This window comes from Mesorhizobium sp. M8A.F.Ca.ET.202.01.1.1 (assembly GCF_004791595.1).
Classification (GTDB): domain Bacteria; phylum Pseudomonadota; class Alphaproteobacteria; order Rhizobiales; family Rhizobiaceae; genus Mesorhizobium.
Genome location: NZ_SRUN01000002.1, coordinates 335333 through 393003 on the forward strand (window position 1 = coordinate 335333; position 57671 = coordinate 393003).

Annotated in this window: 45 protein-coding genes and 1 pseudogene (1 of these 46 cut by a window edge); 33 read left to right on the forward strand and 13 right to left on the reverse strand. The window is 57.5% G+C overall.

The features are described 5' to 3' along the window. Positions 1-633 precede the first annotated feature (633 nt). The 3 genes from EN845_RS06385 to EN845_RS06395 all read right to left on the reverse strand — a co-directional run bounded on the left by EN845_RS06385 (position 634) and on the right by EN845_RS06395 (position 5424). Positions 634-2064, reverse strand: coding sequence for an aldehyde dehydrogenase family protein (locus EN845_RS06385; protein WP_135906866.1), 1431 nt, complete (start codon positions 2062-2064; stop codon positions 634-636). A gap of 501 nt (positions 2065-2565) precedes the next feature. After that, complete coding sequence (locus EN845_RS06390) at positions 2566-3600, reverse strand: C-terminal binding protein (protein WP_135906867.1); 1035 nt, start codon at positions 3598-3600, stop codon at positions 2566-2568. 60 nt (positions 3601-3660) lie between these two features. Then, positions 3661-5424: a thiamine pyrophosphate-binding protein gene (locus EN845_RS06395; RefSeq protein WP_210234934.1), complete on the reverse strand. Its 1764-nt coding sequence runs from the start codon at positions 5422-5424 to the stop codon at positions 3661-3663. A 475-nt stretch (positions 5425-5899) separates the two neighbouring features. On the opposite strand from EN845_RS06395, the gene EN845_RS06400 reads away from it, so the two are divergent. From EN845_RS06400 to EN845_RS06430, 7 genes and pseudogenes are all read left to right on the forward strand, one after another. Then, a complete protein-coding gene (locus EN845_RS06400; RefSeq protein WP_135906868.1) occupies positions 5900-7087 on the forward strand; it encodes an alpha-hydroxy acid oxidase in 1188 nt (395 codons plus the stop codon). A 312-nt stretch (positions 7088-7399) separates the two neighbouring features. Next, positions 7400-7546: pseudogene (locus EN845_RS36010) on the forward strand (pseudoazurin); the annotation flags it as partial. Between the two features lie 25 nt (positions 7547-7571). Then, positions 7572-8441 (forward strand): MBL fold metallo-hydrolase, encoded by an 870-nt coding sequence (locus tag EN845_RS06410; protein ID WP_135906869.1) that lies wholly within the window; start codon positions 7572-7574, stop codon positions 8439-8441. Between the two features lie 552 nt (positions 8442-8993). Next, entirely contained in the window at positions 8994-10286 is a 1293-nt protein-coding gene (locus EN845_RS06415) for an amidase (RefSeq protein WP_135906870.1), read from the forward strand. Between the two features lie 31 nt (positions 10287-10317). Further along, positions 10318-10977: a DUF2848 domain-containing protein gene (locus EN845_RS06420; RefSeq protein ID WP_135906871.1), complete on the forward strand. Its 660-nt coding sequence runs from the start codon at positions 10318-10320 to the stop codon at positions 10975-10977. Between the two features lies 1 nt (position 10978). Then, positions 10979-11350: a cupin gene (locus EN845_RS06425; protein ID WP_135880847.1), complete on the forward strand. Its 372-nt coding sequence runs from the start codon at positions 10979-10981 to the stop codon at positions 11348-11350. Beyond that, positions 11310-12290, forward strand: a complete 981-nt coding sequence (locus EN845_RS06430) for an ABC transporter substrate-binding protein (protein WP_210234935.1) — start codon at positions 11310-11312, stop codon at positions 12288-12290. Before EN845_RS06425 ends, EN845_RS06430 begins: the two co-directional genes overlap by 41 nt. Positions 12291-12308: 18 nt before the next feature. On the opposite strand, the gene EN845_RS06435 is transcribed toward EN845_RS06430, so the two are convergent. Next, entirely contained in the window at positions 12309-12917 is a 609-nt protein-coding gene (locus EN845_RS06435; RefSeq protein WP_135906872.1) for a MarR family transcriptional regulator, read from the reverse strand. A 793-nt stretch (positions 12918-13710) separates the two neighbouring features. Here EN845_RS06435 and EN845_RS06440 point away from each other — a divergent pair. The 12 genes from EN845_RS06440 to EN845_RS06495 all read left to right on the forward strand — a co-directional run bounded on the left by EN845_RS06440 (position 13711) and on the right by EN845_RS06495 (position 30213). Further along, positions 13711-15222 (forward strand): aldehyde dehydrogenase family protein, encoded by a 1512-nt coding sequence (locus EN845_RS06440; protein ID WP_210234936.1) that lies wholly within the window; start codon positions 13711-13713, stop codon positions 15220-15222. Between the two features lie 3 nt (positions 15223-15225). Continuing rightward, positions 15226-15651 (forward strand): RidA family protein, encoded by a 426-nt coding sequence (locus tag EN845_RS06445; protein WP_135880843.1) that lies wholly within the window; start codon positions 15226-15228, stop codon positions 15649-15651. A gap of 311 nt (positions 15652-15962) precedes the next feature. Beyond that, the gene (locus EN845_RS06450; protein ID WP_135880842.1) at positions 15963-17402 is read left to right on the forward strand and encodes an FAD-dependent oxidoreductase; all 1440 of its coding nucleotides are present in this window, start codon (positions 15963-15965) and stop codon (positions 17400-17402) included. A 37-nt stretch (positions 17403-17439) separates the two neighbouring features. Continuing rightward, on the forward strand, positions 17440-18411 hold the full coding sequence (locus EN845_RS06455; protein ID WP_135906873.1) for an ABC transporter permease: 972 nt from the start codon (positions 17440-17442) through the stop codon (positions 18409-18411). Continuing rightward, positions 18408-19310 carry an ABC transporter permease gene (locus tag EN845_RS06460; RefSeq protein WP_135880840.1) on the forward strand — a complete coding sequence of 301 codons (903 nt, stop codon included), beginning with the start codon at positions 18408-18410 and terminating at the stop codon, positions 19308-19310. Before EN845_RS06455 ends, EN845_RS06460 begins: the two co-directional genes overlap by 4 nt. After that, the gene (locus EN845_RS06465) at positions 19307-21145 is read left to right on the forward strand and encodes an ABC transporter ATP-binding protein (protein ID WP_167531266.1); all 1839 of its coding nucleotides are present in this window, start codon (positions 19307-19309) and stop codon (positions 21143-21145) included. Before EN845_RS06460 ends, EN845_RS06465 begins: the two co-directional genes overlap by 4 nt. A gap of 32 nt (positions 21146-21177) precedes the next feature. Continuing rightward, positions 21178-22842, forward strand: a complete 1665-nt coding sequence (locus EN845_RS06470; RefSeq protein ID WP_281041055.1) for a thiamine pyrophosphate-binding protein — start codon at positions 21178-21180, stop codon at positions 22840-22842. A gap of 141 nt (positions 22843-22983) precedes the next feature. Then, positions 22984-24540: an ABC transporter substrate-binding protein gene (locus EN845_RS06475; RefSeq protein ID WP_135906876.1), complete on the forward strand. Its 1557-nt coding sequence runs from the start codon at positions 22984-22986 to the stop codon at positions 24538-24540. A gap of 49 nt (positions 24541-24589) precedes the next feature. After that, positions 24590-26386, forward strand: a complete 1797-nt coding sequence (locus EN845_RS06480) for a thiamine pyrophosphate-binding protein (protein ID WP_135906877.1) — start codon at positions 24590-24592, stop codon at positions 26384-26386. Positions 26387-26521: 135 nt separating this feature from the next. Further along, positions 26522-28018: a 4-hydroxyphenylacetate 3-hydroxylase N-terminal domain-containing protein gene (locus EN845_RS06485; RefSeq protein ID WP_135906878.1), complete on the forward strand. Its 1497-nt coding sequence runs from the start codon at positions 26522-26524 to the stop codon at positions 28016-28018. Then, the gene (locus EN845_RS06490; RefSeq protein ID WP_272483028.1) at positions 28005-28604 is read left to right on the forward strand and encodes a flavin reductase family protein; all 600 of its coding nucleotides are present in this window, start codon (positions 28005-28007) and stop codon (positions 28602-28604) included. The genes EN845_RS06485 and EN845_RS06490 overlap by 14 nt, the downstream gene beginning before the upstream one ends. Positions 28605-28788: 184 nt before the next feature. After that, positions 28789-30213: a UbiD family decarboxylase gene (locus EN845_RS06495; RefSeq protein WP_135906879.1), complete on the forward strand. Its 1425-nt coding sequence runs from the start codon at positions 28789-28791 to the stop codon at positions 30211-30213. A gap of 625 nt (positions 30214-30838) precedes the next feature. Here EN845_RS06495 and EN845_RS06500 read toward each other — a convergent pair. Continuing rightward, on the reverse strand, positions 30839-32299 hold the full coding sequence (locus tag EN845_RS06500) for an aldehyde dehydrogenase family protein (protein ID WP_135880833.1): 1461 nt from the start codon (positions 32297-32299) through the stop codon (positions 30839-30841). Positions 32300-32538: 239 nt separating this feature from the next. Here EN845_RS06500 and EN845_RS06505 point away from each other — a divergent pair, with 239 nt between their 5' ends. Beyond that, positions 32539-33162 carry a MarR family winged helix-turn-helix transcriptional regulator gene (locus tag EN845_RS06505; protein WP_135906880.1) on the forward strand — a complete coding sequence of 208 codons (624 nt, stop codon included), beginning with the start codon at positions 32539-32541 and terminating at the stop codon, positions 33160-33162. Between the two features lie 286 nt (positions 33163-33448). Here the strand turns inward: EN845_RS06505 and EN845_RS06510 are convergent, their stop codons facing one another. The 7 genes from EN845_RS06510 to EN845_RS06545 form a co-directional block, all read right to left on the reverse strand. Then, the gene (locus tag EN845_RS06510) at positions 33449-34006 is read right to left on the reverse strand and encodes a TetR/AcrR family transcriptional regulator (protein WP_245511647.1); all 558 of its coding nucleotides are present in this window, start codon (positions 34004-34006) and stop codon (positions 33449-33451) included. A gap of 633 nt (positions 34007-34639) precedes the next feature. Next, complete coding sequence (locus tag EN845_RS06515) at positions 34640-35212, reverse strand: TIGR02444 family protein (protein WP_135906882.1); 573 nt, start codon at positions 35210-35212, stop codon at positions 34640-34642. A 110-nt stretch (positions 35213-35322) separates the two neighbouring features. After that, complete coding sequence (locus tag EN845_RS06520) at positions 35323-35895, reverse strand: UbiX family flavin prenyltransferase (protein ID WP_135880828.1); 573 nt, start codon at positions 35893-35895, stop codon at positions 35323-35325. A 1244-nt stretch (positions 35896-37139) separates the two neighbouring features. Beyond that, a complete protein-coding gene (locus EN845_RS06530; RefSeq protein ID WP_135906884.1) occupies positions 37140-38180 on the reverse strand; it encodes a DUF3445 domain-containing protein in 1041 nt (346 codons plus the stop codon). A gap of 38 nt (positions 38181-38218) precedes the next feature. Next, positions 38219-39184, reverse strand: a complete 966-nt coding sequence (locus EN845_RS06535; protein ID WP_135906885.1) for a PDR/VanB family oxidoreductase — start codon at positions 39182-39184, stop codon at positions 38219-38221. Continuing rightward, complete coding sequence (locus tag EN845_RS06540) at positions 39181-39786, reverse strand: dimethylamine monooxygenase subunit DmmA family protein (RefSeq protein ID WP_135906887.1); 606 nt, start codon at positions 39784-39786, stop codon at positions 39181-39183. The genes EN845_RS06535 and EN845_RS06540 overlap by 4 nt, the downstream gene beginning before the upstream one ends. Before the next feature lie 4 nt (positions 39787-39790). After that, positions 39791-40924, reverse strand: coding sequence for an aminomethyltransferase family protein (locus EN845_RS06545; RefSeq protein WP_135906889.1), 1134 nt, complete (start codon positions 40922-40924; stop codon positions 39791-39793). 908 nt (positions 40925-41832) lie between these two features. Here EN845_RS06545 and EN845_RS06550 point away from each other — a divergent pair. Genes EN845_RS06550 through EN845_RS06560 form a run of 3 tightly spaced genes read left to right on the forward strand, consistent with a single transcriptional unit; the run spans position 41833 to position 46600 of the window. Then, positions 41833-44583, forward strand: a complete 2751-nt coding sequence (locus EN845_RS06550; RefSeq protein ID WP_245511648.1) for a phosphoenolpyruvate carboxylase — start codon at positions 41833-41835, stop codon at positions 44581-44583. 39 nt (positions 44584-44622) lie between these two features. Further along, on the forward strand, positions 44623-45927 hold the full coding sequence (gene glyA, locus EN845_RS06555) for a serine hydroxymethyltransferase (protein ID WP_135906890.1): 1305 nt from the start codon (positions 44623-44625) through the stop codon (positions 45925-45927). Positions 45928-45952: 25 nt separating this feature from the next. After that, positions 45953-46600 carry a response regulator transcription factor gene (locus tag EN845_RS06560; RefSeq protein ID WP_135906892.1) on the forward strand — a complete coding sequence of 216 codons (648 nt, stop codon included), beginning with the start codon at positions 45953-45955 and terminating at the stop codon, positions 46598-46600. A 379-nt stretch (positions 46601-46979) separates the two neighbouring features. On the opposite strand, the gene EN845_RS35355 is transcribed toward EN845_RS06560, so the two are convergent. Further along, entirely contained in the window at positions 46980-47381 is a 402-nt protein-coding gene (locus tag EN845_RS35355; RefSeq protein WP_167531267.1) for a hypothetical protein, read from the reverse strand. A gap of 359 nt (positions 47382-47740) precedes the next feature. Between EN845_RS35355 and EN845_RS06570 the strand changes: the two genes are divergently transcribed. The 10 genes from EN845_RS06570 to EN845_RS06615 all read left to right on the forward strand — a co-directional run. Beyond that, complete coding sequence (locus tag EN845_RS06570; RefSeq protein ID WP_135906894.1) at positions 47741-48931, forward strand: aminotransferase class V-fold PLP-dependent enzyme; 1191 nt, start codon at positions 47741-47743, stop codon at positions 48929-48931. Positions 48932-48943: 12 nt separating this feature from the next. Continuing rightward, complete coding sequence (locus EN845_RS06575) at positions 48944-49909, forward strand: CoA ester lyase (protein WP_135906896.1); 966 nt, start codon at positions 48944-48946, stop codon at positions 49907-49909. 13 nt (positions 49910-49922) lie between these two features. Then, positions 49923-51107: a malate--CoA ligase subunit beta gene (locus EN845_RS06580; RefSeq protein ID WP_135880819.1), complete on the forward strand. Its 1185-nt coding sequence runs from the start codon at positions 49923-49925 to the stop codon at positions 51105-51107. A 14-nt stretch (positions 51108-51121) separates the two neighbouring features. Continuing rightward, positions 51122-52021, forward strand: coding sequence for a succinate--CoA ligase subunit alpha (gene sucD, locus EN845_RS06585; protein ID WP_135880818.1), 900 nt, complete (start codon positions 51122-51124; stop codon positions 52019-52021). A gap of 65 nt (positions 52022-52086) precedes the next feature. Next, positions 52087-53055 (forward strand): D-glycerate dehydrogenase, encoded by a 969-nt coding sequence (locus tag EN845_RS06590; RefSeq protein WP_135906898.1) that lies wholly within the window; start codon positions 52087-52089, stop codon positions 53053-53055. Continuing rightward, complete coding sequence (locus EN845_RS06595) at positions 53056-54357, forward strand: DUF4147 domain-containing protein (protein WP_135906900.1); 1302 nt, start codon at positions 53056-53058, stop codon at positions 54355-54357. Positions 54358-54516: 159 nt separating this feature from the next. After that, positions 54517-55239 carry an XRE family transcriptional regulator gene (locus tag EN845_RS06600; protein ID WP_135880815.1) on the forward strand — a complete coding sequence of 241 codons (723 nt, stop codon included), beginning with the start codon at positions 54517-54519 and terminating at the stop codon, positions 55237-55239. Positions 55240-55543: 304 nt separating this feature from the next. After that, entirely contained in the window at positions 55544-56440 is an 897-nt protein-coding gene (locus EN845_RS06605; RefSeq protein ID WP_135906902.1) for a glutamine amidotransferase family protein, read from the forward strand. 3 nt (positions 56441-56443) lie between these two features. Next, positions 56444-57184: a GXGXG domain-containing protein gene (locus tag EN845_RS06610; RefSeq protein WP_135906904.1), complete on the forward strand. Its 741-nt coding sequence runs from the start codon at positions 56444-56446 to the stop codon at positions 57182-57184. Positions 57185-57194: 10 nt separating this feature from the next. Further along, positions 57195-57671 carry the 5' portion of an FMN-binding glutamate synthase family protein gene (locus tag EN845_RS06615; RefSeq protein ID WP_135880812.1) on the forward strand. Its footprint extends 852 nt past the window's final position, so 477 of the gene's 1329 nt are visible here — the first part of the coding sequence; its start codon is at positions 57195-57197; its stop codon lies off the right edge, out of view.

A 57671-nucleotide genomic window follows, 5' to 3' on the forward strand; every position in this document is an offset into this window, starting at 1 on the left:
GGGGTCTGAACCGTTACAAGTTCAAGAAAGCATACTTCGTCGCCTAGTGACGCTGGCGAGGCCGACCTTCAGAATAGGAAATGACGTGATGCTGTATCGTTCCGCGATGAGCACAGAGGACGCTGATGCTGCACCGGCAGACCTGCCGGTGCTGTCCGCCCCATCTGGACGCGATTGCCAGCGCCCAGAAGGCTGGGCGGATCGGGCGCCAGGATTTTAGTTGTCATACCGCCTTTGGTGCGGCCTATGCCCCGGCTTCCAGTCCCCTATTTGCGCCCTGGCCGTATCAATTGACCTTGACGATGGTGGCATCGACCGTGATCCGGCTCATTGGGAGCAGGCCTTGAAAGCCGAATGAAAATATCGGCTTTGACCCAGTCCCGGTATCGTTTGAAAACCGTGTTCCAGCTCCCGAAAAAGGCTGGAGGGTCGCACCACTGCTTCCTGTCCGCACGATCCAAAGCAACGCTTCGATGAAGCGGCGATTGTCGCCACCACTTCGTCACGGATCGGCTGGCTTACCCAGACAATGCGGTTCCATCTTCGCCCATTGGGCGTCCGTTAGCACAACCGTTCCATCCAAAGCTTGAATCACAATCGAGCCAAAAGTGGAGTTCTGAATCTCAACAAGCCTTAGTCCATGATTGCCTTTGTCTCCAGGAATTCCTCGAGACCAAAAACACCAACCTCTCGGCCGTTGCCCGATTGCTTATAGCCGCCAAAAGGCGCTTCGTACTCTGTGTCGTCTTCGCTCGGTCCATTGTTAAGATATATGCGGCCGGCACGAATCCGTCGGCCAACTCTCCTGGCTTCACCGACGTCATCGGCAAAGACATGACCCGCAAGGCCGAAGATCGAATCGTTGGCGATGTCGATCGCTTCGTCTTCGTCCCGATAGGTCATCACCGAAAGGACCGGTCCGAAGATCTCCTGCTGGGCGATGGTCATTTCGCGTGTGACGCCGGCGAACACGGTCGGCCGCACAAAATAGCCCCGGTTGAGGCCTTCCGGCCGACCAAGACCACCCACGACGAGGCGAGCGCCTTCTTTTATGCCGGTCTCGATAAACGACTGCACGCGATCGAACTGTTGTTTGTTGACCAGCGGCCCATGCGTGGTCCTGTCCGCGCGCGGGTCGCCCACGACCATTGCAGCCACCGTGGACTTGGCGAGGTCAAGGCACTCATCAAGTTGGTTCTCGTGAACCAGCATGCGGGTCGGCGCCTGGCACGACTGTCCGCTGTTACGGAAAGCACGTATGACACCAGCAGGCACCGACCTGCCGAGGTGATTGCCGGGAAGCAGGATGTTGGCAGACTTGCCGCCCAACTCCTGGTGCACCCTCTTGACGGTTGCAGCAGCGTCGATGGCCACTTGGATCCCCGCGCGCGTCGAGCCCGTGAACGACACCATATCGACGTCTGGATGTGTGGAAATAGCATGCCCGACGGTAGGACCGTCACCGTTGACGAGATTGAAGACGCCGGCCGGAGTGCCTGCTTCGTGAAGGATTTCGGCGAGAATGATCGCGCTCAAAGGCGAAAACTCGCTCGGCTTTACCACCGAGGTGCACCCTGCAGCAAGCGCGCTCGCGAGCTTCGCCATGATTTGGTTGAGCGGCCAGTTCCATGGGGTGATGAAACCGCACACACCGATCGGCTCGCGCACGATCAGCGCCTTGTCCAGCATCTGCTCGAACTCGTAGGTTTTCAGCACTTTGACTGCCGATTTTAGATGGCTGAGCGAAGAGGCTGCCTGGAGCTCGCGTGAGAAATTGATCGGAGAGCCCATCTCCAGCATCATAGCCTGCGAGACGTCCTCGAACCGGCGCCGATATTCATCGGTTATCGCATTAAGGAGGTCGATGCGCTCGGCCTTGCTCCGCCGCGAAAACGCTGGAAATGCCTTTCGCGCCGCCTTGACGGCTCGATCGACGTCTTCGGCCGTGCCCAGATTGATGCGCGCAACTGGCTCTTCTGTCGCTGGGTCGATCACGTCAACTGCGTTGCGGGCGACCGGGTCAACCCACTTCCCGTCTATGTAGAATCTAAGATTGTTGTCCATAAAGACCTCCATTGCGCCGCCGTCGCTGCGGGCAGATCCAGCGGTGGTCGACGTTTCCCTCGGTCGATATTGCTACATGTTAAACCTATCTTATCAACATATATTTCCTCGGGTGCCACCGAATTCTTACGGTCTAATCCAACAACAATGAATGTGCCTGTCTTATGGATTGCCGGATCGCGATGGCTCCAGCCGCACTTCCGACGGAGGCTCATCTATGGCGCGTCAGGCGCCAGACACGCGCTCGCAATAATTGTCGAGCGTCGCGTTTTTGTTAGGGCGTGTTGGAAACGCTCGCTAAACCTGCTGGCCGGCATCCTTCTGTTTGCCCTGCCATCTAATGAGGCCAATTCATCGCGAAACGCTCCAAGCGGTTGTCGGATGCGCCCTTGCGTACGCTGAAGCCTGTCGATTGTGCGTCGAGCTGATCGTTTGTCGCTCCACTACGTGGCGGAAGACAGACTCCAAGATCGAGTTTGCTTGAAAAGTGCTGCGCCTCGTTCAAGAAGCTAGCAGGTTTTCCTTAGAAAATTTTTCCCAACCTGGATTTACGTTGTTCCGCACCAGCCCATGCTCAAAAAAATCTTTGAGCATGCCGGCTGACAGCCTACGACGGTCACTCGTCGAGGCGTCAGAATAGGACGCGGCATGGGGCGTCAACGCCAGGCGCCCGGCAATCCAGGGCTCACGGTCCAACCATGCCTTGAACAAAGGCTGTGAAGGGTCCGGAGGCTCCGATGGCAGGACGTCGAATCCCGCAGCTCCCAAACGGCCGCTTAGCAGCGCGTCGTAAACCGCGTCGATATCGACCAGCTTGCCACGAGCAATGTTTATGAGAATGGCGCCTGGCTTCATTTCACCAAGCCGGTTGGCGTCCAGTAGTCGAAGCGTGGTATCATTGAGGGGCATGTGGAGACTGACCACATCTGATACGGAAAGCACTTCCGAAAGGGACTTGGCACGCCGAAAACCCATGCCCAGCTCATGCCCTTCGGGCAAGAGTGGATCAAAATACAGGACGCTCATGTCTAGAGCGGAAGCTCTCCTGACCACTGCGGTTCCTATCCGGCCCAAGCCAACGGCACCGAAGATGCCGCCGCGGAGACGCCGCACGACTGGCACATTTTCACCGTTGAAGTTACCAGTTAGATCCGCCCTCAAGCGTTCGTCATACGAGCCAAGGCCCCTCGCTAAGTAGAGCAGCAGCCCAATCGCGTGGTCTGCAATTTCGGTCGTACCGTAGTTCGGCACGTTGCAAACCGGAATGCCGGCTTCGGCACATGCACCTATGTCGATGTTGTCATAGCCAACACCTGCTCTGACGATAATCCGACACCTCGAAAGCTTGCCGATTGTAGAACGATCAAGGACGATGCGATTCCGCATCAGGACGGCATCGCAGTCGCCCCAATCTTCCGCACTTATGGCGCTCACATGTTGCACGCCACGAACGTCGAAAGACAAGTTTGGGCCGGCCACGTCGGCGGCAACCTCTTCGACGTCCATATCGGGCACCAGAACTTTGATAGTCGACATGTTAGGAGACTCACCCGTTAAACTTATCGGAGATAATGTGAATGACGATTGGTCGAACGTTCAGCCGCGCGACATCATCGAGGGAGGGGCGTAGGTCGCGCCAACGAGCACATCGATGAGATAAGGCCGTCCTTCTCTCACTGCATCGAGCCCTCGCGCGATCGCACTCTCGAGATCTTCGATGGATTCAACTGGGCCTTCTGCCTGCACACCTTGGCTGCGCGCCATTGCACTGAGGTCAACGGCAGGATCATCGATGCGCTGACCAATCCAGCGGTTTGCGGTTTCACGTGACCTGACCTTCGCAACCGCCTCCTGGTGCAGCTCATCATTGAAGTTCGATCGATTGTTGCTGACGATAAAGAGCGCCGGCAGCTGATAATGTGCAGCGGTCCAAAGAGCCGTAACACCTTGGAGAAAATCGCCGTCGCCCAGGACGCCCACAACCAGTCTGCTCGTATCTTTCAACGCGAGCGCGGCTCCAACCGTCAGGCCGGGGCCTGCAGCCAGGCCGCCGCCTCCGTCGTGACCAAGAAAATCCAGCGGCCCACGAAGATCGAAAACGTCTCCAACCCAGCTCAGATTTGAGTGGGCCAGCGTCAATTCGCGATCACCTCGAGCGCGTTGCAGGGCAACTTCGATATCGTGGGGATGTATTCCCGGGCCGGGGGAGTAGTCCCCTGATGGCGACGTGGACGCGGGATAGCTGACGGAGCTTCCTCGGGTCAGGGAGCGCGTGGCGTCGAGCAGTTGCTCGACAAATCTGTCAGAGTTTGCCAGCACCGGCGCATCGACAGGGGGAAGCCCGAAATAATCCATGCTCCAGCCCCGATGTAGATGGCTGTCCAGTGATACGTTAATGATCGTCGCCTGTATCTTGTGGGTTTCAGAACTTACGCCGCGCAACAGGCCGTTGAGGTCCGGCCAGTCCAAGCTCAAGATCACATCCGCGGCCGCAACCTCATCCTTGAAATTTCCGCCCAAAATCGAGATCGGCGGCAAGACATGAAGCGGATGCGATGTCGGGAAGACAGCACGCTCTAGAACCGACGTCACCACCGTTGCGCCAAAGAATTCGGCGAGTTTGACACGGCGGTCCCAGTCCGCTTGAGAGCGCGATCCACGTCCGATGAGGAAGAGCGGGTGTGTTGCGCCGTTCAGGAGATTGGCGACCCTGCTCACCGTGGCCGCATCCGCAACGGCAGCTGGCGCCGTGCCGTAGCGCGTCGGAGGAAGCTCCACCTGCTTTGTCAGACGGCTTTCCTGCATACCCGCATCGAGGCAGATGTAGACCGGCGCCTTTGGTTCAGTCTGCGTTAACTGCATGCCCCGGAGAAATGCCTCGATTGTGCCGTTCGTAGACCGCGGCTCGTCGTCCCATTTCACATAATCCCGTAGGAGTGCTCCTTGATCCTTCGCCGTATGGATCCAGTCGATCCAGGGTCGCCGTTTCTCGGGTTCAATGGGGCCGGTAGCGCCCACGACGATCATGGGCATACGGTCGCAATAGGCGTTGAAAATGCCCATGAGGCCGTGCATCAGGCCGACGTTGCTATGGAGAATGGCCCCCATAGGCCTATCGTGCACTTTCGCGTAGCCGTGAGCGATTGAGATTACATGATCCTCATGCAGGCAAAGCAACATTTTCGGCCGCTCATCACCAAGGAAATTGACAAGGCTGTCGTGCAACCCCCGATAGCTGGCCCCCGGGTTCATGGTCACATACTCAATCCCGAGATGTCGCAGCATGGCAGCGGCGACATCGCTTCCCCACTCGGGGCTCGGCTCGGAAACGATCCCCGTTTGCAACTCCGACTGGCGCACCTAGTGCCCTCCCAAAAAAAGGTTATTTATGAAGCTAAATTTCATATGCATTATGATAGCTTTCTATCGTCCTAATGTGCAATAGCGGTGTGCATTCCATCGATCAGCGGCCGCCGTTTGGTTGCATCGACAGGACTCGTGCTACGGATAAGCAGCATCGGAGACCTGTCGATCCAACTGTCGAACACTCCGATCCGCCGACGCTATATTCGGCATCGGCGCTGTCTTCATCGTCGCGGGGCTCCGTCCATAGCACCGGTGCCGACGACCTCAGCACCGCACTCCCCCGGTCACATGCTGGCGTCACACGTGGCCTGGTCTGCTCCACCTATTGGCTGGTATTTATCTGCCGTTGACATGTTGCGAAATAGCATAGTTAAGTAGGTAATTAGCCAATGTCGGCTGCCCTCGCGGGGGGCATTATTTTTATGCTCGAAGTTGCCATAAGGGTGCATAAGGGTGAGAGGAAACCGATATGCGTTTGACGGAATGCCTCTCCGTTTCGGATTTCAGGCTAGCCGCGAAGCGCCGATTGCCAAGATTTCTGTTTGAATTCATTGACTTAGGGTCTGAAGACGGGGTTGCGCTTAACGACAACATCGAATCTTTCAGAAAGATCAAGCTGCAGACTAGGTTTCTGGTCGACCTCTCCAAGCGCGATATGAGCACCCAGTTGTTTGGGAAGCCACTTTCGCTACCCCTCGCCACTGCTCCAACCGGTATGGGAGGTTTTTGTTGGTACAGCGGCGAGGTTGCTATTGCGAAAGCTGCGGCAGAGGCTGGGATTCCGTTCACGCTCGCGTCGACGTCTGATGCCAGTATGGAGACCGTCGCGAGAGAAGCCGGCGGCCGACTTTGGTTTCAAATATATATGTGGAGGGAGACACACTATTGTTACGAGATGATCGCGCGCGCGCGTGACCTCGGATTCGAGGCATTGGTGGTCACTATCGATCAGGCGCTGGGGCGATCGAGAGAACATAATGAACGAAACAAATTCTCAATACCGTTCCGATTTAGCACCCGCACCAGCATTGATGCTGTTCGCCGGCCGCGCTGGTTGTTGGGCGTTGCGGCACAGCAATTAGCAAAGAAAGGAATTTGGTATCACGCCAATCATCCGCAACGGTATCAATCAATTTTAGGCAATGCAGCGATACCAGACCGACATGAGGCGATGACCTGGGATGAGATTGCTAAAATTAGAGATGTATGGCCGGGAAGACTAATTGTTAAAAGCGTTCTCAGTCGCCAGGACGCTCAAAAAGCGATTGCCTGTGGCGCCGACGCGATTGTGGTCTCCAATCATGGAGGGCGAGCTCTCGATTCAGCCGTCTCCTCAGTCGAGATGCTTCCGGAAATCGCTGCTGAAGTGGGCAAGCGTATACCTATACTTGTTGACGGCGGAGTGCGGCGTGGAAGTGATATTGCAAAGGCTTTGGGCCTTGGCGCGGCTATGGTTCTTATTGGTCGCGCTCCGCTCTACGGCGCTGCCGTTGCTGGGCAGCCCGGCGTCGCAAAAGTCTTCAGGCTCTTGGCTGACGAGTTTGAAAAAACTTTGGCCTATCTTGGATGTCGTACGCCGGCTGAGGTGGATAAATTCATTTTTGCAGATAACGCATTGCGGAATGCCCTCTCTACGGGCCAGGACCAGCGTCGGTAGCGTCGCATCTCGTGGTGAATGAACACCCGGATATGGGCCGGCCAGCGTCGCACAACGCTCTCCGCGCCAATCACCCGGCCTATTGTCTGTGGCGGAGCTGCCATACGCGCGCTGCTTTCCTGGAAGATCCCGAGTAGCGGATCGAAGCTCGTTGGTTCTTTGCGCCAACGCAACGTCAAGCGATGTGAAACGAGGTTGTGCCAGCGCAGAGAGCGCCCCGCGAAGCACGCTGTCGGTCCTCTGGAACCGATAGGGCTGGCTCAAGAAAGACTGAGGGACAGATCCGATGAACAGAGCACTTTCGATCTCACCGTGGCAGCCGCATGCGGTGGCGACATGTCGGGCAAGCATCAAGTGCAGATGCTGAACAAGGGAACCACCGGGCAGGCTCTGCACTTCGAGCCGGAGTTCCTGAGGGTAGCACCCGGCGACACGGTGACATTCGGGGCAACCGACAAAAGGCCATATCTCGGAGGAAGGTAGCATGCAGACGCTTCGAATTGGGGACGTAACAATTACCAGCATAATAGAACGGGACGGCCCTTGGCGCCGACCCGAGGACATGTTCCCAGCTTATGATCCGGAGATCGGGCGGCGTCACATCGCCGAACTAGACCCGGTCGTTTTCGACAAGGCATCTGGCCGAATGGTTATCACGTATCAGAGCTTCGTCGTGCGCACGCCGAAGCACACCATTTTGGTGGACACCTGCACCGGCGACCACAAGGGCTACTCGGCTCCAATGGACTTTCCGAAACAGCCCTGGCTGGACGGTTTCCGTGGCGCGGGCCTGCGCTTCGAGGACGTCGACTACGTTTTTTGCACTCATCTCGACATCGATCACTGCGGCTGGAACACCGTCCTCAAGGACGCGCGCTGGGTACCGACATTTCCGAATGCCAAATACGTCTTCCACAAGGGCGAGTACGCCGCCAGGGAAGCTGAGACCCGGCAAGGCGACAATACGCTCGACAACGTCTGGCGTTTCAACTGCGAGCCGATCGTTGAGGCGGGGCAGGCACTTCTGGTGGACGAAAACTATGAGCTCGACAATACCGTGTCTCTGACGCTGACACCCGGCCATTCTCCTTGCCATTGCTGCGTCAATATCCGCTCGAGGGGCCAAAGTGCCGTAGTCACCGGCGACCTGTTCCACCACGCCCTGCAATGCCGCGAACCGGAATGGTCGACAAACTTCGACTGGGACCCAAAGGCTGGCATCCGCTCGCGCCGAAACTTCCTGGCATCGGTTGCCGGAACCGGCACCTTGGTTCTGCCGATCCATTTCCCAAATCCGACGGTTGGACGAATCGAGGCGGACGGCGACCGGTTTCGCTATTCTTTCGTGCGTTAGAAGTGACACCGCGACCCAGCGGAACTCTGTTCCGAGCGACACCAGGCGGAGGCATTTCAGGAGGAAAGGCTCCATGTGCATATTCGCCTAGGATGTGTGGGTTCCGATAGCGGACGCTTCCCCGAATGCCTGTAACGAGCGCACTCGAGAGTTCCTTCCTTTGATTAAGATTGGTCCCTCCTCGATGTGCAGCTCGACGTATGCGCGCACTTTGCCATCGTCAATCTGTGGTATTCCCACTCGAACGGCCTCGAGCTTCAGTCCGAGCGCCGTGACGTGTGGTCGGTTAATGTCTCAGCCCTGTCAGATTGTCGGATCTCCAGTGCATCAACGGGGAAAAGGGCAGCAGGTACCAGAGGTTGGAGCCGGCAGCCTTGCTTATCTGCCGAATGCGTGTCGGCCAAATCCTGCCATCCTGCCTTCTTCATCTGAGCCTACGACCGACGGTTAGATGGTCGGCGCCGGAAAAAGCTAGACAGACTGCCGGCAACAGGATTATGTTCATTAGGTATGTATGTTCCTATGTAAAATTTAGAGATATCGAGGTCTCCAATGGATCGGAAGTGCGCTGCGGTCGAGCGGCTAGACCGGGCGATTGCCGCCATCGGGGACCCAAATCTAGACGGCATGGTGGCTTGCCCCACCGTGTACTCCGACGGTGCGCGCGCCGCGGCAACGGCAGCGGATGCGCGTGCCAAGGCTGGTATCAGTCTCGGGCCGCTCGACGGGGCGATCGTCACAATCAAGGATCTTTTTGATGTCGCCGGCGAGGTGACCCGCGCAGGTTCTGTGGTTCTCGCCGGCGAGGGCAAGGTTGCGACCCGTGATGCGGTTGCTGTGAACCGAATGCGGGCAGCGGGCGTGATCATCGTCGCGAAGACCAACATGAGCGAGTTCGCATTCTCGGGCGTCGGCACCAATCCGCATCTGGGAACGCCACGCAATCCACTCGACACCAGCCGGGTCCCGGGAGGGTCCTCGTCAGGCGCCGCCGTGGCGGTAGCCCGCGATTTCTGCGAGATCGGGATTGGCACTGATACCGGAGGCTCGACACGGATACCGGCCGCCCTATGTCGCCTGGTCGGCTTCAAGCCGACCAGCAACCGGATTTCCACCCGAGGTGCTTTTCCTTTGTCGGAAAGTCTGGACTGTGTGGGTCCGATCGCCCGCACGGTCGACGCATGCGCTTCGGCGGACGCGGTTCTGGCCGGCGTCGAAGACGACCAGGCTGCGGTGCCGCTGGCGGGGCTGCGCGTCGGCGTCGTCCAAGGTTTGCCCTTCGAGGGCATAGATGCGGCGATTGCCGAGTCGTTCGATCGCGCCTTGCAGGCGTTGGCGGCCGCTGGTTGTCGCGTGACAGATGTCATGCTGACTGAACTCGACGGCATGCGCGAGGTCAATGCCAAGGGCGGAATTGCAACCGCCGAAGCCTTCGCCTTGCACCGCCACAGGCTGAGCCAGGCTTCCCGCATAGATCCGAACATATTGGTGCGGATCGAACGCGGCAAGACGATCGGCGCCGCCGATTACATCGATATGATCCGTGGACGTGGCGCGCTTGCCGCTTCAGTCGGCCGGAGCGCGGCCGACTGTGATGTGCTCGTCATGCCAACTGTTCCGATCGTGGCACCGACGCTGGAGCAAGTAGCAAGTGCGGCAGGTTTCACGGAGCGCAATGCACTCCTGTTGCGCAACACGGCGATCGCGAATTTCTTCGATCTGCCCGCCATTTCGTTGCCTGTCGAAGGCCTGCCTGGCGCTGCTCTCATGATGATCGGGCAATCTGGCCGGGACAGGCGACTGCTGGCCATGGCCCGATCGGTCGAGGCATGTCTAGGCGAATAATGACCGCGTTGAAACAGAAGGAGGGGGTCACTTGATCCAAACGAGAACGCTCGATCCGAGGGATGTCAAAGATCTGACGATCGCCGGATGGACTGGCAGAAACCGTGATGCCGTCGAAAAACACATCCACGAACTAGAGGCGATCGGCGTTGCCAGGCCCACCTCCACGCCGATTTTCTACCGGGTTTCTGCCTCGCTCTTGACCGTCAGTCACTCGATCGAAGTGATGGGTGATGCCTCGAGCGGGGAGGTGGAGCCGGTGCTGGTCACACTCGGTGGCCAGCTTTGGGTCGGCGTCGGTTCCGATCATACCGACCGCAAGGCAGAAACAATCGGCGTGACCCTCTCGAAGCAACTTTGCGCGAAACCAGTAAGTTCGACACTCTGGCGCTTCGCCGACATCAAAGACAGATGGGATGACATCGAAATCCGCTCGCATATTAATGTCGACGGCGAACGGCGTCTCTACCAGGAGGGTACGCTGAGCACCATGCGCCCACCTGGGGAACTGGTGGTGCTTGGGTTCGGCGGTCAGGGTCTGAGCGAAGGGTCTGCCATGTTCTGCGGCACGCTCCCTGTTCGTGGCGGCTTGCAGCCGTCCCAGCGGTTCGAGATGGAGATGCGCGATCCATTAACCGGTGAGACAATCACCGCTGCCTACGACGTAATCACGCTGCCTGTGCGAGGATGAGATGACAGAAAAGCTTCACGAGGAATTTGCCATCGTCGACCTTGAAGAGGGTTGGCACACCCCGGATGGCTACCCATCGGGCATCAAGCAGAAGATTCTCTCCGGCGGACTTGACGAGGTGGCGCGAAAGGGTAATCGGACCCGGCTGCTGCGTTTCGACCCCGGCGTCTATACGACCTCGCCATTCGTCCACATTTACTGGGAGGAAGTCTTCCTCGTTTCAGGGGATCTCATTGTCGGTAACGACACGGACGGGAAGGGGGGGGAGAAATTCGAGGGCTATACTTACGCAGTTCGGCCGCCGGGCGTCTATCACGGCCCCTTCAAGTCGGATGGCGGCTGTCTCCTGCTTGAAACGCACTGGTTCCAATAAGGAGTTTATTGCCATGCTTAAGCTTGCTGTGCCCGACATGGTGTCGAACTCCTACTTTCCGGCGGAAGCCGCGATAGAGCTTGGCCATTTCCGCGATAACGGGTTGGACGTTTCCCTGGACCTGATGTTCCCGGTAGACCGTTCCTACAAGGCGCTGCGGGACGGCGAGATCGACATAGTCGCCGGATCCGCACATTCGGCCCTGGCCGCCTTTCCGAACTTCAAGGGCGTGAAACTCCTCTGCGCGCAAGCGCAGGGCATGTACTGGTTCCTGGTCATGCACGCCGACTATGCCGCGCAACGCGGCGACCTTTCGGTATTGAAAGGCAAAAGGATCGGCGCGGCGCCGTGGGTGGAAACCGGATTGCGTGGGTTGCTCGCTGAAGCGGGTATCGACATCGAACGCGACGGGGTAACGATCGCTCCGGTTCCATCGCAGCCCGGCCAAACCGTCAACTTCGGTCTCAATGCCGCCAAGGCGCTCGAGGCTCGCCTGATCGACGGATTCTGGGCTAATGGCATGGCAGCCGAGATCGCTACAACCAGGGGCATCGGCAAGGTCATTCTTGACGTGAGGCGGGGTGACGGTCCTTCCGAGGCCTTCGATTATACTTTCGCCTCGATCGCCGTTCGCGACGAGTTCGTCGCGGAAGACCCGAAACGCGCACAGGCGATCGTGCAGGCGATCGTCGATACCCACGCCCATCTGCATAAAAATCCGGATGTGGCGGCCCAGGTCGGCGCAGCGCTGTTCCCGGCAAACGAAGCCGGCCTCATTACAACGCTGATCAAGCGCGATCTGCCATTCTACGATCACCGCATCTCCCGCAAGACCGTCGCGGGAATGAGCAGGTTCGCACGGCACATGAATCTGGCTTCGCAGGATCTCGCCTACGAGGATGTGGTGGCGAGCCGGACAAGCGCCTTCAGCGACGTCTGACCGCTGGCGGATGGCTGCTCAGTCGATCGGGTTTTCCCGCTCCGCGACCTTGAGTTGCGCCAGCGCCAACTCGCTGTTGCGAGAAAGACGAGTGAAGAGCGATTCGGCCGAAGCAAGATCGGCCGCCGTCATTCCTTCAAACAGAACGTCGTTAACTTTGGTGACGAAAGGTGCGACAGATTTAACCGTCTTTTCGCCTTCCGCGGTCAGACTGACAAGCACGCTGCGCCTGTCGTCATCCGACGAGCGCTTCACGAGCAGGCCACCGCGAATCAAGCGGCCCACCTCGGTCGTCACGTGCGTTGGTGCCAGATGAACATACTGCGCCAGCCGCTTTATGGTGACGCCCTGCTCACCTTGTCGATAGGCCACTCCGAACAAGACGGCAAACTGGGAACCGGTCAGCCCGATCTGCCGACCGAACGCCTCTCGGCAAACAGTCAATTTTCCGAGAACCTCGGCAAACAGGTATATGACATGACGGAAGCTGTCATCGCTGCCGTCAACGAGTAAAGTGGGGTTGGAGACTGTCAACGGCGCAGAAAACTCAGTCTGCTTGATGCTGGCAACGGTCTTCGTCTTTGCCGCAACTCCGGTTGTAGCCAACTTCTGCTTGATCTCTGGCACTCATGTCCTCCGGATAAACCACCCCGAACCTTCTTGCCCAAGCGCCAACGACGGCAGACCAGAGCGAGTCAGGTTCTAGGAACTGGTACCTGAAAGGTATCTTGATATCAAATCTGGAAACTTTTCTGGCAGCTATTGAACGGTATCCGGTGCGTGGCTTTCTGCTGTGGCAACAACGGACAACGCAACAATGCGCCCTGTATCCAACTCCCCATTCCCAGAGCTTTCGTAAAGCTTCTGAATTAATGTTAAACATTCTCCAAATTAGAAAGGTATTGAAGTCCTGGTCAAGAGGGAATCGGGCAGGCGCACCGTCAGCGGCGGCGAGGGCTGCGGCAAGCAGTTGCGTCAGTGGAATTTAGTGGCAACGAGCTTGGCGTCGAAGGGGGGAGGTTCCGCCCCCTTTATGCGGTCAGATCTCCTGCATTGCTAGCATCGGCATTGGTTTCTTCGATCTGTCACGCTGGGGATCTGCCCGATTGGCTTGATCTGATGAACTGATGCCTCCCAGGCATAGTGTTGAGCCAAAGCCCCGTTGTGGGCTCGTGAATGTCCCAGCGCAGTCCGATTATAATCACACTGTGCGCTTCCAAAGCTCGATGCCATCTCATGTCACGTGGTGTGCAAGCCGGTCGCAATGTCATGACGCGGTGCCAGACGTGGCGCAGAGGTTAAGCGCTTCACCTGTTTCAACGAGCGGCATCAGCCAGGGAAATTGCTAGTTGACAAAACATCAAAATGATATGTTAGTTATGGATATAACAGTTGGTGTTTTGGAGGAGATTTCATTCAGATGGTTCGCGATTCCGCAGTTTTTGAAGCGTCAGAACCAACGCTGTCGTCAACCGCATCGATGGTCGGTGCACGAAAGTGGGGGTTGGTGATAGACGGTAAGATCACTGGCGCGTTGGAAGGGCAGGAGTTTGAGAACTTCAGTCCCGTCACCGGCGCCATGATATGCCAACTGCCCGATGCGCGTGAGCGCGATGTCGAAGCTGCGGTTGCGAGCGCGGCCAAAGCTCAGGTTGATTGGGGCCGCATGCCCGTCAAGGAGCGCTCTTCCATTGTAAGGAAGCTTGCGACGGTACTCCGCGAGCACCGCAAGGAGCTCGCTGCGCTCGACGCCATTGATGTCGGAAACGTGTATTCCTTTATGCTTGCGGACGTGGATGCCGCAGCCGACACGCTAGAGATGATGGCGAATTTCGGCCTGAGCCTGACTGGACGGACTTACCCGGTCGCGGATACGCACCTTTGCTATTCCCGGTATGAGCCCTACGGTGTGGTCGCACGCATCAACGCGTTCAACCATCCAGTGTTGTTCGCGGGTCAAAAGATCGGCGCGCCTCTGGTCGCGGGCAACGCCCTTATCATGAAGCCTTCAGAGAACGCGGCTCTTTCGGCTTTGCGTATGGGCGAATTGTTTGCAGAACATCTTCCGCCGGGATTGCTCAATGTGATCGTCGGGAAGGGGGCGGAGTGTCCGCAAGCGATTGTCCGACATCCGGCAGTCAAGAGAATTGGCTTCATCGGCAGCTCACAAGTCGGGATGGCCATTCAGCGCGACGCCGCCGCTGTTGCAGTAAAGAATATCACGTTGGAACTTGGCGGCAAGAATGCACTGATCGTTGCTCCAGACGCCGACTTCGAAGCCGCTGCAGTCGGCGTCGTAAAAGGAATGAATTTCGTGGGCTGGCAGAGCCAGTCCTGCATGTCGACGACCCGTGCAATCGTGCCCCGTTCCGAGCAGGAGCGGTTCGCCTCTCTGGTTAAGGCGGAGGTTGAATCTATTGTGATCGGGGATCCATTTGAGCCCACCACTAGGATGGGAACGCTCGCCTCTCAGGCGCAGTTCGAAAAGACACGGATGTACGTGGACATCGCCAAAAGCGAGGGCGCCGAACTCGTGACCGGTGGTGAGCCTCACACGGGCTGCGGGCCTGGCCTCTATCACAAGCCAACCGTTTTCACCAACGTTCGTCCCGAAAGTCGCCTGGCCCGCGAAGAGGTCTTTGGACCAGTTCTATCGATAATAGGTTACGACACCCTCGATGAGGCAGTCCAGATCGCTAACTCCGTGACCTTCGGGCTCACTGGGTCCGTCTGGAGTCGCGATATCGGGACCGCTCATCGGCTCGCGCACGCATTACAGGCCGGTTACGTGTGGATCAACGATTCCTCCTCGCAATTCGAAGGCGTTCCGTTCGGCGGCTACAAAAACTCCGGCATCGGACACGAGGATGGATTGGAGGAGCTGTTTAGCTATGCGCAGCTCAAGGCGCTCAACGTTCGCATCGGAGGATAGATCGTGACTGAAGTTGGCATTTTGCCCAAAGGGCTTGGACCGTTCCGCATAGGCCGCGACACGATGCCTTGGAGCAGCGGGTGCGTATCTGGCGGCTTCGTTTTTCTCTCAGGCATCGTCGGGCACGTCGACGACGATGGCAATCCAGTTCCCGGACTCGAAGAGCAGACGGAACTCGCCTTCGCCCGTCTAATCTCGGAACTCGAAAGGGCTGGAAGCTCGTTCGATAATCTGGTTCGGCTGAACCAATATATCACCAACGCCTCTGAGCGAGAACCTTACGTGGGCCGCCGGGAGGCCTTTCTCAGGAGTAAAGTAGACAAGTACCCGGAACGTCGGGCTTTTGCGTCAACTCTCCTTATCACCACCCTTGCAGACCCCGCTATCCGGTTGGAATTGGAAGCGACTGCGGCAGTCGGGGCAAAGTGAATTGACGCGACCAAATGCTTGACAGCTACGAAATTCATATTAATATTGTATGTTAATTATCTCGTCGGAAGGGATGAGCATGCGGCGAGACGGTAGGTAGATATTGCACCTTGGCATACGACGAGCGGAGAGGTTGAGACCATGAAGGCTTCTTCGCTTGATGTTTGAAGAGGCGCTTGAGTCCTCTCCCGGCTGGATCGAGCGAGCCCAGATGTCGCCTCTGCAGGCAAGAGATGAAGTTGAGTTAGATAGCGCCCGACAGTTACTACTACTGTGATCGTCTGTTCGATAAGATTGGAAAGTTAGTACAAATGGCAAGTCCAAACGGTCAAGCTGTAACACCTTTGACGCTGCGCGCCCCTAGTGTTATCGATCTGGGAAAGCGCCGCCCGCTTTGGCTTGACCAAGCTTTTGGCGACGATTTTCCTGGCAATGCCCCTCTTAGCGGCAATCATAAAGCCGACGTTGTAATCGTAGGCGGCGGTTATGTCGGCTTGTGGACGGCTCTAGAGCTGAAGCGGCTTCAACCGTCGCTCGACGTAGCGCTTGTGGAGCGCAAGACGTGCGGCTCCGGCGCCTCGGGGCGCAATGCCGGGTTTGCCATGCCGTGGTGGCTCAAGATCTTAACGCTGGAAGAGGTCCTTGGTCGGGAGGAGGCGTTAAAGCTTTGCATAGCGAGCGAAGATGCGGTGGCGCAGGTCATAAGTTTCTGTGAAACGCATTGCCCGGAGGCACAACCGCGGAAAGATGGCTGGATGTGGGCTGCGTCCACGCCAGCACATGTAGGACGTTGGGAGGCAACGGTCCGCAAGCTTGAAGAGCTCGGCAAGCAGAGGTTTACACTCTTAGGCGCGAAAGAGATTCAGGAGCGGATCGGGACCAATACCCACCTTTCTGGCGTCTATGATCCGAACGCAGCTACTCTTCACCCCGGTTATCTGGTTCGCGGACTCCGTAGACGGGCAATCGAATTGGGAGTGAGGGTATATGAAAATTCGCCCATGCTCGAGATCAGAGACGCTAACCCGGCTGTGGTCGTCACGAAAAACGGCACGATCTCGGCACCCCAGGTTGTGTTGGCCAACAATGCCTGGTCAGCAAACCACCCCGCAGTCAAGGGAAGAATCGTAGTTATTGCGGCTGACCTGCTTGCTACCAGCCCGATTCCGCAAAGGTTGGCGCAGTTGGGATGGACTAACGGCACCGGCGTTATTAACGCGCGCCAGCGCATCCAGGTTTATCGCACCACCCCGGACGGCAGAATTTACTTCGGTCGCGGTGGGGGAGGACTTGCATTCGGAGGTTGGTTCGGCGACCGCTACGACTCGTCCCCAAAACATTCTCGTGAAACCGCGGAAGCCTTCCAAAAAATATTCCCGATGTTGGCTGACGTAAAGATCTCTCACAATTGGACCGCGCCGATAGACATGACGCCGACGGGGCTTCCCTTCTTCGGCCGCTTTGGGAAGTACAAGAATGTATCCTATGGCGTTGGCTGGAGCGGCTATGGAGTCGCATTGTCCCATATTGGCGGACGCATCCTGTCTTCGATGGCCTTGGAGCTAAAGAACGAGTGGTCGGAATGCGGCCTTGTAGACCGCCCGGCCGAGAAATTTCCACCCGAACCTTTCCGCTATCTCGGCGGCAAGCTCGTACAGGCGGCGGTGACGGCTAAAGAGAAATCGGACGATTCACAGAAGAAGCCCACTAAGTTTGTGTCTCTTCTGAGTCGTCTTGCGCCAAAGCATTGACGTTCCGCTCTGGGCAATCGGGACTACCGGACAGAGGATGCAGATGCGAGCATTATGCGAAACATTGAAGCAGGTCGGTTCGGCTTTGCTTGCGCTACTTATAATCAGTATCGTGACATTTGCCGCGACCAGTATTCGTTCGCCTGAAGCAGTGGCAATGAATGCGCTGGGCCGCGAAGCGAGCACCGACGCAATCAACAATTTCATCATCCAGAACGGGCTTGACCAGCCATTGGTATTCAGGTTCCTGACGTGGCTCTGGCACTTCGTCCGCCTCGACTGGGGAATGTCCGCGGTGAACAACCGGCCGGTGAGCGAGGTTGTCATCCCTTGGATCAGCAACACCCTTGCGCTTTCAGTTGTCGCACTCGCTCTCGCCCTGCCCATATCCGTTTGGCTGGGGCTCTTGATGGCTAAGAAGTGGGGTACTGCCACGGACGTGGGTCTTCTCTCCCTGACAGTGATCCTGGCCGGCATCCCAGAATTCGTCGTGGCCATTATATTGATGTTCGTATTTGCTCTGTGCCTAGGCCTGGTGCCGGTCGACAGCACGCTCGCAGACCACGGGACTGTTCTGGAGCGTATCCAAGCCTATGTTTTGCCGACTTTGACCTTGGTCGTTGTGATGGTGCCGCATATGAGTCGTATCGCGCGCGCATCCGCTGCCGAAGCTCTACGCGCGCCTTTTATCAAGGCCGCAATCCTGCGCGGCATGAGTCGCAGCATTGTCTTGTGGGACTATGCGATGCGCAGCGCGGCTGTGCCCTTCGTCAACGCCGTGGGCATCAATGTCGTCTATCTGCTTAGCGGGGTAGTCGTCATCGAGAATGTGTTCGCATTTCCTGGCATTGGGCGGCTGCTCGTCCAGGCTGTGGCTTCCGGCGACACCAACGTGGTGCAGGCGATAGCAGTCGTCATGGGCACGCTTTTCCTCGCCATCAGCTTCGTTTGCGATCTTCTGGTGATCTATTTCAATCCGAAACTGCGCAGGCGGAAAGGGAGTGCATGAGCACGATTATAGTGGGCGGCGCTGTCACGGGTTCCCTGGACGCACCAGCCAAGCCGTCTTCCATTTTCAAACACGCGCTGCTCCACACGGTGCAGGGGCGTGTTGGAATAGCATCGCTCACATTGATCTTCCTGGTTATTCTGCTTGGCCCGCTGTTCGCTCCCTATTCGTACAGCGAACTCGGCGTCGGTGCGCCGCTTGAGCGCGCGTCGTTGGCTCATCTCTTTGGGACTGATCAGTTAGGTCGGGATATCCTGAGCCGGCTCCTCTTCGGCGGCGGGACAGTTGTGCTCGTGCCTTTGGTTGCCGTCACCCTGGCGTTTTGCATTGGAGGCGGTGTCGGCACCTACGGCGCCTACAAAGGGGGCAAAACAGATCTACTCATAACTCGCACATTTGATCTGTTTCTCGCTGTTCCGCCCCTGCTGCTAGCACTTGTTATAATTAGTGCCCTGGGAACTTCGCCAATGGTCCTCGTGGCTGTGGTGACGATTGTTTATATCCCTCGCATTGGCCGAGTGATACGCGGAGCCACACAGGGCATCATTACGAACGACTACGTTGCGGCGGCCGAGGCGCGCGGCGAATCTACTCTCGCGATTCTACTTCGTGAGGTCTTCCCAAATGTTATGGGTCTTGCCTCAGCAGAGTATGCTCTCAGACTTACCTATTCAATTCTGTTTGTGGCTACCCTGAGTTTTCTGGGCCTCGGCGCTCAACCGCCGAGCTCTGATTGGGGATTGATGGTCGCCGAATCCAGAGGGTTCATCTCCATCAATCCATGGGCAACCCTGGCCCCCAGTTTGGCTATCGCCATCCTCTCGGTCGGGTTCAACCTTGTCGCGGATGCACTGGCGAGCGTCGTCGGAGCCTCCGAAAACGGAAGAGTAGTGATTTGACAGCGGTCCTTGACGTCCGAAATTTGTCTGTTGCCTACCGGCAATCATCGGGGACACTGAACCACGTCGTCGAGAAGGTCGACCTGAAGCTATTTGCGGGTCAAGTTCTTGGTCTGGCTGGAGAATCAGGTTCGGGCAAATCAACCACTGCACTCGCTGCTATAGGTTATAAAAGCAGCAACGTGGCAATCACGTCTGGAGAGGCACTCCTGGGCGATCGCGACCTTCTCGTGCTGCCTCGAGAGGATCTGCGCGCTATCTGGGGCAAGGAGATCGCTTACGTCTCCCAAGACTCATATGGCGCCCTCAGCCCGGCTACAACCATCGGTCACCAATTCATTCAAACGATCCGGCGGCACTTCGCGATCTCCCATGCCGACGCTGTCGCTCGATGCATTGAGTTGTTGAGATCTGTTGCTATCCCAGATCCCGAGAGCGCTGTTGGTCGCTATTCTTATGAATTCAGTGGCGGACAACTCCAGCGCATCTGCATTGCGATGGCCATGGCCTGCAAACCCCGCCTGCTGCTCCTTGATGAGCCAACGTCGGGTCTGGATGTTACGACCCAGGCTCGGATTTCGGCGCTCATCCGAGAGTTGGTCTCGGAGAATAACGTCGCCACTCTCTACGTCAGCCATGATTTAGCTTTGCTGCGCGAATGCTCTGACGAGTTGGCGGTAATGTACAACGGGCGTGTGGTTGAATACGGGCCGACTGCAGCGATCGTTGACCGTCCGCAACACCCGTATACCAGCGCTTTGATCCGAGCAGTTCCAAGCGTTCGCATACCCGCAAAGATCGAAGGGATTTCAGGTCAGACACCCCCCAGCGTTGTTCTGGGTCGGTGCTCATTCTCTGATCGCTGCGCCTACAAACGCGAGGCTTGCGAACAGACAGACATTCCCGATCTTTTGCGCAATGACGGCGGCGTTGTAAAATGCCTGTTCCCGCTGAAAGGCCAGCAGGCTAGGGCGCGGATCGATACTGGACGCGCAACAGGCCTGAGCTCAACTGCACCGGTCCTGAAGGTAAGTAACATTTCGTGCCATTATCTCTTCAAAAAAGAACCAGCAGTAAACAACGTCTCGCTTACGCTACGGCCAAAGGAAATCATTGGCATCGTTGGAGAGAGCGGGAGCGGAAAATCCACACTGCTGCGGGCAATCGCAGGTCTTCAACCTTTTTCCGGCTCGATCGAGTTTGATGGAGAGGTCCTTGCGGCCTCCGCCCGCAAGCGTTCGAAGATCGCCAAGTTCGGCATTCAGGTCATCTTTCAGAATCCTGATACTTCGTTGAACCCAAGGCACACCATTTTTGACTTGATCCGGCGTCCGCTGGTCCTCGCCCGAGAAGGCAAGATCAGCCGATCTGACCAGCATGACATCGTGGTGGAGACAATGCGATCGGTCTCCCTCCCAACTAGCATCCTGGATCGATACCCTTCGGAGCTTTCCGGTGGGCAGAAGCAACGTGTTGCAATTGCTAGAGCCTTCGCACCGAAGCCCAAGGTCGTCTTGTGCGATGAAATCACGTCTGCCCTGGACGTATCGGTTCAGGCCCACGTCTTGCAGCTTCTGAGAGATCTCTCGGACAAAAGCGGCACCGCCATTGTTTTTGTCAGTCACAACTTGGCTGTTATCAGATCTCTCGCTGACAAGTGCATGGTGATGCATTTGGGAAAAGATATTGAACAGCAGCCGACAGAACAGCTGTTCAATTCCCCATTGCAGGAATACTCGCGAGAGCTATTGCGGGCTATTCCTGATCTGCAGTGTGGAGATAATGAGAATGCGTTCTCGCCAATGCGTGTATCGGTCAAAGGGGAAATAAATTGACGGGAACATCTGTTGAATATGGGTCGGATTTGGTGATGTCGCTTCTTCTTGAGGCGGGCATCGATACAATTACCTTCAATCCCGGGTTCAGTGTAAAAGGGATCACCGACTCGCTCGCCCATTTCGGGTCCGAATTCAGGGCAATCATGTGTCCCCAGGAGGGCGTCGCGGTTGCTGCCGCACACGCTTATGCGAAGGCGACGGGCAAGCCGATGGCCGTCATTCTGCATAACATCGTCGGTCTACAGAACGGGACCATGGCCATCTTCGACGCCTGGTGCGACCGAGTGCCGATGATCGTGCTTGGTGGTACCGGCCCGCTCTCGAAGGAGGACCGTAGACCATGGATCGACTGGATCCATTCAGCGCATGATCAGGGTGCGCAAATCAGAGAATACACAAAATGGGATGATCAGCCGCTCGACGTTGAGTCGGTGCCGGAGAGCTTTTGGCGGGCGTGGCAGACCTCGGTAGCCGTCCCGCAAGGTCCGGTCTACGTGTGCTTCGACACTTCCGTGCAGGACGCCCCAATCGGAAGTTCGGCGTCTACCCACTGGCGCAAGCTAAATAACGCACCGACGTCGCCGGCCCTCAGTCGGGAGCATGCGCAATCTGTTGCGAGCCGTCTTGCAAGCGCTACGCTACCCGTAATCGTTACCGATTTCGCTGGCGAGACACTTGAAGGTTTCAACTCGATTCGTGAGCTTTCTGAGTTACTGGAGTGTCCGGTAGTCGATTGCGGAGCGAGGTTCAACTTCCCGACCAATCACCGGCTCAATTTCAGCTATCTGGAAGAAAAAGTAGTGCCGCAAGCTGATCTGATCTTGGCGATCGACGTCGAAGATCGCGACGGCCGCGTTCTACCCCATATCCGTCCCGAGACGGAAGTGATCTGGATAAGCCCGGCGCACTTACGCATCCGTTCGTGGTCGCAGGACTACCTAAAGCTTCCGCGCGCCAGCGAGCAGATCACCTCCGCGGCTGCGCCTGCCTTGAAGGCCATCCTCCAGGAGATCGTTCACTTTCCTGATGTCGCCGAGCAATCCGGGCGCCGGCGCGCGCAGATCGAGGGCGTAGTCGATCAGGCGAGAGCGCAATGGCGCCAGGATGTGTCTACACAGACGGGCATCTCACTGGCGACTCTGGCCGCAACTATGAAAACGGTCCTCTCTGAACTCGATTGGACCCTGGTTACTGGGTCAATGTACGGGTGGGACAAAAAGCTGATCGACATGACCAAGCACCGCGCGCATCTGGGCGGCGAGGGCGGAGGGGGCTGTGGCTATATGCCAGGAGCCGCGATAGGCGGCGCTATTGGACTTAGCGACGGCAGTGTCCCAGTTGCAGTTATCTCCGACGGTGACCTTCTTTTCTGCCCGTCGGCTTTATGGACAATCGCAAATCAAAATCTTCCCATGCTGATTATCATGGACAACAACCGAGCTTACAAAAATACGCTGGCCCACGGACAGCGCGTTGCGACCCGACGAGGCCGCGCTGAAGCAAATGCGTTGCTGGGCAATGTTTTCACCGATCCGAAAATCGATTTCGCTGCTATGGCGCGATCATACGGGTTGGAGGCGTTCGGCCCGATAGAACGGCTGGAGGATCTAGAGAGCACTTTGAGAAAAGCAATGGATATCGTTCGTAGCGGACGCCCCGCTCTTGTCGATGTTGTGACAGAGCTTGTCATCTGACGCTTGTGGCCCCCGCGCGGCCAACGCGTTTCCCGACAGAATATGTACGATTTTAGGTGCTATTTTAGATGACAGAGATATGTTAATCTGGTAGATTAATATTGGCGGCGTTTCGGCCGTCCTAAAACAGGGGAACTGGTCATGAAGAAGCAGCAGGAAGCTGTCGGCTGGAACATCAGTCGACGCCACGCTATGATGCTTGCGCTAGGTGCTCTAGCGCCTTTGAGCATCGTAGATTCACTAATCTCTCAGGCGCACGCTGCCGGCAAAACAGAGATCAAACTCGCCATTGGCGATGCCCAGGTCAAAGAAACGCTTGATCCAGCGCTGTCTGAAATAACCAATTCACATGTCGTCGTCGGCGTGGTTTACGATCATCTGGTTCGTTATGATGCGACATATAAGCTAACGCCACATCTTGCGGAGCGCTGGGAGCCCAACAGCGACGCGACCGAATGGACATTCTATCTTCGAAAGGACGTCAAGTGGCATGACGGCCGCCCGTTCACCGCTGCGGATGTCGAGTATACGATCCGCCGCTTGATTGATAAAAATGTCGGCTCAGATCTTTTTGCGCGGCTTGCGCCCTCGATTGATCCCAAGCGTATCGTGGTGAAAAACGATCACGAGATCTCGATCGGCCTGTTGCGACCCGACGCGTTCCTTCCGCTTACTTTCGGCACGAGGCAGTCAGCGATCGTTCCGACCGGCTTCGAAACGCGGACAACGGACCTGAGCAAAGCCATCGGATGCGGTCCATTTAAGCTTGTCAGTTATTCGCCTGGCAAGGGCTGGGAAGCTGTAAGGAATGACGAGTATTATGGTGGAGCGTCGAAGATTGAGCGTATTCGCGTTTCTGTAATCCCGGAGCAGGCGACTAAGTTGCAGGCAGTGGTTGCCGGCGATTTCGACGCGTGTGATGCGATACAACCTTCGCTCGCTCGGACGATTGAGGGCAACAGCAAGGTAAAGCTGGCACGGCTCACCGCTGATCGAATGATGTGCATTGCCATGGATTCGACTCAGAAGCCGTTCAATGATCCGCGTGTTCAAATGGCAATCAAGCGCGCTATAGACCGCAAGAAGCTACTAGACCTTTCCTATCTAGGCTATGGCGAAGTCAGCAACGACATTCCCGTGCCTCCAACGGATCCCTTATATCCTTCAGACGTAGATCACTCGCAGGATATTGAACTGTCGAAAAAGCTGCTCGCGGAAGCCGGATATCCCAACGGTATCGATATCGAATTGGGAACGTCGGAATCGTTCGGAGGAATGGTTGATCTTGCCGTTGCCTTTGCGGGCATCGTTGCCCCGGCTGGAATTAGAGTAACCGTCAAGCAGCACCCGCCTTCGACTTATTGGGATCAAGTCTGGCTGCATGGGGCGATGTATGTGACCTACTGGACAACCCGCCACGCAGCAGACCGGCTTCCGATCACCTACGGCGAGGACTCCCATGTGAACGAATCTCGGTTCAAAAGCCCCAAGTTGCATGAGCTGGTTGCCGGGGCCCTGGCTACGCTGGATGAAGCGAAGCAAAAAAGCCTTTTTCAGGAGGCTTTGCGCCTCGTCGCCGAAGAATCCGGACTGATCGTGCCGTTCTTTATCGACAAGCTGTGGGTGGCTCAGTCGGCATTCGACCTTCGTGTGTCGCTGGAAACCCAGGTTGATCTGGCAAACTCGAGCTTTAGTTAGTCATTGCTTTTTAGGTATGTAGATAGGTTTTAACGTGCAAAAAACTATAATGCTTGAGTCCGTCATCAAGTCCGGCCCGTCGAAAGACGGGCCGGAGTGGGGGTCGGATGTCGTCGCTGCAATGCTGCACCGAATGGACATCGAATACGTTGCTGTAATGCCCGGTGCATCCTTCCGGGGAATGCAAGACTCGTTCGTCAACCACATAGGGAATAAGGATCCAGGTCTTCTTCTGTGCATTCATGAGAATTCCGCCGTGGGCATCGCCCGCGGTTACGCCAGGGCCTCCGGCAAGCCCATGGGGGTCATCTTGCATAATGTCGTCGGTCTCTTGGCCGGCTCCATGGGAATTTTCGACAGTTGGATCGACCGGAGCCCTATGCTCATCATCGGCAGCACGGGACCCGTAGACGCCGCGAAGCGACGGCCGCTGATTGACGGCATGCATACGGCAAACGTTCAGGGCAATCTGGTCCGCGACTTCACGAAATGGGATGATCAGCCCGCCTCGTTCGCAGCTCTTACAGAAGCTCTTCTCAGGGCAAATCGCATTGCGCGGCAGGAACCGCCAGGCCCTGTCTATGTCTGTGTTTCCACTGATATTCAGGAGGCACCGGTCCCAAGTGATTTTGTTCTGCCGGATCAGACCCGTTTCGCGCCCGCTGCATCGCCGTTTCCACCTCCTGAACTGGTTGAACAAGCAGCCTCTTGGCTCTGCAAGAGTCGATTTCCCGTCGCTATTGCCGACCGGTCCGGACGAGACGAGACTTCGAGCAAGGCGTTGGTGGATCTTGCGGAGATGCTCGCCATGCCTGTCCTTGACCAGGGCTGGGCATGGAGGAGCTTTCCTAGTCCGCACGACCTTGATTTCACCGGAGACGAGAAGGCGATTTTGTCGAAGGCGGACGTCGTTCTTGCGCTCGATTGTACGGATTTGGCCGGCGAAACGGCCGACCTGCCCGCAGGTGTTAAGATCATCAACATCTCGAGCGATGAGCTGCTACATCGCGGCTTTACCGCCGAATATCAAGCCCTGCCAGCTGTAGACCTACCTATCCTCGCTTCTCCGGCAACGGCCCTCCCAGAGCTCCTGCGATGCTGTAAAGCCAAAATTGAAGCCGATACGTCGTCGGGATCTCGGGTAGAGGGCCGGCGTACTCAACTAAGGGCGTTCAAGGCCGAGCTATCTGCACGACAAGCGGCGCTAATAGCCTCGAACCGTGCAGGGCAACGGCTGACCGAGACATCACTTTGGACGGGCTTGGCGGAACAGCTGGCGAATGAACCGTACTGTATCACTGTCGGCAATTCGCGTCGCCAAGCGCCTGGTGTGATGAAACTCGGGACGGGTTTGAGCCTCGACCTGTCCGGAGAAGCTGGCGGCGCCGTCGGCATGATGGTTCCCGTAGCGATCGGTAGTGCGATCGTTGTAAGCAAAAATGGCCAGCTCCCAGTCGCAGTCATAGGTGACGGAGAATTTCTTGCAGGCTCCTCGGCGATTTGGACGGCCGCCAAATACCGCATTCCAAGCCTGATTGTGGTCAACAACAACAGAAGTTTCCTCAGCGATGAGCATCATCAAGTCCGAATGGCGGAACTTCGTAATCGTCCCACGGAGAACGCCGGCGTGGCAATGAGCCTGGTGGACCCGTCGTGCGAGATTGTTTCTGTTGCGAAAGGCTTCGGAGCAATAGGTATTGGACCCATTACTAGCTACGACGAGTATCTGGCAGCGCTGAGTGAGGCGATCCCAATGGTTCGCGATGGTAAATGCGTCGTGGTGGAGTGCCTTACTGAGTATCGCAAGCTCAATGTCTTCAAAGAGCGGGATTCCGGGCGAACCTGACAGGCGAGTCCTATTTGCAATCAGGGCACCCCGCAGACCGAGAGATAGGAAAGCGGGTCGCCAAAGATTCTGCTTGACCAAAATAGCTACAATATGTATGTATCTAATTAGATCAATCAAGTAGGAGTGCATTCGATGAATCCTGGTCTCCATGCCATCGACGCCGCAAAGGCTCAGTCTTCAAGGAGCATGCGAACGGGTGAGGAGTATCTAAACTCGCTTCGGGACGGTCGCGCCGTCTTCGTTGATGGCGAACGTGTTCGTGACGTCACGACGCATCCTGCTTTCGCGGAAGGGGCAAGGTCGGCTGCTCGGCTATTCGACATCGCCTCTGACCCTGCGATGGAGGAGCGGATGACTTTCGTGTCGCCGACCTCTGGCAACCGCGTGTTGCGCGCTTATCAAATTCCTAAGAGCCACGCGGATCTTAAGGCACGGCGATTGGCGTCTGAAACGTGGTCTGAGGCCTCGTTTGGGATGATCGGCAGGTCACCCGACCACGTATCTGGTTTCTTCTGCGGCTATGCGGCACTTCCGGAAGTTTTCGCAGCCGGCGGCAAGGAATACGGCGAGCGCGTGGTTTCTTTCTACGAAAAGCTGCGCGAAAATCACCTTTGGGCGACCTATGCCATTGTGCCGCCGCAGATCGACCGGTCTAAGCCGGCGCACAAACAAAGTGATCCCACTCTCTACGCAGGTGTCGTGAAGGAGAAGGATGGCGGGATCGTGATTTCCGGCGCCCAGCAATTGGCTACTGCCGGGGTTTATTCTGACTACCTTTACCTAAGCTGCATTCACCCACTTCAGGCGGGTGACGAGAACTACGCCATTGGCGTCGCCATACCCATGAACGCTCCAGGTCTGAAGCTCTATCCTCGGCGTCCCTTCGCTCTGCAAGCTACCAATACCTTCGACTATCCGCTTACGAGCCGGTTCGATGAATCTGATTGTTTTGTGGTGTTGGACAACGTGTTCGTGCCGTGGGAAGAAGTGTTCATCTATCGCAACATTGAGGTGTGTCGCGACCAGTGGTGGAAGACACCCTCGCATCTTTATGGCAACCTTCAGGCGCAGGCTCGCTACGCGACCAAGCTCCGCTTTATGGTCGGCTTGCTGCAGCGAATGAACGAAACTACCGGTAACTCAGGGCTTCCGCCTGTGATGGTACAGATGGGAGAACTGACAGCCCTGGTGTCGATCGTGGAGAAGATGCTGGAAGCGCAGGAGACCACAGCGACCTATGATGAGCGCGGTTTCATGTGGCCTGATCCAGCGGCGCTTTATTCAGTGATGGCGCTTCAATCTGAGATCAACCCCCGCATGATAGAGGTGGTGAAAGAGCTGACCGGTGCAGCGATGATCACCATGCCTTCCTCGGTGAAAGATCTCGACAGCCCGGAGACTGCCTCCGATATTGAGCGCTACATGGCGTCCGGAATAACGTCTGCTCGCGATCGCATTCGGCTAATGCGGCTGGCGTGGGACTTCGTCGGCTCTGAGTTTGGTAACCGGCATCAACAGTACGAGAAGTTCTACGGCGGCGCGTCGTTCATTGTTAAGCAGAATATGCTGCGAAGCTACGACATGCGCCGCGCAACTAACTTGGTGGACAAAGCCCTTGCCCTCGATTAGTTCACTCCAGGCCTCAGGGCCTTCGCACAAACGAAGCGGCCAGCCCGTCACGTTAGAGGACGGCCGGGAACTTCGGAATGCTTTCGCGACGTTCGCGACGGGTGTTGCGATCGTTACCACCTGCGTCGGCGACGAGATGATCGGTGCGACTGTTAGTTCGTTCAACTCGGTTTCGCTTGTCCCTCCGCTTGTGTCGTTCAGCATTGCGCGGACGGCTCGGGCATTGGAAGCCTGGAACGCGACTGACCGGTTCGGCGTAAGCATCTTGGCGCGGGCGCAGTCCGAGCTTTCTAGCCGGTTTGCCAGGAGCATGGCGGATAAATGGAGCGGAGTCGAAATCCGTGAGGCTAATGTGATCAACGTTCCCCTGATCGGGGGAGCGCTGATGTGGTTTGAATGCGAAGTCTACGCGCGCTACGATGGAGGGGACCATATTATCCTTCTCGGGCGTGTTCTTGCCGCAACTCGCAACTCCGAAGCCGGGACCGATCCCCTCCTTTTCCACGGCGGTACTTATCGGCATCTCGCGCCCCCAGTGGGTTCGGAAACAATTCCAGACAACGCGATGTGGCCGCACGGATGGTAGGTACGCGACACGCTGCCCACCATAGCCGCCAACGCGGTGTCTGCTGTGCCCCGCCAACGGGACTGCCACATCATTGTCTTTCAATGCGGCTTGGGGAGTCGACGCGTCGCCGTTGCAGGTTGACCCTGCCAAATAGGGCATCTGAACCACTGCACATGCATCATTTGTCTGATAGGGGCTCGCCATGAATGTTGCCTACCGAGATCTTCGCGAATTCATTGGGTTGGTGGACGACATAGGCGATCTCCGGCGCGTTTCAGGCGCATCCCTTATGCATGAGATAGGCGCTATCACCGAAGTCGCTGCCGGCGACGCAAGCTGTCCAGCCCTTTTGTTCAACGACATTCCCGGCCAGGCGACTGGCAACCGCGTTTTCACCAACGCAACGGTCAGTGCGCGGAGAGCAGCGCTGGCCCTTGGCATAGATTACAACCTGCCAGCACTGGAAGCACTGAAGCTTTGGAAAACTCGACGCACGAGCTTGGAGCCGATCGCGCCTGTAGAGACTAAAGACATCCCAGTTCTGGAAAACGAAGCGCGTGGCCAGGATGTTGACCTCTCTCGTTTCCCAAGCCCAGTCTGGCACAAGCTGGACGGGGGCCCCTATATCGGGTCTGGCAGCGTCGTCCTGACGCAAGACCCCGATACTGGCTGGGTCAACTGCTCGATCTACCGCGTCCAAGTCCACAGTCGAAATCGCGTCACTATTCAATTCGATCACAACGGACGTCATGGTGCGATCATTTCGAAGAAATATTGGGATCGCGGCCAGGCCTGCCCCGTGGCCGTCGTCAATGGCCAGGACCCATCACTGTTTATCGCTGGCTTTGAGTATCTCCCGGAGGGAGCATCAGAACTTGACTTTGCGGGCGCCATCCGCGGAGCGCCGGTAGAGGTGTTCAAGGGGCCGCTTACTGGCCTTCCGATCCCCGCGCGGGCGGAGATAGTCCTTGAAGGGCGATTACTGCCGATGGCTGTTGAAAGCCTTCCAGAAGGGCCGTTCGGGGAGTTCACCGGCTACTACGCGGCCGATTCTCGACCAGGCCCGGTGATGGAGGTGGACGCCACTTACTTTCGCAACGATCCAATACTTTTCGGCTCTCCGCCTTTGAAGCCACCACGCTTCCATTTCGGATTGTCGTTCCGTGCTGCCAGCATCTGGAGCAACCTGGAAGCAGCTGGTGTCACCGACGTAGTAGGAGCTTGGCAGCACGTTTCGCAACTGATGACAGTCGTCGCAATCCGGCAGCGCTACGCCGGTCATGCTAAGCGCGCAGCGCTCATTGCGGCCGCGCATAGCTATATGGGGCGTCTAGTGGTCGTGGTCGATGAAGATATCGATCCCACAAGTCTCAATGACGTAATGTGGGCCATAACCACGAGAGCCGAACCGTCTGAGGATGTGGACATTATCCGGAACGCTTGGAGCTCTTCGCTCGATCCTCGCATCCCCCCAGCGCATCGGGATATTGGTTTGACCTCACATTCGAAAATGATCATCGATGCCTGCATTCCGTTTCAGCAGCTGGGCACCTACGCGCCCACCACAGCGCTTGGCATCCAAGAGGCCCAAGGAATCCGGCAGAAGTGGCCGCAGGTATTCAAGTAGAAGGGCGGCCTCCAATCCCATGCGAAGGCCGGCGCCGATAACCGGAGTGAGGTCTGGGTATAATTTATTCGCACAGACCCTGAGCCGACGTGCCCTTTCCGTAGCGGTCGTTGCCGATTAGTCATCGTGCTGGTGATCGGCGCTGTTGGAGGCTCACTGCCAACTTCGCGAACTGTTCACATTCCTCGTCATTTTCCTCGGTCGCGCCTGCACGGCTCCAGCTGACCAGCAAAGCAGTCGACCGTGGCATCGGCAAATTGCACAGTACGCCAGCTTCTGAACACGGATGATTTGCACTGCCGTTAGGGTGCCTGCATCCATCTTGGCGACTTCGCTCTCACCGGAGGCACGGGATCCCGGTCGGCGTCGCCTTGAACAGTGCTGCCGTCCCTTGCCAGACCGAGTGAGCAAATGGGGCCGAGGCGCTGCGGACAACAATGTCAGTTTGTATCCGAAGTTTATCCAGGTCGATTGGCGACGGACATTCAACCAAGGACGCTGACATGTCGTCGCGATTTGGACCCATTGTCGAGCACCATCAAATCACCGTGGAAGTGAACGTGCGTTGATTTGTCGGCGTTCGTAGGAAGACCCGCATCTACGTTGCGGGCCGCCCCCGAACCCATCAGAAAGCAATGTTGACATTCTTGAGCTGAGTGCATGCAAGAAGTTCCTCGATGGATTCCTCCCGTCCGAGGCCCGACTGCTTGTAGCCACCGAATGGCGCGCCAAGGAAATGCGTGCTCGAGCCGTTGACCCAAATATACCCAGCCTCGACCCTTGCGGCCGCACGGTGGGCGGTACTCAGGTTTTCGGTCCAGATCGAGGCGGTCAACCCCAGCTCGGATTCGTTTACAGCCTGGAACAGGCTCTCTTCGTCAGACCAGCGAATGATGGACATTACCGGACCAAAAATCTCTTCGCGCGCAATTCGCATAGACGGCGAGACATCTTTGAAAATTGTCGGAAGGTAGAAGAAGCCTCCAGAAAGACGGGGATCCTCTGGCCTCTTACCACCGAAGATCAGCGTCGCTCCGTCCTCCTTGCCGTACTCAACGTAACGCTCTGTCTTTGCCAATTGCTCTGCACTGACGAGGCATCCCATGTCCGTGTCCGGGTCGGATGGAATGCCGGCCGTGAGTTTCGACACGGATGCCACGATGTGCCCAATGACCTCGTCGTAAATACTCTCATGCAGGAAAACACGAGATGTCGATCCGCAGGACTGGCCACACCATGTAAAATTCATGCCCTGGACCGCGCCAGCTGCGACCTTCGCGGGGTCTGCATCGGGAAAGGCTATCAAAGCATTTTTGCCCCCTAGTTCGAGACTGAGTTTCTTTAACGTCCCGGCCGCGGAGCGAGCGATGGCCTTTCCTGTGGCGACTGACCCGATCAAGCCAACCATGGCGACTTTCGGGTGCTCGACAAGCGCTTGGCCGCATTCGAGTCCTCCCGGCAAAACAGTGAATACGCCGGGTGGAAACAGGTCGCCGACCAGTTCTGCAAACAGCAGCGTAGACAGCGGCGCCTGGGCGGGCGGTTTCATAACGATTACGTTACCCGAAACGAGCGGGGCGGCTGCACGTTGGGCGGCAAACAGAAATGGATGGTTATACGCATTGATACGCACAACCACGCCGAGGGGCTCCCTCACCGTGTAGTTGATTGAATCTGCAGTGAAGGGGATCGTGGTTCCCTTTGCTTCCGTAGCAAGTCCTGCGAAGAACTCGAAGGTGGCGGCTCCGGATTCGGCGTCCTTAATCATCCGCTTGTATGGGCCACCAGAATCGACAGAATCTGTCAGAGTTATCCGCTCGGCATTGGCTCTGATGATTGCTGCCGCCTTGCGCAACAGTGCGACCCGATCTTGCAACTTTGTTTGTCGCCACTCTCGGAAGCCTGCCTGTGCGGCGTCTACAGCGGCGTCAACATCCGCCTTACCTGCAATCGCGGTGATGCCGAGACTTGCTCCGGTAGCAGGATCGAAAACCTCTTCGCTCAAACCCGTCAGAGACTCGTGCCATCCGCCACCATAATAAAGCTTGCGGTGCGAGGGGAGGGCAGCCTGGATCTTGGATTGCATGAAGGGTCCTCGTGACGAGCGTTCAATCTAGAAGTTATAACTACAAAATGTACGTTTCTTATCAAGCTTTTTTTGGAACGAGAACGGAAGGATCGCAAGGGGGAACACAAATGTCGCGGATATGAGTGTCCTGCGGAAATCCCCAATCCCCTCTTTGATTGAGTTAGCTTTGTGATGTAACTAGTGCTCCTTGGGATTGTAGGCTTATCCCCTACGGCTGCGCAGATAGAGGTATATGGATGGCGAAAGTGACAACGACCAAGGAACTCGCTCAAGGGGGAGTACGAAAACGCAAGTCGCAGCCAGCGCCCTTTTCTCCCCCGTTAACCGTTTCACACCGCGAGCTCTTGTACAAAGGTAGCGACGACCGCTTTCGACAGGTGATTTACCTTTTCGTTGAGGTGCTGGGACGCTTTTCGGTCTGCCGAGATGCGTTTGGTCGCTCGATCGGTCTGACCGGTTCGCAGTTCGCCGTCCTCGCCGGCGTTGCATACCGGCAAGGTGAGCAGGGCGTCACGATAAAGCGTTTAGCTCAATACATTCATCTCGCGCCGACGCACGTAACGACGGAGGTCGGCCGGCTTATCCGTATGGGCCTCCTGCAAAAATTCGCTGCTGACGATGACCGCAGAAGTGTGCTTGTCAGTTTGACTGCGGTTGGCGAGGAGACGGTCGCAACTGTCAACCACTTCGTCCGCCGCGTAAACGACGTCTTGTTTGAAGGTGTGTCCGCAGAGGATCTGGAGCGCGCGGAGGGCGTTTTCAACCGTCTGTCGCGCAACAGCGAGTTCGCCATAGCCGAGCTTAGAGTGGCCGAGCGTGAGAGCGCTGAAAGTGATAGTAGGTGGGGCATGGGCCGGTAAGGGGGATACAGCGCCCGTGCGCCCAGCACATTTGAGCCTGCAAGCGTTTCAAAATTCCCAACAAGTCGACCTGATAATTCCAGCATTCGACATTGCCGCATCTAGCCGAATTTGCGTTCACCTCTTGTTGTTGGTGACGCTGACGTCCAGCACCACCATTTACCGCGATCGAACGATGCGCTTGAAGGCACCTGTCGATGCCAGCCATGAGGGCAACCCGAACGCCGTGGCCTGGCGCGTAAGAACCGCTTCCCGCGCCCGCGATATCCCGACATGTCTGAAGGAGCTAGCGAACCTGTTTTTGAATCAAGTCGACGCCGCCAGCGGTCATGCCGTGGGCGAACCATGATGCGACCTGATTGAGATTTGGCCTGACCGCATCGGCTACGAGCAGATGCGCTACTGAATAGGATGCTATTATTTCGATAGCATGCTGCACATCGGTAGCGCTGTGCACCTCACCTCGGGAAATCGCTGCTGTGAAGGCAGTCTCCATTTGGCGAAAAGTTTGAAAGACCACCTGTCGAAGCGACGATTTCACTAAAGGGGCTGACACAGCCTCTGCGAACATACACTGCAATATCTGGCCTGATCCACGAGACCAGCTGTTAAATACCTGCGTCAGGCAGGCGGCTATGTCCTCTTCAAAGGAATCTTTAAAAATTGGGGCGGCGCCATGATTTCTCCTCTCGTAGATATCTTTTAGCAAAGCAAACTTGTTTGGCCACCATCGATAGATCGTTGGCTTGCCCGCATGTGCTCGTCGTGCCACCGCCTCAAAGGAAAAGCCTGCGTGACCAGCCTCCAACACCAGGCTTTCAGCCGCCTTTAAAATAGCGTTCATTGTCTCGTCGCTTCTCCTCGGTCCAACTGAATGCCTGCTCATTGCCATCCACACCTTTCCGTCGAAACCGAAGCCGCTCAACGAAATGACAGGTGCCTTGCACAGCGGGCTACGGCACCCTTCCCGCACTTCGATCTTGCGCTAGATAGCTACATCATATACATTTATCGAAAGGTCTGTGGTTGTATAACTAGCGGTGCCTATTAGATGTTTGGCAAAGGTCTCATCCAGGTGCACGACGACTCGACGGGATGCGACTACTTCATCCTGGCCATCGACGGTCAAACTTTTGTTGCTCATCGGTCAAAACCAGATTTTGGCAGGAGCTGTAAAAGCGATAAATCGCTAGTTCCAGATCGGCCTCGACGTGCAATTAATTTTTCGATCGCGAGATTCGGCATCACAGCACAGTACCAGGGCTGGGCAAAGAATTTGCAGTGCCGATCGGTGCGTGGAATCGCGAATTTGTTGAAGCAGCTCGTTCGCACTATGTCATCGCGATCGAGGCGTTCTAGATGGTATTCCGCCCGAACCTAGAGCTTTGGCGTTAACGCGCTTGGGTCGCCCATTGGAGCCTCACAGCGGCCAGTGCTATCGGTAAGCCATCGTTGTAGGGGCCGATGAGGCATAAAATCATCCGATCGAGGATACCGAAGCGGACAAGTGTGAAAGAGCGGTCTGTGGCGGCACGCCGCAACAGAGGGCGATAATTGCGGCCATGTCGTCAAAGTCCTGAACATCCATCTTGCGCCCAAGATGCGAGCTGTAGAGCGCGATGTTCAAGGCAGCCCTTGACGCGGAAACCCGGAGCCCAGACGGTAGGGTGCCAGTATGTTCGACGGCACCTCCAACTAGAATCGTTTGCTCGGCATGCTCGGTGTCAATCTCGACCTTCAGAAGTGCACGGTAGAGGTCGCCTGTTTGTCCAGCCGGCAGGTTTGCCATGCCGCCTTTTGACGCCTTGCGGGCCGCGCGCGTTGGGAGAACCACCGTGCGGTGCCACCGCACAGCCGGAGCAATTATTGCGTCGAACGCATTTTGGTCGAGGTAGGTTGCTGAAGGATCGGACCACCAGAGGCAGAAAAATGCGATATTTACATCAAGCCCAAGCGCATCCTGCAGATTGATACAACGCTCCTTCACTCCTGGGCGGGCGTAGAGTTCTAGAGAAAAACTCCACAAGTCCTTCTCTGCGACGTGAGGCATTCCGTCCTCCCAAGTTCGATCGGGTGCGAGTTAAACCAGCAGTGGGCAAGCCGCGAGCAGGACTGTTCACGCTGTCATTTGTGCGCGAGGGGTGCGTATAGTGCTGGAACCTATGCTCCGGACCACCTGACGAGATCCGGAGGCCTCATTCCAAAGAGATCGAGCGCCCTGCCCACGGTATGATCAACAATGTCATCAATCGTCTGAGGGCGAATATAGAATGCGGGAACCGGTGGCATAACGATAGCACCAGCTTCAGTCACCTGCACCATGCTTTTAAGATGCCCAAGATGAAGCGGGGTCTCTCTCACCAACAGGACCAGCCGTCGCCGTTCCTTCAGGACGACGTCTGCCGCGCGCGTCAATAAGCTCGAAGTAGTGCCATGCGCTATCTCCGAGAGGCTCCTGATGGAGCAGGGCGCCACAATCATGCCAATTGTTTCGAATGAGCCACTTGAAATCGAAGCGGCAACATTTTCGTTGCGATGAACAACGCTAGCCAGTTCCTCAATCTCTTTGATCTTGAGTGAGACCTCATGCGTGGCCGTCAGCTTCGCTGATTTACTCATAACAAGGTGAGTTTCAAGATTCAGACGGCGTGCGATCTCAAGCGCCCGTATCCCGTAGATAATGCCCGAAGCTCCGCTAATTCCCACAATCAGGCGTTTCGACGATCCGGTCAAATGCTACCTCCAAAAATCAACCAACCTATCCTCGACGAACTGCAAAACATATCAAGGGGTGCATCGCCTGAGCAGGTGCAAAGTCGCCGTCCATCTTAAACGTTGCTTGAACCGCGGTTGCTTCAGGAGATCGCTCAACGAAGATTGGGGACGACGCTTAGACGACCGTTAAATGCAGCCAATCCAATGGCGGGGCGGTATATGCTCCTCGCTGTCCACCGTCACGCTAACATCCAGACCGCAGAAGTCAAGACATGTGAGCGAATAACATTTCATGATAGAACATCGTTGTAGGTAACGGCTTCCCTGCGCGCACAACGAGCTATCTCCCAGGGACGTCTCGCGCTGCACGTGGCGGTTGGCTTGAATGGCTTGAATGCGGAGCTTCGCCATCGCCTTAAAGGCAGGAGCCATGCCGGCAACTCGTGAATAGGGCGGAGGTCTTGTTCATAAACTGGAGCACTGCCTCGGGCGATGTTTCGAATCAACCTTCGCCTACAGGGTTCAACATTATGCATTCCACCTTGTGCTCGAGCTAGGCAGCAAGCTTCAGAAGCCGTGGTAACCCGCTCTCGCGGCGGGTGAAAGGTCAGCTCGCGCGAGAACCCGGGTCCCACCAGCGGCATCAACTCGACGCTCTCGATACGGGCAGCGCCCTGGTGCAGGCAGAGAGGGGGCGTAATGGCGACACAGACGCCGGTCGCCACTCTGGCGGCGAGTGCGTCGGAGGTGTCGAATTCGAGCATGCGCGGCGGCTCCGGGCGTGGCGGGCGAAGATGCCACTCGACTTGCGTGCCGCTATGCGAGTGCGCTTTGTGCCAAATGAGCTGATGGTGAGAGAATATCTCGCGCCCGGCAATCGGGACCGAGGTTTTCGAGACTAACAAGAAACAGGGCGCGCTAAACAGCGGATGACCGATGCCGCCGTCACCTCCTCGACGAAGACCTAGTTAGCGCCCATCCGGGCTGGCATGACGCTTTGCGATCCCACCTTAGCTCTGGCCAATCATCCCGCTGCGGCCCGTGTTTGTGTTCACAAAATGGTCTAGGTCAGATCGTGGCAAGATCGAATCCGTAAAAAATGGGCCACTCTTTGTTGGAGCGGCCCCAGCTGGGGAGACAAATCAGATGATCAAAACCGTCCGTTTGGCGTTATTCCAAAGCAAGTTCCGACACGACCCAGTGCATCGACAAGAGTTCGATACCTTTCCGGCTGATGTCTTGCTGCGACTGCGTCGGTAGGGTCAGTTCGGCCCAAACCCGGGCGAAGTCGGGCTCCCGTCGTCGAGTTTAGACAGCCAATCGATCAGGGCCGGGCGGTAGCGTGTAAGGCCCTTGTAGGTTGCAAGTTCTTCGGGCAGGTCGCGGATGACGCGGTGCAGGCGCCGCGCCCATTTCGGCTGCGTCACCAGTTCGTCCATCTTGATCAGGTAGCAGCGGATCGGGAAGACGATGCCGTTGGAGCGCGGCAGCCGCCAGAAGCTCTGCAATTCGACCCGCAGATGCACCTTGTCGCCGACGTTCTCGGGCGTCACCGTTGCCCGGTCCGGGCCCCATTTGTGGTAGTTTTCGGGGCTGGTATCGAGGCGCGGATTGACGGTCATCGTCCAGTTCAGTCGCCTGGCCGGTTTGCCCTGCTGGATATTGGTGAGGAATTTCAGCGCCCTGACGAAAATCCCCTTCTCGTGCGCCAGCGGCACTGGCGCGTGCCACTCGAAGAAGTTCATGCCGATGTCGAAATCGAGCGACCAGTCGGCCTGGGTGGTGACCATGCCGGCATCCATCCACAGATTGCCGTCGCGCTGGTCGAGGATGCAGAAATCGCCCTGGCTCTGGCGGGTGATGTATTCCATCGGCCCGTAAGGCAGCGTCGAGGTGTCGCCGAAGGTGAAGGTGTCATCGATGCCGAGCGGCCGGTTGATCCAGCGCCAGCGATCGCCGTTTCGCTCCAGGGTGAAATGCTCGGGGTAACCCAGCGCCTGCTGTTCCATCAGAAGCTCAAGCAGGTCCCAGCCGGCCAGCGTCATGTGCGGCAGCGACTGGCAGCGCAGCGGGTCCTCGGCCAGCACCAAAGCGCGGTCCTGCATCTCGGCGACATAGTGCTCGTCGACGTCGATCAGGTTTTCCAACACGCTGCCCTTGGGACCAACAACATGCGGCTCGATATTGACCGCATACATGTAGCTGTCTTCGTGGAACGGAAACGGGAAGCGCTTGATCTGCTCCGGGCTGTTCCTGAAGGTAAAGTCGCCCCGGAACGTCTCTTTTCTAAAGTCAATTCCCATAACATCCTCCTCCTGACCGACGAACGCGCCGATATGCCTCAGCGTTCAAGCACCAACGATTTGCCCTCGAAGCGGGAGACGCATGGCATGATCTTGCAGCCTGAACGGTGGTCTTCCTCGCTCAGCCAATGGTCGTTGTGGATGAACTTGCCGTCATACGAGATGACGTTGGTCTCGCACTGGCCGCAGACGCCGCCGCGGCAGAGATAGGGCGGATCGACACCGGCGGCTTCGATGGCTTCAAGCAGGCTTTGCTGCTCGCCGATGCGGATGGTCTTGCCGCTGACGGCAAGTGTCACGTCGAAAGGCAGGCCGGGCTGGGGCGCCGCGAAATGCTCGTAGTGTACGGTCTCCGAGGGCCAGCCCAGCTCTGCAGCGCGGGCGCGGACCCAGTTGATCATGCCGGCCGGGCCGCAGACATAGAGATGCGTGCCCAGCGGCTGCGACGACAACAGCCGGTCCAGCTCGATGCGCTCGTCGCGATCGTCGTGATAGAGCCTGATGCGGTTGCCATAGCGCTCCTGCAGCACGTCGGCATAGGTGCCGAGCGAGGCGGTGCGGCAGGTGTAGTGCAGTTCGAAATTGCCGCCGGACCCGGCGAGCTGCGCGGTCTGCGCCATGAACGGCGTGATGCCGATGCCGCCGGCCAGCATCAGATGCTTCTTCGCCCTGAGGTCGAGCGAGAACAGATTGACGGGGTAGCTGACCACCATCTCCAGGCCGGGCTTGACCGACCGGTGCATGAACAGCGAGCCGCCGCGGCCGACATCGTCGCGGCGCACCGAGATGGTGTATTCGCGCGTGTCGAGCGGCGAGCCCATCAGTGAATAAGGATTGAGCCTTGTGAGGTCGCCGTCGCGCATCTCGACCACGACATGGGCGCCGCCGGAAAAGGTCGGCAAAAGCTCCCCGTCACGGCGGCGGAAATGGAAGCGCGTGACCAGTTCGTTGACCGGGACGACATCGCTGACCACGACATCGAGCTTGGTGGTGCCGGTGCTCATCGGAAGATCTCCTCCATCGGAGGGATTTCGCTGCGATCCTCGGCGTTGATGCAAACACCCTGGAACGCGGCAAGGCGCCGCGAATAATGATCGCGCACCAGAAGCAGCAAGCCGCAATGTGCGCAGGTCGCCGGCTGCGTCGTCACGTTCTCGGTGATGCCCTTGCAGTGGACGCACTGCATGCGCCGCGCCAGCGAGCCCCGATGCTCGGTCTGGATCGAGGTGTGGTCGATGCCGGCTTCGAGGGCCACCTGCATGGCCTGGCCAATCAGGCCTTCGGTACCGGCAAGGTAGAGACGCAAGCCCATATGCGCGTTGGCCAGCGTTTGCTTCAATCGCGGCAACAGGCTGGCGAAGGACGGCGCCTGATGAAACTGCCCCGGCTTCAGCGCTTCGAGAGCGGCGACGTGTTTGCCGTCCGGATCCGGGATATAGACGATTTCGGCGCCTTCGAAAAATCCGGCCGGCGCTCTTGCGGCCATATCTGAAATAGCAAGAGCTCCTTCCGCGTCAGCAACAAAAAGGTGGTGGCTTCCGGTCTGCGGGGACAATGTTCCGAAGACCGGCCGACTGAGAATCGTCTTTACCGGCGTGGTGTCCAACGCCTCATCCCTTCGCAGTGCGCTTGATCTTCTTGGGGTCGTCAAACGGCAATGGCTGGGCGGTGGCCTTGATGGCACCGCTCTTGTTGCGAATCTCGAGCTTGGTGTCCTTGACCGCGCAGTCGACGTCGAGCCGGGCGATGCCCATCGATTTCTTGACCAGCGGCGAATACATGGCGCAGGTCACCACGCCAACTTGTCTGCCGTCGCGATAGACCGGCGCGCCTTCGTCGGCCGGCTCCTTGCCTTCGAGTAGCACACCATAGATCTTGAAGCGCTCCTTGCCCTTGAGGCGGTAATGCTCCTCGGCGCCACGAAAACCGGTCTTTCCAGGGCTGACGGTGAAGTCGAGGCCGAGTTCCCACAGCGTGTCGCCAGGGCCTTCATTCTCGAACGGGTATTTCTGCGAATTGTCGTAGGGGTAGAAAAGCAAATAACTTTCGACGCGCAGCATATCGAGCGTGGTGAAGCGGCAAGGAATGATGCCGAGGCTTTTGCCCTCATCGAGGATTCTGTCCCAGATCGTGCCGGCATCCTGGCCGCGGCAGAAGATTTCGTAGCCGCGCTCGCCTGTATAGCCGGTGCGCGAAATCATCACGGGAAAGCCGAACAGCTGCGTCTGCATGTGGTGGAAATAGTTGAGGTCGCGGATGCCCGGCACGTGCTTGGCCAGATAGTCGACCGCTGTCGGACCCTGCAGCGACAAATCATGCAGATTGTCGTCGAAGCGAACGGAAACATCGCGGCCGATCGACGCCCGGGTCAGTTCTTCATGACCAGACCCTGAGCCATGGACGACCATCCAGGAATTGGTGGATATCCGGTAGATGACACAATCATCGGTGAATTTGCCTTGGTCATTCAGCATGCACGCATAGACAGATTTGCCGGGATAGATTTTTTCGACATCACGGGTGGTTGCGAGATCGATGAGATGCGAGGCGTGCGGCCCTGTGATGTGCACCTTCTTCAGGCCCGACACATCCATAAGTCCGGCCTTGGTGCGGATGGCGATGTACTCCTCGTCGGCATCCTTGTCGTAGGTCCAGGCGGTTCCCATGCCGCTCCAGTCTTCGAGTTTCGAACCCAGCGCCCGGTGGCGATCCGCCAGGGTCGAAAATCTCCAGGATGCCGTCATCAGTAGTCCTCCTCCGAAACTGTCTCAATCGCGTCCGCGCTTTGCCTAAGGCTGGCGCCAAGTAAACCATACTGAACTGAAATTCGAGCGCAGTGCAATACCCATATGCAATAAAGTTTACTGTAAGGCAACTTTTCGGTTTGCGAGCCTACCGCCGAACTCGTAAAGAATGCCTGCCCTAAAGGAACAGTTATGCGCTTTCAGAAATGAGGCTAGAGCGTCGAGATGGTTGGAGTGACCTCGTAGTTCCTGTGACGACTATGAAAGCCATTAAATTCAAGGTCTTGAAAGTGGAAGCGCGCGGCTGCGGGGCACCGCCGCGAGCCCTCAATCATGTCCGCCAGGCAGTTGACGAGGCCTTCGTATTCCCTGTGGATTGCTAGAAAACTCGCGTGCGGGAAACGATCCTGATGATGGCGAATGAGTTCGTTGGCGTCCTTCCCCAGCAGGATGGACGCGCCCCCCTTTGAGCTAGAGTCGACAAGAACCGTTCTGGCCAAGTGGGATGCATCTGTCTGGCCTCAACGGGAGCTTCGCAAACAGCCAAGGGGCTTGCCACCTCTGTCATCTGAAAAAGGGGAAATGGCGATGGTCCGGCGAAAAGTTCGTCGTTCGCGTCGACACAACTGCTTGGCGATGTGCCAAATGCGCGGCGAACGGCGTCAGACCCGCAGCTGATCTGCTGGATCCCTGTGTCGCTCCTGTCGGGGACTCCATCCGGAGGATGGCTGGTGCTGCTGAGCGGGACATAGGCTGTAAGCATCTGAAAAAATTACATTTAATTATATCCTACGCCGCCGACAATATGCTACTTGAAGCGTTGCTTTTACACTGATATGAATATAAAATTCATTGCAGGAATATCAGAAACCCCTCAAGTATGCCCCAGGGGCCGAAGGGTCACGAAGATGATCATGCTCCCGGAACAGGACCATCGCCCAAGAGACGAGCAGGGCGATGTTTTGGAAGAAAATCGGCCAATGAATTTCCGTGAAGATGCCCGCAGCTTGCTGTTCCGACTGCTCTTGTCGGTTGTGGCCGAACGCGAGCCAGACATAGCCGAAGTGCTGAATGGGCAAGTCGATCTCGACACATTGCCAAAGGAACGGCGCATCGCCGCTCTGCAGGCCGCTGGCATCTGGTTTCAGCTCCTGGCCATTGCCAGAGAACTGGCTGCAATGCGCTCACGCCGGGAGCTTGAGCAGGCCGGCGGGGCCGACGAGGTGATCGGGTCATTCTCCAATGTGGTTGGCCAGATCGCAGCGCAAGGCTACTCGGCCGCGACTGTACAGGAGGTCCTGAACGGGCTCTGTGTCGGACCGACGATGACGGCGCACCCTACCGAAGCAAAGCGCGTGACGGTGCTTGAGATTCACCGGCGCATCTACCGCAAATTGACGGAACTGGAGCAGCAGCGATGGGCGCCACGTGAGCGCGATACTCTGGTCCGCGATCTGAAGAGTGAGATCGAAATCCTGTGGATGACCGGCGAGCTAAGGCTGGAGCGCCCTTCCGTCGAGCGAGAGATTGCCTGGGGATTGCATTTTTTTCGTGAGGTGATTTTTGAGGCGACGACGCAGCTCTATGAGACCTTGGAGGGAGCATTGCGCCGGCACTATCCGCAGCATGATCTCAAGACGCCGTCGTTCATGCGCTATGGTTCCTGGATTGGGGGCGATCGCGATGGCAACCCCTATGTGACGGCAAAGATCACTGCATTTGCCTTGTCTGAGTGTCGCAACGCGGCCATCGAATGGTACCGGGAAAAGGTACGGCGGCTGGTCACAGTTTTGAGTGCCAGTTCCAATGTTGTCGATATGCCGGAGTTCTTTGGATCTGCGCTGACGGTGGCGCTTGATAAAAGCGGTGATGGACAGCAGATCGCGACGAGGAATTCGAATGAACCTCTTCGGCAGTTCGCTGCAGCCATGCTGTGTCGGCTTGATGCGCTGCATGGCAGGGGAAGTGGTGTTGCCTATCAGAATGAAGAGGGTTTCAGGAAGGACCTGCTAACGCTTTCGAAGGTGCTTGACGCCATCGGAGGCAATCTGATTGCCAAACGCTTCGTCCATCCGCTGGTGAGGCAGCTCGATACTTTTGGTTTTCGCACCGTGTCGCTGGATATCCGACAGAATTCGACGGTGGTCAATCGCGTCCTGGCGGAACTGTTCGCAGCAGCCTCGCCGCATGTTCCGGCGTGTCAACCTGGAAGCCCACAGTGGTCGGCGCGCATACGCGAAAGCCTTCACGCCGGCGAACGGCTCGAGATCAAACGAGACAATCTTGGTGAGGAAGCACGTGAACTCCTCGATCTGTTTGATGTCATTCGCGACGCTGCGCTTGAAAGTGGTAACACGTCGATCGGCACCTTCATCCTGTCCATGACACAGTCTCCCGAGGACATTCTGGCGGTATACCTCCTTGCCCAGTATTGCGGTCTGGCGACCGCTCTCGATGGATCTGGCACGATCAGGCTCAAGGTCGTGCCCCTGTTCGAAACGATTGGCGATCTGCGCTCAGCACCAGAGATCATGGATCAATTGCTGGCGACGTCGATTGTTCGTCGATCGATACGTGACTTCGCCAACCGTCAGGAGATCATGCTCGGCTATTCTGACTCCAACAAGGATGGCGGGTTCCTCGCCTCTAACTGGGAATTGAGCAAAGCCCAGAAACGACTCACGCGGACGGGTCAGAAAAACAAGATCAAGATCAGCTTCTTCCATGGTCGTGGTGGATCGGTCAGCCGTGGCGGTGCGCCGACTGGAAGGGCGATCGCGGCCCAGCCCGCGCAAACAGTTGGTGGCGTGATGCGCGTGACTGAACAAGGCGAGGTGGTGTCTTCGAAATTCGCCAATCGCGGAACAGGGCTCTATCAGCTCGAAATCCTCGCCGCGAGTGTATTGGCCCACAGCGTCAAGTCGGCCGACGAGGCCGAACTTAAGGACAATCCGGAATTCGAAGAAGCGCTCGATGCCCTGACCGGCATGTCGCAGGCCTCCTATGCCAGCCTGATCAACGAGCCGGGATTCATCGACTATTTCAACCAGGCGAGTCCCGTCGAAGAGCTCGCCCTCCTGAAGATCGGGTCGAGACCTCCGCGTCGTTTTGGTGCAAGCAGCCTTGCTGATCTTCGAGCCATACCGTGGGTCTTTGCCTGGAGCCAGAACCGTCATCTTCTGACGGGATGGTACGGTATCGGCAGCGCATTGAATTCGTTCGTCTCCGTGCGAGGCGATCATGGCATTAATCTGCTGAAGCAGATGTTCGAGCGTTCGCGTTTCTTCCGCCTGATCGTCGATGAGGTGGACAAGACGCTATACCAGGCTGACATGGAAATTGGCCGCCTATATGCCGGGCTTGTCACTGATCCTGAGACAGGCGAGCGCATCCATAAGAAGATTGCTGCCGAATATCAGCTGACGCGCCGCATAATCGGGGAGATCACCGGCCCGGTCGACCTGTCGCGACGCTTTCCTGCGTTTAAGCGCCACTTCGACCGAACCCGACCGCAGATGGACGACATCCACAAGCTTCAGGTGAAGTTACTGCATGAGGTCCGAACGCATGATGGTTCGAAGCCAAGTCCTAAGCGGGCAATCAATGCGCTTCTGTTGTCGATCAACTGCATATCCGCTGGCCTTGGATGGACCGGCTAGCATCAGAGCTCGCTATTGTGCTGAATAAGGAGGACACAAATGAATATTCCGACAAGACCGGACCTTGGCAGCCTCGGCCAGTTCTTTCGCACAGGCGTTGCAGAATCCGATCCGGCCGTCGACGCCGCGATGAATCGTGAACTGCAAAGGCAGCGGGACGAGATCGAACTGATCGCTTCGGAAAACATCGTTTCAAAGGCGGTGCTGGAGGCCCAAGGGTCTGTCCTGACCAACAAATACGCCGAGGGATATCCTGGCCGGCGTTACTACGGCGGTTGCCAGTATGTCGACGAGATAGAAGAACTGGCCCGCAATCGTGCCATGGAGCTGTTCGACTGCACTTATGCCAACGTGCAGCCCAATTCTGGCAGCCAGGCGAACCAGTCGGTCTTCATGGCGCTGATGCAGCCGGGTGACACGTTCATGGGGCTCAACCTTGCCGCCGGCGGCCACCTCACTCACGGATCTCCAGTCAGCCAATCGGGTAAGTGGTTCAACGTTGTCTCCTATGGCGTGAGGCCGCAGGATCAGCGGATTGACTATGATGAGGTGCGTCATCTCGCAATCAAGCATCGGCCGAAACTCATTCTGGCTGGCGGCTCGGCCTATCCTCGCATCATCGATTTCGAAATCTTCCGCAACATCTGTGACGAAGTTGGCGCCAAACTCTTTGTCGACATGGCCCATTTTGCCGGTCTGGTTGCAGGCGGGGTACATCCCAATCCGTTGCAGCACGCGCATGTCGTGAGCACCACCACGCACAAGACGCTGAGAGGTCCGCGCGGTGGCATGGTGCTGTCCAATGACGAGGAGATTGGGAAGAAGATCAACTCGTCGGTGTTTCCAGGCATCCAAGGGGGACCCTTGATGCATGTTATCGCAGGCAAGGCGGTTGCATTCGGTGAGGCGTTGAAGCCCGCGTTCAAAACCTATGCCGCCAATGTTGTCGCAAATGCCAAGGCTCTGGCCGAAACCATCGCGGCTGGTGGGGTGGACATCGTGTCCGGCGGCACGGACACCCATCTGATGCTCGTCGATCTGCGCCGCAAGCAATTGACCGGAAAGACTGTGGAAGCCGCTCTCGGTCGCGCTCACATCACCTGCAATAAGAACGGTATCCCCTTCGATCCGCAGACCCCTGCAGTCACTTCTGGGATCAGGCTCGGGACCCCCGCTTGTACGACGCGCGGCTTCATGGCCGAAGAATTTCGTCAGGTAGGGAAATTGACGATGAAGGTTGTCGACGGGCTTCTGGCAAACGGGGAACAAGGCAACAAGGCCGTCGAGAACGAAGTTCGCGAAGAAGTGGGCACGCTGGTGCGCAGGTTCCCCATCTACGATTAAACCGGGTTCAGGATCGACAATACCCATGGCCGAAGTGAACAGATTCAAGGTTATGATCGCGGACCGCAACCCGCTGGTCTTAAGTGCCCTTTGCGACATGATAAACAAGGATCAGCGTTTTGAACTCGCACAATGCGTTCAGAGCGGGGAAGCCTTCATCAAGGCGGCTTCCGAGCCGGTCTGCGCCTTTGATGTCGCGGTCGTCGGTTGGAAGCTGTCAGATATGGATGGTGGCGAGGTCCTAGCCGCGTTGCGAAGGCTCGAGCTTCACGTGCGTGTCGTGGTCTTCTCCAATGAGCACGACACCGCCATTTTGAAACAGTGCGTTCGCATGGGAGCACAAGGCTTTTGCTATCAGTTCGACGATCCATGTATTCTCTTCGAAACGTTACTCGTCGTCGCGAGAGGCAGGATCTGCATACCTTTCATCGATGTCGCCAAAATTAACGATACACCGTTGTCAAAACTTACACCGCGGGAGCGAGAGTTGCTGGCCGTTCTGGCGGACGGTTGGACCAATCTACAGATCGCGACGCGCACCGGTCTTTCCGAAAACACGGTCAAATACCATCTGAAAAATCTCTACGACAAGCTCGATGCACGCAATCGTGCTATGGCCGTGGCGCTGTATGCTGCAGAGAAGAAGCGGGGCGTGCCGCAAACTATCCGCTAAGTCCGGCAGACGACCTGGTGTCATTCACTCCACGTTCTGGCGCAGGCGGTCGGTCATTGAAGAAGGCCGCTTCACGCAGGGTTTGTTCTTGCCATCAGGCTCCAGCATGCGCCTGTCCGATTTCGCGCGCCAGACGCCCGCGATGCAGCACGCTTTTGGGTCGAACACGCACCCGCCGGTGATTTAGAAATATTCCTTTTAGGAAAGAAATATTATTTGTAGTATTCGTTTGGTTAAGCTATGGTTGGGCCGATAAAGGCAGAACGTCCTGCGAGACAGGTGCTATATGCAGGCATGTTTTTGCGAAACGCCGAGCGCGGAGTTCGTCATTTCCATGGAAATTGCCAACGTTTGCCCAGGCGGATTTCATCAACGTGGCTCATGCGAGGCGTCGCGCTTTCTGCCGCCGCTTCACGACGGGCATGCCCCATTCGGGCTTCATTTGTCTTTCCAGGATGCATTGGATTCTTACGAAGAATGGGCGGCTGAGGCCGACGAACCGTCGGTTGCGGTTGATGGTCAGCATGTGACGATCAGCTCCGTTTTCTGCCGAATGAGTGATTGCAAGGACCTGCTTCCCCGGCGCATGCTCGATGCACTGGTCGTTCTGGTTCCGCCAGAGGCTCAGAGATCGCTTGAAGCGGGTCGGACCACGTTTGCAAACGGGAGCCGACTGTTGTTGGCCATGTGCCATCAACGCCGCACCTGTCGTCGACAGATGCATAGTGACGAGCTGGCGCTCAATCACGTCGATTCGCTCCGGATGGAAAATATAATTCAAAAAATATTATCTCGGATTTATTGTTCCAAAGAGATATCCGCACCTCAGGTCAATATTATTTAAAATTCTAGTTGTAAAAAAAGACATCGAAGTCATTCACAAATTTCTCTGGCTAGTACAGACAGTCATACTGATAACTGTCAGTGGTCTTGCGTGCGGTATAATTGAAAAGGGTAGGTTTGTCCTACCCTTTTGGGTCATGATGGAGTGCTCATATGGGCCTATTTCGAGGCGGGATCTTTGTATTTTCTCCCCGGATGGGTGTTGTTTCGAATGGGCCGAGATATCTATGCTCCAATCGGAAGCAGGCGATGCCTTCAGAGCCGGGATTCGCCAAGCCGATATGAGGAGAATCTGTCATGGCCGGATACAACCATCTTTTCATCCCAGGACCGACCAACGTTCCTGAACGGGTCCGGCAGGCGATGAATGTTCCGATGGAGGACATGCGCGCCGGATCATTTCCGGAATTCACGCTGCCGTTGTTTGAAGACATCAAGAAGGTGTTCAAGAACGAGACCGGCCGCGTCTTCATATACCCCTCGTCAGGCACTGGCGCCTGGGAAGCGGCGATGACCAACGTGCTGAGCCCCGGCGACGGGGTGCTGATGTCACGGTTCGGCCAGTTCTCGCACCTTTGGATCGACATGGCCGAACGTCTCGGCTTCGTTGTGGATGCAATCGATTGCGAGTGGGGGACCGGTGTTCCGCTCGAGCTCTACGCCGAGCGGCTGAAGGCCGATAAGGGGCACCAGATCAAAGCGGTGTTCTGTACGCAAAACGAAACCGCCACCGGCGTGACCAGTGATGTCGCTGGTTGCCGTGCCACACTCGACGCGATTGGTCATCCTGCGCTGCTCTTCGTCGACGGTGTGTCATCGATCGGCTCAATCGATTTCCGACAGGAAGAATGGGGTGTCGACTGCGCCGTCAGCGGTTCCCAAAAGGGCTTCATGATGCCTGCGGGTCTCGGATTCTTATCGGTCAGCAAAAAAGCCATCGCCGCCTCTAGAGAGGCGACCCATCGGCGCTGCTATTTCTCGTTCGAGGACATGATCCGCGCCAACGATGCCGGCTATTTCCCCTACACGCCGGCGACACAGCTGCTGCGCGGCCTGCGCGCCTCGCTCGATCTGATCGCTGAGGAAGGGCTCGACAACATCTTCGCCCGTCACCATCGCCTCGCCGAAGGCGTGCGCAAGGCGGTCGACGCCTGGGGCCTGAAGCTGTGCGCAAAGGCGCCGAAATGGCACTCCGACACCGTCAGCGCCATCCTGGTGCCGGAAGGCATCGACAGCGGTGACGTCGTCAAGCGCGCCTACGGCACCTATCAGACCTCGCTCGGCGGCGGCCTCAACAAGGTGATGGGCAAGGTCTTCCGCATCGGTCATCTCGGTTGGCTGAACGAGGTGATGGTTCTGGCGTCACTGTCCGCCGCCGAACTGGCGCTGCTCGACTGCGGCGTCAAGCTGGCGCCGGGCTCCGGCGTCGGCGCCGCCATCCAGCATTTCCGCGCCTCGGCCGCGATGCCGGTCGCCGAAGCCGCCTGAGGGGAACCGACGATGAGCCACACCATCAACCATTTGAAAAAATTGCGGCTGCAGCGCAGCGAACTGGCGGTTCCCGGCTCCAGCCCGGAAATGATCGACAAGGCGGCCAACAGCGCCGCCGACTTCGTCTTCCTCGACATCGAGGACGCCGTCGCCCCGCCCGACAAGGAGCGCGCCCGCAAGAACATCATCCAGGCGCTCAACGACATCGACTGGCGCGCCAAGGGCAAGACCGTATCGGTGCGCATCAACGGTCTCGATACGCACTACATGTACCGCGACGTCGTGGACGTCATGGAACAGGCCGGGGACCGGCTGGACACCATTCTGGTTCCGAAGGTCGGCGTGTCGGCCGACCTCTACATGGTCGAAGCCATGGTCAACCAGATCGAGATGGCCAAGGGCTACAAGACCCGGGTCGGTCTCGAAGCGCTGATCGAGACCGCGCTCGGCATGGCCAATGTCGAGGCCATCGCCGCGACGCCCGGCCGGCTGGAGGCCATGCATTTTGGCGTCGCCGACTATGCCGCCAGCAACAAGGCGCGGACCGTCAACATTGGCGGCCTCAACCCCGATTATCCCGGCGACCAGTGGCATTTCGCCCTGTCGCGCATGACCGTCGCCTGCCGCGCCTATGGCCTGCGCGCCATTGACGGGCCGTTCGGCGATTTCTCCGATCCGGAAGGCTACAAGGCGGCCGCCCGGCGCGCCGCCGCACTCGGCATCGAAGGCAAATGGGCGATCCACCCCTCGCAGGTCGCGCTCGCCAACGACGTCTTCTCACCGCCGGAAAAGGAGGTGACGCGGGCCAGGCGGATCATTGAAGTGCTCAAGGAAGCGGAGGAGCAGGGCAAGGGTGCTGCGTCTCTGGATGGCAAGATGATCGACGCTGCATCGGAACGCATGGCGCGCAACGTCCTGGTCACGCACGAAGCCATCGAGCGTCCGATGCATTTACGCGAAGCCGCACAGAACTGAGGAGGAGTTCGACATGGACATCCACGAATATCAGGCGAAAGAATTGCTCTCCCGTCATGGGATCCATGTGCCGCGCGGCGGGCTGGCCTATAGCCCCGAGCAGGCAACGTATCGTGCCAGCGAAATCGGCGGCAGCAAATGGGTCGTCAAGGCGCAGGTTCATTCCGGCGCTCGCGGCAAGGCCGGCGGCATCAAAGTCTGTGCTTCCGACCAGGAGGTGTGCGATGCCGCCGAGTCCATGCTGGGCAGGAAGCTGGTGACCCACCAGACCGGCCCACGCGGCAAGCTGGTATCGCGGCTCTATATCGAGGAGACGGTCGAGATCCAACAGGAAATCTATCTCGCCTTTGTGCTGGATCGTAAGGCCGAGAGGGTCATGATCATAGCTTCCGCTTCTGGCGGCATGGAGATCGAAGAAATCGCGGAGAAAAAGCCTGACTCGATCATTCGGGCAACAGTCGATCCCGGTACGGGTATGCAGCAATACCAGGCGCGCGAAATCGCCTTTGGTCTGGGCCTGGAAACCAAATTGATCGGAAAGGCGACCGAGACGCTTCTGGGTTGCTATCGGGTGTTTCGCGACTATGACGCCGCGATGCTGGAAATCAACCCATTGGTCATCACCGGAGACGGCAATCTGATGGCCCTGGACGCCAAGATGTCGTTCGACGAGAACGCCTTGTTCCGGCGGCCGGAAATCTCCGAACTGCGCGACAAGAGCCAGGAAGACCCACGCGAAACCTTCGCCAGCGACCGCGGCCTCTCCTATGTCGGCCTCGACGGCAATATTGGCTGCATCATCAACGGCGCCGGCCTCGCCATGGCGACGATGGACATGATCAAGATCGCCGGCGGCGAGCCGGCCAACTTCCTCGACATCGGCGGTGGCGCCTCGCCGGAGCGGGTCGCGAAATCCTTCCGCGCCGTGCTTGGCGACAAGAATGTCGAGACCATCCTGGTCAACATCTTCGCCGGCATCAACCGCTGCGACTGGGTTGCGGAGGGCGTCATCAAGGCAATACGGGAAGTCGGCGTCAACGTGCCGCTGGTGGTGCGGCTTGCCGGCACCAAGGTCGAGGAAGGGCGCCGCATCCTGGCCGATTCAGGCGAGGCGGTGATTGTCGCCGACACGCTGGCGGAAGCCGCCGAAAAGGCCGTCGCCGCCTGGCGCGCGGCCACCAAGAAAAAAGCAGCCTGAGGGAGGTCGAGAAAATGGCAATCCTGCTCAACCGCAGCACCCGCGTCATCGTCCAGGGGTTTACCGGGAAGATCGGCAGTTTTCATGCCGAGGATATGCAGCGATACGGGACCAAGGTGGTTGGTGGCGTCACGCCCGGCAAGGGCGGCCAGACGCATCTCGGCCTGCCCGTCTTCAACACGGTCAAGGGCGCCGTGCGTGAGACCCGCGCGGAAGCGAGCATCGTCTTCGTGCCGCCGCCCTTCGCCGCAGATTCGATCATGGAAGCCGCCGACGCCGGCATCAAACTCTGCGTCTGCATCACCGACGGCATCCCCTCGCAGGACATGATGCAGGTAAAGCGCTACATGCGCCGCTACCGCTTCGAGGACCGCATGCGGCTGATCGGCCCGAACTGCGCCGGCATGATCACGCCGGGACAGGCGCTGATGGGCATCATGCCGGGCAACATCTACCTGCCCGGCCGCGTCGGCATCGTCGGCCGCTCCGGCACGCTCGGCTATGAGGCGGCCTCGCAGATGAAGGCGCTCGGCATCGGTGTATCGACCAGCGTCGGCATCGGCGGCGACCCGATCAATGGGTCGTCCTTCCGCGACATTCTTGAACTGTTCGAGAAGGATGATGACACCGACGCGGTGGTCATGATTGGTGAAATCGGCGGATCGCAAGAAGCCGAGGCCGCCGAGTGGGCCAGATCGAATATGAAGAAACCGTTGATCGCCTACATCGCCGGGCTCTCTGCGCCGAAGGGAAGACGTATGGGCCATGCCGGAGCAATCATTTCCGCCTTCGGCGAGTCTGCACAGGAGAAGGTGGAGATCCTGCGTGACGCCGGCGTGACCATTGTGCCGACACCCGCCGCGTTCGGCGCTACAGTGGCCGGCGTGCTCGCCGAGCAAATGAAAGCCGCCTGATCCGAGTTCGTGCAATCGGGATTGGTTTTGACGGGCGATCCTTATCCAACCGGCGAGGAACTCGCATGAAGCCGCGCATAATTGTGACGAGGCGTTGGCCCGACGCTGTCGAGCGCGTCCTTGCGGAACGCTTCGACGTCACGCTGAACCAGGGAGATATTCCTTTCACATCGACGCAGCTCAAGGCCGCGATGGCGGGCTTTGATGCGATTCTGCCGACGGTCAGCGACAAGCTGCCCGCGTCTGTTTTTCCCGATGAGGACGGGCGCACCAAGTTGATCGCAAATTTCGGAGTTGGGTTCAGTCACATCGATCTCGATGCCGCCAGGCAGCGCGGCATCCTAGTGACAAACACGCCAGGCGTACTGACGGATTGCACCGCCGATATTGCCCTGAGCTTGCTGCTCGCGGTTGCGAGGCGCACCGGCGAGGGCGAACGCCAATTGCGGGCGGGAAAATGGTCGGGATGGTGTCCGACCCATATGATTGGCGCCAAAGTTTCGGGCAAGACGCTAGGCATCATCGGGATGGGGCGCATAGGCAAGGCAGTTGCGAAGCGTGCCCGTTTCGGCTTTGGCATGGACATCATATTCTTCAATCGCTCGCGCGTGGATGATGATGAGCTCCGGGCGATGGCTGCCACGCAGGTATCAAGCATCGAAGAAGTCCTCAATCGATCGGATTTCGTGTCGCTGCATTGCCCCGGAGGGGCCGAAAATCGACACTTGATCGACGGCAGGCGCATCGGCGCAATGAAGCCGGGTGGATTTTTGATCAATACGGCCAGGGGTGACGTTGTCGATCAGGATGCGCTTATTCAGGCGCTCGAGAACCGCACCATCGCTGGCGCCGGCCTGGATGTATTTGCCGAAGAGCCTCTCGTCCCCGAACGGCTCTTGCGATTGGACAATGTTGTTCTACTTCCGCACCTAGGCTCTGCCACCGAAGAGACACGCGTGGCGATGGGGATGAAGGCGGTGGACAACTTGATCGCCTTCTCCGAGGGGCGCCAACCGCCCGACAGGGTGACCTAGGTGGTCATCCGATCGGCGGGCGTGCTCAAGGCCCTTCGGCAAGAGGCTGTAGCCCTGTTTCGCGAGGGCGTGGCGGCGGCAAATCCTGAACACGCAGTGTCCGTGGCGTTGCTTGAGCGCAGTGAACTGCTCGAGCGGGCGTCGCGGATCATTCTGGTCGCCTTCGGCAAGGCAGCCTGCTCCATGACGCGGGCTGCCCTGCCTTTTGTCCGCGACAAGTTGGAGACGGCCACCGCCCTCACCAATCACGAGAACATGGACCCCATTGATGGGGTCCAGGTGATGACTGGCGGCCACCCGATCCCGGATCAGGGCAGCATTGCGGGCGCAGCGGCGATCGAGAATGCCGTTGCGGACGCGCGGGACGGCGACCTGGTTCTTGTTTTGGTCAGCGGTGGCGGCTCGGCCTTGCTGTGTGCGCCGCCGTTGGGCATCGGACTCGCCGACAAGATAGCCCTCAACAAAGTATTGGTTCACTCCGGGGCGGACATTGGCGAGATCAATTCCGTCCGGCCATTGTTCTCGCGACTTAAAGGCGGCCAGCTTGCCCGTTTGGCGGGAAAAGCCCGCGTATTATCCTTAATTCTCTCGGACGTTCGTGGCGACAACGTCTCGGCAATCGCCAGCGGACCTACCGCGATGCCCGATGTCTCGGCCCGACGAGCAGTTGAGGTGCTTGATAAATATGGACTGCGGCCGAAGTTAACCACCGCTTTGAATTGCCGGCTTGATGAGTTCCAAGCGGTACCTGACGAGGCCGCGTATGATTTCGACAATGTCGAGAATGTCATTGTCGGGAGCAATCTGATCAGTCAGCGAAGGGTAGCTGACAAGGCCCGCATCCGGTTTCATTCCGTGGTTCACCCAAATGACTGGCTTTGCGGAGATGTCCTTGCTGCTGCAGCCACGCTCCACAAACGCGCACGCACGGCCGCCGAACACAATGCGCCTGTGGCACTGGTCTTTGGCGGGGAAACCACCGTAAAGGTGAGGGGTAGTGGAACCGGCGGGCGTAATCAGGAGCTCGCCTTACGCTTTGCTCTGCTGAACGAACATTTGCCTATAGGCAGACCATGGGTTCTTCTCAGTGCTGGAACCGACGGTCTTGACGGACCGACGGATGCAGCGGGCGGCATAGTTGATGCTGGCTCGCTTGACCGGATGCGGAAGACGGGCCTCGATCCCGTCAGCAGCCTCGAGAACAACGATTCCTACCGGGCGCTTGCTGGCTCAGGCGACTTGTTGATTACCGGCGCGACCGGCACCAATGCTGCCGATATTCAGATTGTCCTGATGCGCTGACCTTCAGTGTCCTCGGGCGCCCGGATAGTGCCGGCACCCTTTGACAACGCTTCGATGACAGCCAGCCGTGCCCCGTGCCAGGAGTCGGCGTATTGTAAGGTGTGGCAAATATGTTTACCTAAAGTGAAATCGTAGGGTCTGGGATTTGGGCGGTTCGAAATGGCAAAAGTCAAAAAGCTTGTGACGGCCGCCAAGGTGTCTGTCAACGAGCCAGAGGGCAAACCGCCCGCGGCGCCAGCCGTCGCACGTTCTGCTGTCTTGTCCCAGGATCCCCATGCCGTTCGCGATGCCAGGGAGAAAGTCCTTGAGCTTGCGATCGGTCGCGAGGTCCGAGCCTTTCGCAAGAAACTGGGCATTACTGTCGCGGACCTTGCGAGCACCACGAATATCTCGCTCGGCATGCTGTCGAAGATCGAGAACGGGATAACATCACCGTCCTTGACGACGCTACAGACGCTTTCCAATGCCCTGGGCGTGCCGATCACGGCTTTTTTTCGACGCTTCGAGGAGGATCGAAACGCTGTTTTCGTCAAGGCAGGCGAGGGCATGGACGTTGAACGGCGTGGCACCCGGGCAGGTCATCAGTACACCTTGCTTGGCCATATCGGTTCGAACACCAGCGGAGTCGAGGTCGAGCCCTACCTCATTACCTTAACGGAAGACTCCGACGTCTTTCCAATGTTCCAGCATGATGGCATGGAATTTCTCTACATGCTCGAGGGCGAGGTTGTGTATCGCCACGGCGGCAAGCTCTACCGCATGTTGCCTGGCGATAGCTTGTTCTTCGATGCTGATGCCCCGCACGGACCGGAAGAACTGATCAAACTTCCAATGCGCTACCTTTCCATCATCTCGTATCCGCAGAGCGGCGGACAGGATTAGCTGGGCAGAGGACCACGGGAACACGGGTTTATTTTGTGGCCGACTGAGGCCCTAAACCCAGCGGCGTTGCCTATTCTCGTCAACGCCTTCGCCAGCCTTGTCAGGCAGCCTTCGAGAATTTCTATAAAAAGCAGATAGTTGGCTCTCGCTGCTATCATCAGTTGGGTATGGTTCTGGCCTGTATGCGAGAAAAAAGTGGTGTCCGCCTATTTCTCCCTGAGGAAAAAAAAATTCATGACAGTTGATTTGGCAATTTGGACCTGCTACCAAAATTGTCAGCTGCAATCACTATGGAGTGGCCGTCATGTGCGGAATCGTGGGGCTTTTTTTGAAGGACAAATCGCTTCAATCCCAATTGGGTGCGATGTTGTCCGAGATGTTGATCTCTATGACGGATCGCGGACCTGATAGTGCGGGCATCGCTATCTACGGACCTGCCACCCCTGGCCGCGCCAAGGTCACCATTCAGTCGCAGTCGCCGCAGTCCGATTTTGCCGGATTGGCAGCGGAGCTGCGCAAGAAGCTTGGCGTCGAGGTCAAGGTCGCTGTCAATTCGACGCATGCCGTCATCGACGTCCCCTCAGACCAGATCGATGCGACCCGTGCGGCGCTTGGCGAGATCAGGCCATCGATCCGCGTCATGGGTTCGGGCGATAACGTCGAAATTTACAAGGAAGTGGGCTTGCCTGGGGACGTGGTCGATCGTTTCGGCCTGTCCAAGATGATTGGAACGCACGGCATCGGTCATACCCGTATGGCCACCGAATCGGCGGTGACGACCATGGGCGCCCATCCGTTTTCCACGGGGCCGGACCAGTGTCTGGTTCATAACGGCTCGCTGTCGAACCACAACAACCTTCGTCGTGAACTCAAGCGCGAAGGCATGAAGTTCGAAACCGAGAATGATACCGAGGTGGCGGCTGCTTATCTTTCATCGAAGATGGCTCACGGTATGAAGCTTGGCGAAGCGCTGGAGCACACACTCGGCGATCTGGATGGCTTCTTCACTTTTGTCGTGGGCACCAAATCAGGCTTCGGCGTGGTCCGCGACCCCATCGCCTGCAAGCCGGCAGTTCTCGCCGAAACCGACCAGTATGTGGCGTTCGGGTCGGAATATCGCGCTCTCGCGATGCTGCCTGGCATAGAAAACGCCAAGGTTTGGGAACCTGAGCCAGCAACTGTTTATTTCTGGGAGCATTGAGGTATGCATACGACCAATCTTGCCACGGCCGCAGCGCCGCGCAGTTCGGACCATTCAGCGGTTAAGTTCGATCTTGCCAAGACGCCGCTACGGGAACTCAACCATGCGCTCCACAACATCAAGCCGGGGTCCAACGAGACGGCTTGGGAAATTCTAAACCCCGGCGGCGGCCATGCTGTCGCTGCTGGAGTGGACCAGCCAATCACTGTCGATATCAGGGGCAGCGTTGGCTATTACTGCGGCGGCATGAATAGCCAGGGCACCATTACGGTACATGGGTCGGCCGGACCTGGTGTTGGCGAAAACATGATGTCGGGTGAAATCATCGTGAAGGGTGACGCCAGCCAGTACGCTGGCGCTACCGGCAGGGGTGGCTTGCTGGTTATTGAAGGCAATGCCTCTTCGCGCTGCGGGATCTCCATGAAGGGCATCGATATCGTCGTTCATGGCGATATCGGACACATGTCGGCTTTCATGGCGCAATCAGGGCATCTGGTGGTACTCGGCGATGCGGGAGACGCGCTCGGAGACTCCATCTACGAAGCGAAGTTGTTCGTCAGGGGCAAGGTCCAGAGCCTTGGAGCCGACTGCATCGCCAAGGAAATGCGTCCCGAGCACATCGCCAAGCTGCAGGAACTGCTCGACCGCGCCGGTGTCAAGGGCGTGAAGCCGGAGGAGTTCACGCGCTACGGCTCCGCGCGCACCTTGTACAATTTCAACATCGACAACGCCGCCGCGTATTGAGGCCAGCATCATGACCTATCAGAATCCGCCAACCATCCCGCGCAAATCCGCGACGTTCGACGACTATACGATGTCGGAAATCCGCCGCGCCGCGGCCACGGGCATCTACGATATTCGCGGTAGCGGCGCCAAGCGCAAGCTCCCGCACTTCGATGACCTTTTGTTCCTCGGCGCGTCAATCTCCCGCTATCCGCTCGAAGGTTACCGTGAAAAGTGTGACACGACCGTCATACTCGGCGCACGCAACGCCAAGAAGCCGATTACATTGAAGATCCCGATCACTGTTGCCGGCATGAGTTTTGGCTCGCTGTCTGGCCCAGCCAAAGAGGCGCTGGGACGCGGTGCCACGCTGTCGGGAACATCAACGACTACCGGCGATGGCGGGATGACCGAGGAAGAACGAGGCCACTCGCAAACGCTGGTCTATCAGTATCTGCCCTCGCGTTATGGAATGAACCCGCGCGATCTTCGCCGCGCCGACGCAATC

Coding starts and splice junctions, on each gene's coding strand:
- EN845_RS06440 (WP_210234936.1), top strand. CDS start 13,711: ATGGTTCGCGATTCCGCAGTTTTTGAAGCGTCAGAACCAACGCTGTCG.
- EN845_RS06430 (WP_210234935.1), top strand. CDS start 11,310: ATGGCGGCTGTCTCCTGCTTGAAACGCACTGGTTCCAATAAGGAGTTT.
- EN845_RS06500 (WP_135880833.1), bottom strand. CDS start 32,299: ATGCAATCCAAGATCCAGGCTGCCCTCCCCTCGCACCGCAAGCTTTAT.
- glyA (WP_135906890.1), top strand. CDS start 44,623: ATGAATATTCCGACAAGACCGGACCTTGGCAGCCTCGGCCAGTTCTTT.
- EN845_RS06600 (WP_135880815.1), top strand. CDS start 54,517: ATGGCAAAAGTCAAAAAGCTTGTGACGGCCGCCAAGGTGTCTGTCAAC.
- EN845_RS06560 (WP_135906892.1), top strand. CDS start 45,953: ATGGCCGAAGTGAACAGATTCAAGGTTATGATCGCGGACCGCAACCCG.
- EN845_RS06605 (WP_135906902.1), top strand. CDS start 55,544: ATGTGCGGAATCGTGGGGCTTTTTTTGAAGGACAAATCGCTTCAATCC.
- EN845_RS06410 (WP_135906869.1), top strand. CDS start 7,572: ATGCAGACGCTTCGAATTGGGGACGTAACAATTACCAGCATAATAGAA.
- EN845_RS06575 (WP_135906896.1), top strand. CDS start 48,944: ATGAGCCACACCATCAACCATTTGAAAAAATTGCGGCTGCAGCGCAGC.
- EN845_RS06590 (WP_135906898.1), top strand. CDS start 52,087: ATGAAGCCGCGCATAATTGTGACGAGGCGTTGGCCCGACGCTGTCGAG.
- EN845_RS06450 (WP_135880842.1), top strand. CDS start 15,963: ATGGCAAGTCCAAACGGTCAAGCTGTAACACCTTTGACGCTGCGCGCC.
- EN845_RS06550 (WP_245511648.1), top strand. CDS start 41,833: ATGATCATGCTCCCGGAACAGGACCATCGCCCAAGAGACGAGCAGGGC.
- EN845_RS06495 (WP_135906879.1), top strand. CDS start 28,789: ATGAATGTTGCCTACCGAGATCTTCGCGAATTCATTGGGTTGGTGGAC.
- EN845_RS06385 (WP_135906866.1), bottom strand. CDS start 2,064: ATGGACAACAATCTTAGATTCTACATAGACGGGAAGTGGGTTGACCCG.
- EN845_RS06580 (WP_135880819.1), top strand. CDS start 49,923: ATGGACATCCACGAATATCAGGCGAAAGAATTGCTCTCCCGTCATGGG.
- EN845_RS06570 (WP_135906894.1), top strand. CDS start 47,741: ATGGCCGGATACAACCATCTTTTCATCCCAGGACCGACCAACGTTCCT.
- EN845_RS06510 (WP_245511647.1), bottom strand. CDS start 34,006: ATGAACGCTATTTTAAAGGCGGCTGAAAGCCTGGTGTTGGAGGCTGGT.
- EN845_RS06535 (WP_135906885.1), bottom strand. CDS start 39,184: ATGAGCACCGGCACCACCAAGCTCGATGTCGTGGTCAGCGATGTCGTC.
- EN845_RS06400 (WP_135906868.1), top strand. CDS start 5,900: ATGCGTTTGACGGAATGCCTCTCCGTTTCGGATTTCAGGCTAGCCGCG.
- EN845_RS06425 (WP_135880847.1), top strand. CDS start 10,979: ATGACAGAAAAGCTTCACGAGGAATTTGCCATCGTCGACCTTGAAGAG.
- EN845_RS06515 (WP_135906882.1), bottom strand. CDS start 35,212: ATGCCTCACGTCGCAGAGAAGGACTTGTGGAGTTTTTCTCTAGAACTC.
- EN845_RS06460 (WP_135880840.1), top strand. CDS start 18,408: ATGAGCACGATTATAGTGGGCGGCGCTGTCACGGGTTCCCTGGACGCA.
- sucD (WP_135880818.1), top strand. CDS start 51,122: ATGGCAATCCTGCTCAACCGCAGCACCCGCGTCATCGTCCAGGGGTTT.
- EN845_RS06530 (WP_135906884.1), bottom strand. CDS start 38,180: ATGGGAATTGACTTTAGAAAAGAGACGTTCCGGGGCGACTTTACCTTC.
- EN845_RS06485 (WP_135906878.1), top strand. CDS start 26,522: ATGAATCCTGGTCTCCATGCCATCGACGCCGCAAAGGCTCAGTCTTCA.
- EN845_RS06390 (WP_135906867.1), bottom strand. CDS start 3,600: ATGTCGACTATCAAAGTTCTGGTGCCCGATATGGACGTCGAAGAGGTT.
- EN845_RS06480 (WP_135906877.1), top strand. CDS start 24,590: ATGCTTGAGTCCGTCATCAAGTCCGGCCCGTCGAAAGACGGGCCGGAG.
- EN845_RS06415 (WP_135906870.1), top strand. CDS start 8,994: ATGGATCGGAAGTGCGCTGCGGTCGAGCGGCTAGACCGGGCGATTGCC.
- EN845_RS06475 (WP_135906876.1), top strand. CDS start 22,984: ATGAAGAAGCAGCAGGAAGCTGTCGGCTGGAACATCAGTCGACGCCAC.
- EN845_RS06455 (WP_135906873.1), top strand. CDS start 17,440: ATGCAGATGCGAGCATTATGCGAAACATTGAAGCAGGTCGGTTCGGCT.
- EN845_RS06545 (WP_135906889.1), bottom strand. CDS start 40,924: ATGACGGCATCCTGGAGATTTTCGACCCTGGCGGATCGCCACCGGGCG.
- EN845_RS06610 (WP_135906904.1), top strand. CDS start 56,444: ATGCATACGACCAATCTTGCCACGGCCGCAGCGCCGCGCAGTTCGGAC.
- EN845_RS06505 (WP_135906880.1), top strand. CDS start 32,539: ATGGCGAAAGTGACAACGACCAAGGAACTCGCTCAAGGGGGAGTACGA.